At 67.1% G+C, this 54,302-nt stretch carries 54 protein-coding genes and 2 pseudogenes (2 of these 56 only partly in view); 22 read left to right on the forward strand and 34 right to left on the reverse strand.

Features of this window, described 5'->3' with window-relative positions; genetic code table 11:
• The 3 genes from AC5FRZ_RS14640 to AC5FRZ_RS14650 all read right to left on the reverse strand — a co-directional run.
• On the reverse strand, positions 1-643 hold the 5' portion of the coding sequence (locus AC5FRZ_RS14640; RefSeq protein WP_493564951.1) for a carbohydrate ABC transporter permease. 251 nt of this gene lie to the left of the window's left edge; 643 of the gene's 894 nt are visible here — the first part of the coding sequence; it begins with the start codon at positions 641-643; the stop codon falls past the left edge of the window.
• Positions 644-672: 29 nt separating this feature from the next.
• The gene (locus tag AC5FRZ_RS14645; protein ID WP_493564952.1) at positions 673-2,088 is read right to left on the reverse strand and encodes an ABC transporter substrate-binding protein; all 1,416 of its coding nucleotides are present in this window, start codon (positions 2,086-2,088) and stop codon (positions 673-675) included.
• Positions 2,089-2,460: 372 nt separating this feature from the next.
• Positions 2,461-3,774: an MgtC/SapB family protein gene (locus AC5FRZ_RS14650; protein WP_206039094.1), complete on the reverse strand. Its 1,314-nt coding sequence runs from the start codon at positions 3,772-3,774 to the stop codon at positions 2,461-2,463.
• 528 nt (positions 3,775-4,302) lie between these two features.
• Between AC5FRZ_RS14650 and AC5FRZ_RS14655 the strand changes: the two genes are divergently transcribed.
• The 3 genes from AC5FRZ_RS14655 (at position 4,303) to AC5FRZ_RS14665 (ending at position 7,435) form a co-directional block, all read left to right on the forward strand.
• Positions 4,303-5,544: an AAA family ATPase gene (locus AC5FRZ_RS14655; RefSeq protein WP_493564953.1), complete on the forward strand. Its 1,242-nt coding sequence runs from the start codon at positions 4,303-4,305 to the stop codon at positions 5,542-5,544.
• Positions 5,545-5,568: 24 nt separating this feature from the next.
• Positions 5,569-5,979 (forward strand): EamA family transporter, encoded by a 411-nt coding sequence (locus AC5FRZ_RS14660; RefSeq protein WP_170092616.1) that lies wholly within the window; start codon positions 5,569-5,571, stop codon positions 5,977-5,979.
• Positions 5,980-6,547: 568 nt separating this feature from the next.
• Positions 6,548-7,435, forward strand: a complete 888-nt coding sequence (locus AC5FRZ_RS14665; protein ID WP_493564954.1) for a redoxin domain-containing protein — start codon at positions 6,548-6,550, stop codon at positions 7,433-7,435.
• 9 nt (positions 7,436-7,444) lie between these two features.
• Here the strand turns inward: AC5FRZ_RS14665 and AC5FRZ_RS14670 are convergent, their stop codons facing one another.
• The gene (locus AC5FRZ_RS14670; protein WP_493564955.1) at positions 7,445-8,257 is read right to left on the reverse strand and encodes an MOSC domain-containing protein; all 813 of its coding nucleotides are present in this window, start codon (positions 8,255-8,257) and stop codon (positions 7,445-7,447) included.
• An 86-nt stretch (positions 8,258-8,343) separates the two neighbouring features.
• Here AC5FRZ_RS14670 and AC5FRZ_RS14675 point away from each other — a divergent pair, with 86 nt between their 5' ends.
• Positions 8,344-9,117 (forward strand): hypothetical protein, encoded by a 774-nt coding sequence (locus AC5FRZ_RS14675; RefSeq protein WP_493564956.1) that lies wholly within the window; start codon positions 8,344-8,346, stop codon positions 9,115-9,117.
• Positions 9,118-9,193: 76 nt separating this feature from the next.
• On the opposite strand, the gene AC5FRZ_RS14680 is transcribed toward AC5FRZ_RS14675, so the two are convergent.
• Positions 9,194-10,435 (reverse strand): RNA-guided endonuclease InsQ/TnpB family protein, encoded by a 1,242-nt coding sequence (locus AC5FRZ_RS14680; RefSeq protein ID WP_493564957.1) that lies wholly within the window; start codon positions 10,433-10,435, stop codon positions 9,194-9,196.
• A gap of 208 nt (positions 10,436-10,643) precedes the next feature.
• Entirely contained in the window at positions 10,644-10,838 is a 195-nt protein-coding gene (locus AC5FRZ_RS14685) for a cold-shock protein (protein WP_153554479.1), read from the reverse strand.
• Positions 10,839-11,044: 206 nt separating this feature from the next.
• Here AC5FRZ_RS14685 and AC5FRZ_RS14690 point away from each other — a divergent pair, with 206 nt between their 5' ends.
• Positions 11,045-11,242 carry a DUF8024 family protein gene (locus AC5FRZ_RS14690; protein ID WP_153554480.1) on the forward strand — a complete coding sequence of 66 codons (198 nt, stop codon included), beginning with the start codon at positions 11,045-11,047 and terminating at the stop codon, positions 11,240-11,242.
• Here AC5FRZ_RS14690 and AC5FRZ_RS14695 read toward each other — a convergent pair.
• The 5 genes from AC5FRZ_RS14695 to AC5FRZ_RS14715 form a co-directional block, all read right to left on the reverse strand.
• Entirely contained in the window at positions 11,199-12,179 is a 981-nt protein-coding gene (locus AC5FRZ_RS14695) for a 5,10-methylenetetrahydromethanopterin reductase (RefSeq protein WP_208627224.1), read from the reverse strand. The genes AC5FRZ_RS14690 and AC5FRZ_RS14695 overlap by 44 nt on opposite strands.
• Before the next feature lie 2 nt (positions 12,180-12,181).
• Entirely contained in the window at positions 12,182-12,934 is a 753-nt protein-coding gene (locus AC5FRZ_RS14700; protein ID WP_153554482.1) for a coenzyme F420-0:L-glutamate ligase, read from the reverse strand.
• A 90-nt stretch (positions 12,935-13,024) separates the two neighbouring features.
• Positions 13,025-13,267: a hypothetical protein gene (locus AC5FRZ_RS14705; protein WP_170092360.1), complete on the reverse strand. Its 243-nt coding sequence runs from the start codon at positions 13,265-13,267 to the stop codon at positions 13,025-13,027.
• A 163-nt stretch (positions 13,268-13,430) separates the two neighbouring features.
• Positions 13,431-14,321 carry an ArsR/SmtB family transcription factor gene (locus AC5FRZ_RS14710; protein WP_240936918.1) on the reverse strand — a complete coding sequence of 297 codons (891 nt, stop codon included), beginning with the start codon at positions 14,319-14,321 and terminating at the stop codon, positions 13,431-13,433.
• A gap of 83 nt (positions 14,322-14,404) precedes the next feature.
• Positions 14,405-14,893 (reverse strand): metallophosphoesterase family protein, encoded by a 489-nt coding sequence (locus AC5FRZ_RS14715; RefSeq protein WP_493564958.1) that lies wholly within the window; start codon positions 14,891-14,893, stop codon positions 14,405-14,407.
• Positions 14,894-14,999: 106 nt separating this feature from the next.
• Here AC5FRZ_RS14715 and AC5FRZ_RS14720 point away from each other — a divergent pair, with 106 nt between their 5' ends.
• From AC5FRZ_RS14720 to AC5FRZ_RS14730, 3 genes are all read left to right on the forward strand, one after another.
• The gene (locus AC5FRZ_RS14720) at positions 15,000-15,305 is read left to right on the forward strand and encodes a DUF7471 family protein (RefSeq protein WP_170092622.1); all 306 of its coding nucleotides are present in this window, start codon (positions 15,000-15,002) and stop codon (positions 15,303-15,305) included.
• A 109-nt stretch (positions 15,306-15,414) separates the two neighbouring features.
• On the forward strand, positions 15,415-15,960 hold the full coding sequence (locus AC5FRZ_RS14725; protein WP_493564959.1) for a nitrous oxide reductase accessory protein NosL: 546 nt from the start codon (positions 15,415-15,417) through the stop codon (positions 15,958-15,960).
• A 65-nt stretch (positions 15,961-16,025) separates the two neighbouring features.
• Positions 16,026-16,556 carry a winged helix-turn-helix transcriptional regulator gene (locus AC5FRZ_RS14730; protein WP_493564960.1) on the forward strand — a complete coding sequence of 177 codons (531 nt, stop codon included), beginning with the start codon at positions 16,026-16,028 and terminating at the stop codon, positions 16,554-16,556.
• A 54-nt stretch (positions 16,557-16,610) separates the two neighbouring features.
• On the opposite strand, the gene AC5FRZ_RS14735 is transcribed toward AC5FRZ_RS14730, so the two are convergent.
• The 10 genes from AC5FRZ_RS14735 to mutS (AC5FRZ_RS14780) form a co-directional block, all read right to left on the reverse strand.
• Positions 16,611-17,441 carry a hypothetical protein gene (locus AC5FRZ_RS14735; protein WP_493564961.1) on the reverse strand — a complete coding sequence of 277 codons (831 nt, stop codon included), beginning with the start codon at positions 17,439-17,441 and terminating at the stop codon, positions 16,611-16,613.
• Entirely contained in the window at positions 17,438-18,157 is a 720-nt protein-coding gene (locus AC5FRZ_RS14740) for an ABC transporter ATP-binding protein (RefSeq protein WP_493564962.1), read from the reverse strand. The genes AC5FRZ_RS14735 and AC5FRZ_RS14740 overlap by 4 nt, the downstream gene beginning before the upstream one ends.
• On the reverse strand, positions 18,154-20,070 hold the full coding sequence (locus AC5FRZ_RS14745) for a NosD domain-containing protein (RefSeq protein ID WP_493564963.1): 1,917 nt from the start codon (positions 20,068-20,070) through the stop codon (positions 18,154-18,156). The genes AC5FRZ_RS14740 and AC5FRZ_RS14745 overlap by 4 nt, the downstream gene beginning before the upstream one ends.
• 128 nt (positions 20,071-20,198) lie before the next feature.
• Positions 20,199-20,525, reverse strand: coding sequence for a hypothetical protein (locus AC5FRZ_RS14750; RefSeq protein WP_012807882.1), 327 nt, complete (start codon positions 20,523-20,525; stop codon positions 20,199-20,201).
• 160 nt (positions 20,526-20,685) lie between these two features.
• Positions 20,686-21,738, reverse strand: coding sequence for a PhoU domain-containing protein (locus tag AC5FRZ_RS14755; protein ID WP_372480175.1), 1,053 nt, complete (start codon positions 21,736-21,738; stop codon positions 20,686-20,688).
• Between the two features lie 4 nt (positions 21,739-21,742).
• Complete coding sequence (gene pstB / locus AC5FRZ_RS14760; protein WP_493564964.1) at positions 21,743-22,651, reverse strand: phosphate ABC transporter ATP-binding protein PstB; 909 nt, start codon at positions 22,649-22,651, stop codon at positions 21,743-21,745.
• Positions 22,644-24,251, reverse strand: coding sequence for a phosphate ABC transporter permease PstA (gene pstA, locus AC5FRZ_RS14765; protein ID WP_170092631.1), 1,608 nt, complete (start codon positions 24,249-24,251; stop codon positions 22,644-22,646). Before pstA ends, pstB begins: the two co-directional genes overlap by 8 nt.
• On the reverse strand, positions 24,248-25,339 hold the full coding sequence (gene pstC, locus AC5FRZ_RS14770; RefSeq protein ID WP_493564965.1) for a phosphate ABC transporter permease subunit PstC: 1,092 nt from the start codon (positions 25,337-25,339) through the stop codon (positions 24,248-24,250). Before pstC ends, pstA begins: the two co-directional genes overlap by 4 nt.
• A 37-nt stretch (positions 25,340-25,376) precedes the next feature.
• Complete coding sequence (locus tag AC5FRZ_RS14775) at positions 25,377-26,546, reverse strand: PstS family phosphate ABC transporter substrate-binding protein (RefSeq protein WP_170092633.1); 1,170 nt, start codon at positions 26,544-26,546, stop codon at positions 25,377-25,379.
• 182 nt (positions 26,547-26,728) lie between these two features.
• The gene (mutS, locus tag AC5FRZ_RS14780) at positions 26,729-29,539 is read right to left on the reverse strand and encodes a DNA mismatch repair protein MutS (RefSeq protein WP_493564966.1); all 2,811 of its coding nucleotides are present in this window, start codon (positions 29,537-29,539) and stop codon (positions 26,729-26,731) included.
• Positions 29,540-29,789: 250 nt separating this feature from the next.
• Between mutS (AC5FRZ_RS14780) and AC5FRZ_RS14785 the strand changes: the two genes are divergently transcribed.
• On the forward strand, positions 29,790-30,839 hold the full coding sequence (locus AC5FRZ_RS14785; protein WP_493565090.1) for a sulfite exporter TauE/SafE family protein: 1,050 nt from the start codon (positions 29,790-29,792) through the stop codon (positions 30,837-30,839).
• A gap of 134 nt (positions 30,840-30,973) precedes the next feature.
• Complete coding sequence (locus AC5FRZ_RS14790) at positions 30,974-31,309, forward strand: thioredoxin family protein (RefSeq protein ID WP_153554500.1); 336 nt, start codon at positions 30,974-30,976, stop codon at positions 31,307-31,309.
• A 34-nt stretch (positions 31,310-31,343) separates the two neighbouring features.
• Here AC5FRZ_RS14790 and AC5FRZ_RS14795 read toward each other — a convergent pair whose 3' ends face one another.
• The 3 genes from AC5FRZ_RS14795 to AC5FRZ_RS14805 all read right to left on the reverse strand — a co-directional run bounded on the left by AC5FRZ_RS14795 (position 31,344) and on the right by AC5FRZ_RS14805 (position 32,538).
• Positions 31,344-32,003, reverse strand: coding sequence for a DsbA family oxidoreductase (locus AC5FRZ_RS14795; RefSeq protein ID WP_493564967.1), 660 nt, complete (start codon positions 32,001-32,003; stop codon positions 31,344-31,346).
• Positions 32,004-32,061: 58 nt separating this feature from the next.
• Positions 32,062-32,241, reverse strand: a complete 180-nt coding sequence (locus AC5FRZ_RS14800) for a DUF7331 family protein (RefSeq protein ID WP_170092637.1) — start codon at positions 32,239-32,241, stop codon at positions 32,062-32,064.
• Positions 32,242-32,388: 147 nt separating this feature from the next.
• Positions 32,389-32,538, reverse strand: a complete 150-nt coding sequence (locus tag AC5FRZ_RS14805; RefSeq protein WP_164731963.1) for a DUF7331 family protein — start codon at positions 32,536-32,538, stop codon at positions 32,389-32,391.
• Between the two features lie 133 nt (positions 32,539-32,671).
• Between AC5FRZ_RS14805 and thiD the strand changes: the two genes are divergently transcribed.
• The gene (gene thiD / locus AC5FRZ_RS14810) at positions 32,672-33,985 is read left to right on the forward strand and encodes a bifunctional hydroxymethylpyrimidine kinase/phosphomethylpyrimidine kinase (RefSeq protein WP_170092638.1); all 1,314 of its coding nucleotides are present in this window, start codon (positions 32,672-32,674) and stop codon (positions 33,983-33,985) included.
• An 8-nt stretch (positions 33,986-33,993) separates the two neighbouring features.
• Here thiD and AC5FRZ_RS14815 read toward each other — a convergent pair whose 3' ends face one another.
• On the reverse strand, positions 33,994-36,138 hold the full coding sequence (locus AC5FRZ_RS14815; protein WP_493564968.1) for a glycyl aminopeptidase: 2,145 nt from the start codon (positions 36,136-36,138) through the stop codon (positions 33,994-33,996).
• A gap of 102 nt (positions 36,139-36,240) precedes the next feature.
• Between AC5FRZ_RS14815 and mutS (AC5FRZ_RS14820) the strand changes: the two genes are divergently transcribed.
• Positions 36,241-39,030: a DNA mismatch repair protein MutS gene (mutS, locus tag AC5FRZ_RS14820; protein WP_493564969.1), complete on the forward strand. Its 2,790-nt coding sequence runs from the start codon at positions 36,241-36,243 to the stop codon at positions 39,028-39,030.
• Positions 39,031-39,042: 12 nt separating this feature from the next.
• Here the strand turns inward: mutS (AC5FRZ_RS14820) and AC5FRZ_RS14825 are convergent, their stop codons facing one another.
• Together AC5FRZ_RS14825 and AC5FRZ_RS14830 are read right to left on the reverse strand one after the other, a co-directional pair.
• Positions 39,043-39,675 carry a GNAT family N-acetyltransferase gene (locus AC5FRZ_RS14825; protein ID WP_170092641.1) on the reverse strand — a complete coding sequence of 211 codons (633 nt, stop codon included), beginning with the start codon at positions 39,673-39,675 and terminating at the stop codon, positions 39,043-39,045.
• A gap of 59 nt (positions 39,676-39,734) precedes the next feature.
• On the reverse strand, positions 39,735-40,298 hold the full coding sequence (locus AC5FRZ_RS14830; RefSeq protein ID WP_493564970.1) for a metallophosphoesterase: 564 nt from the start codon (positions 40,296-40,298) through the stop codon (positions 39,735-39,737).
• 72 nt (positions 40,299-40,370) lie between these two features.
• Here AC5FRZ_RS14830 and AC5FRZ_RS14835 point away from each other — a divergent pair.
• A pseudogene (locus tag AC5FRZ_RS14835) lies at positions 40,371-40,544 on the forward strand (metallophosphoesterase family protein); the annotation flags it as partial.
• 241 nt (positions 40,545-40,785) lie between these two features.
• On the opposite strand, the gene AC5FRZ_RS14840 reads toward AC5FRZ_RS14835, so the two are convergent.
• The 3 genes from AC5FRZ_RS14840 to AC5FRZ_RS14850 form a co-directional block, all read right to left on the reverse strand.
• On the reverse strand, positions 40,786-41,079 hold the full coding sequence (locus AC5FRZ_RS14840; protein WP_372480165.1) for a hypothetical protein: 294 nt from the start codon (positions 41,077-41,079) through the stop codon (positions 40,786-40,788).
• A gap of 14 nt (positions 41,080-41,093) precedes the next feature.
• Positions 41,094-41,618: a DoxX family protein gene (locus AC5FRZ_RS14845; RefSeq protein WP_493564971.1), complete on the reverse strand. Its 525-nt coding sequence runs from the start codon at positions 41,616-41,618 to the stop codon at positions 41,094-41,096.
• A 96-nt stretch (positions 41,619-41,714) separates the two neighbouring features.
• A complete protein-coding gene (locus AC5FRZ_RS14850; protein WP_372480163.1) occupies positions 41,715-42,206 on the reverse strand; it encodes a DUF7992 family protein in 492 nt (163 codons plus the stop codon).
• Positions 42,207-42,269: 63 nt separating this feature from the next.
• Here AC5FRZ_RS14850 and AC5FRZ_RS14855 point away from each other — a divergent pair, with 63 nt between their 5' ends.
• Complete coding sequence (locus AC5FRZ_RS14855) at positions 42,270-43,097, forward strand: M48 family metallopeptidase (protein ID WP_208627247.1); 828 nt, start codon at positions 42,270-42,272, stop codon at positions 43,095-43,097.
• Between the two features lies 1 nt (position 43,098).
• Entirely contained in the window at positions 43,099-43,335 is a 237-nt protein-coding gene (locus AC5FRZ_RS14860) for a hypothetical protein (RefSeq protein WP_372480162.1), read from the forward strand.
• 23 nt (positions 43,336-43,358) lie between these two features.
• Here AC5FRZ_RS14860 and AC5FRZ_RS14865 read toward each other — a convergent pair whose 3' ends face one another.
• Positions 43,359-43,781 carry a hypothetical protein gene (locus AC5FRZ_RS14865; protein ID WP_346775207.1) on the reverse strand — a complete coding sequence of 141 codons (423 nt, stop codon included), beginning with the start codon at positions 43,779-43,781 and terminating at the stop codon, positions 43,359-43,361.
• Positions 43,782-43,900: 119 nt separating this feature from the next.
• Between AC5FRZ_RS14865 and mutL the strand changes: the two genes are divergently transcribed.
• The gene (mutL, locus tag AC5FRZ_RS14870; protein ID WP_493564972.1) at positions 43,901-45,952 is read left to right on the forward strand and encodes a DNA mismatch repair endonuclease MutL; all 2,052 of its coding nucleotides are present in this window, start codon (positions 43,901-43,903) and stop codon (positions 45,950-45,952) included.
• Positions 45,953-45,964: 12 nt separating this feature from the next.
• On the opposite strand, the gene AC5FRZ_RS14875 is transcribed toward mutL, so the two are convergent.
• Genes AC5FRZ_RS14875 through AC5FRZ_RS14885 form a run of 3 tightly spaced genes read right to left on the reverse strand, consistent with a single transcriptional unit; the run spans position 45,965 to position 48,121 of the window.
• Positions 45,965-47,083, reverse strand: a complete 1,119-nt coding sequence (locus AC5FRZ_RS14875) for a tyrosine-type recombinase/integrase (RefSeq protein ID WP_493564973.1) — start codon at positions 47,081-47,083, stop codon at positions 45,965-45,967.
• The gene (locus tag AC5FRZ_RS14880; RefSeq protein WP_493564974.1) at positions 47,076-47,663 is read right to left on the reverse strand and encodes a hypothetical protein; all 588 of its coding nucleotides are present in this window, start codon (positions 47,661-47,663) and stop codon (positions 47,076-47,078) included. Before AC5FRZ_RS14880 ends, AC5FRZ_RS14875 begins: the two co-directional genes overlap by 8 nt.
• The gene (locus AC5FRZ_RS14885; RefSeq protein ID WP_493564975.1) at positions 47,663-48,121 is read right to left on the reverse strand and encodes a hypothetical protein; all 459 of its coding nucleotides are present in this window, start codon (positions 48,119-48,121) and stop codon (positions 47,663-47,665) included. The genes AC5FRZ_RS14880 and AC5FRZ_RS14885 overlap by 1 nt, the downstream gene beginning before the upstream one ends.
• A 375-nt stretch (positions 48,122-48,496) precedes the next feature.
• On the opposite strand from AC5FRZ_RS14885, the pseudogene AC5FRZ_RS14890 reads away from it, so the two are divergent.
• From AC5FRZ_RS14890 to AC5FRZ_RS14915, 6 genes and pseudogenes are all read left to right on the forward strand, one after another.
• Positions 48,497-49,672 (forward strand): annotated as a pseudogene (locus tag AC5FRZ_RS14890) (DNA mismatch repair endonuclease MutL); the annotation flags it as partial.
• A gap of 125 nt (positions 49,673-49,797) precedes the next feature.
• A complete protein-coding gene (locus tag AC5FRZ_RS14895) occupies positions 49,798-50,757 on the forward strand; it encodes a sugar kinase (protein WP_372480160.1) in 960 nt (319 codons plus the stop codon).
• Positions 50,758-50,823: 66 nt separating this feature from the next.
• Entirely contained in the window at positions 50,824-52,119 is a 1,296-nt protein-coding gene (locus AC5FRZ_RS14900) for an MBL fold metallo-hydrolase (RefSeq protein ID WP_170092648.1), read from the forward strand.
• 81 nt (positions 52,120-52,200) lie between these two features.
• Positions 52,201-52,821: a hypothetical protein gene (locus AC5FRZ_RS14905; protein ID WP_493564976.1), complete on the forward strand. Its 621-nt coding sequence runs from the start codon at positions 52,201-52,203 to the stop codon at positions 52,819-52,821.
• Positions 52,818-54,119, forward strand: coding sequence for a hypothetical protein (locus AC5FRZ_RS14910; RefSeq protein WP_493564977.1), 1,302 nt, complete (start codon positions 52,818-52,820; stop codon positions 54,117-54,119). Before AC5FRZ_RS14905 ends, AC5FRZ_RS14910 begins: the two co-directional genes overlap by 4 nt.
• A 46-nt stretch (positions 54,120-54,165) precedes the next feature.
• Positions 54,166-54,302, forward strand: the 5' portion of a protein-coding gene (locus AC5FRZ_RS14915) for a cupin domain-containing protein (protein WP_493564978.1). It continues 175 nt past the right edge of the window; 137 of the gene's 312 nt are visible here — the first part of the coding sequence; the start codon lies at positions 54,166-54,168; the stop codon falls past the right edge of the window.

The following is a 54,302-nucleotide window of genomic DNA, read 5'->3' on the forward strand; positions in this document are numbered from 1 at the left end:
TCGGCGAGATCAGCGGCACGTACACCTTGTACAGCATCTTGAGCCGGCCGACCCCGTCGAGCTGAGCGCTCTCGGTCAGCGTCTCCGGGATGTTGTTGAGCGCGGCGACCATGAAGATGATGTTGTACCCCAACTGCTTCCAGATGGCGACGATCGCCAGCACAGCAAAGGCCTGTGGCCCGCTGTTGAACCAGTCCAGCGTCCAGGGAGTCAACAGTTCGAGGTAGTGGGTGAAGATCCCGAGGTTCGGGTGGAGCAGGAAGTTCAGCAGGATCGCCGCCACTGCGGGCGGGAGCGCGTACGGCCAGATCGCCGCGACGAGGTACGACGACGAGCCGAGGTCGACGTCGAACAGCATGTAGCTGATCAACAGCGACAACACCAGCGTCCCGATCACGACGACGCCCGCGAACAGGACAGAGACCACGAAGCTGTTCCGGTAGGTCGACGACGTGGCCAGTTCCACGAAGTTGTTGATGCCCGTCCACCTGAGATCCTGTCCGAGGAACGCCGACTCGAACAGGCTCAGCCGAAACGTCTCCAGTGACGGGTAGTACAGGAACGCGACGAGCACGACGACCGTCGGCAGTAGCAGCGCCGCTGCCTGGAGCTTGGAATCGAATGGTTTCGTCTGTTCTGCCATAGTTGAGCAATAAAAGTTCGCGCTCGCGGTTACTCCTCTCCGCTGTAGTTGCCGGAGTAGCTCGACAGGGTCTCCTGGACTTGGGTGTCCATCTTCGAGAGTCCCTCCTCGACGCCGACGTTCCCGTTGAGGATGCTGACCGAGATCTCCGTGTTGATACTACGCGCTTCCGGGAAGACGCCCATCACCGCACCACGCGTCGCGGGCGAGTCCTTGGTGTCCTGCAACTGATCGAAGGCCGTACGGAAGTCGGGGTTCTCCTCGAACCAGCCGTCGCTCTCGAGTTGGTCGACGGCACTCTGGCTCACCGGGAAGTACCCGCTGTTGCGGTGCCAGCGAGCCTGCTGTTTGGGCTGGACCATGTAGGCGATGAACTTGCCGGCGGCCTCTTTCTTCTCGTCGGCGAGGGCGTCGGGCACCCACAGCGAGCCGCCGCCGATGACGACGCCGTTGTTGGCACCGTCCGGTGCGGGCAGGTACGCCGATCCGAGTTCGAAGCCGTTCTCCTCTGCACCGGCCTTCATCGAGACCATGTTCGACGTGGAGTCCCACAGCATCGGGACCTGGCCCGTGAGGAACGCCTGTCGTGCCTCGGACCACGCCTCGATGCCCGGATTCAGGTACAGGTCGTCGTCGGCCATGCCCTTCCACCACTCGTAGACGTTGCGACCGGCCTCGCTGTTGTAGTAGGTCTTGTCGGCACGGCCGGCACGACCGTTCTCCTTGTTGAGCAGCACCTGGTCTTGCTTCGCGAACTGCTGTTCGATCTGCATCCAGGAGTGGTTCGGCCAGGAGATGCCGGCCTCCATGTCGGTCTGGTCGACGATCGTCTCTGCGGCGCTGCGCACGCCGGAGAGGCTCCGTGGCGGATCCTCCGGATCCAGCCCCGCCTCCTCGAACGCCGTCTTGTTGTACAGCATGATCGTGTTCGAGGAGTTGAACGGCATCGAATTGAGTTCGCCGTCGATGCGGTAGTAGCTCGACACCGACGGGAGGAGATCGTCGAAGTCGACCGCACCGTCGGGGATGACCTGCTCGATCGGCGTGAAGGCCCCGCTGTCGAGACACAGCTGTGTCCCAACCTCGAAGATCTGGGCGATGCCCGGCGGGTCGCCGGCGCGCGAGGCCTGCAGGGACTGGTTGAGGTTCTGGCGGTAGCCGTCTTTGCTAACCGCGTTGACCGTCACGCCGTCGTTCTGTTCGGAGAACTCCTGAGCGAACTGGCTCAGCGTCTCGCCGAGTTCGTCGCCGTGGATGTGCCAGAAGTCGAACGTCAGGTCGCTGCTCCCGCCGCTGTCGCCGGTGGAAGCGCCGTCGCTGCCGCCGTCGCCGCCGTCACCGCCGTCGCTACCACCGTCGCCGCCGTCTCCGGAACAGCCCGCGAGTCCGACAATTGTTGCTGCACCGATTCCTCTAACGTAGTCTCTGCGAGTCGGTTTCTTCATCTCCACCCCCAGAGTTGTAGTAATAGAATATAATTCTTTGGTAGGTTTATCATTCATGTTCGATCGTTTAGGTCCCAATTACCCCGCTGGCTACCAGTTATCGGGCCAGTGGCGGGGAGTCCCATCGACGATGCCGCCGGGCCGAACCGGGACAGAGAGCATTTGTTCGTTGTCACGAACCGATCACGTCCGTGGACTCGGGCGACTCGATGCGACGGCGAACGCCGACGATGCTGTCATCACCCGAGAGTGGTCGGGATGGTCGTAAATGGATTTATAATAGGAGTCCCCAATCTGCGTGGCGATTCCGTCGGGGAACGAACCGATACGTTCGGTTATTGTCGGGTATAGATCGTCCAGAGGGGCGGACCGCTACAGGAACAGGATCACGATGCCGCCGAAGACGACCCCGACGGCGATGAGGACGACGTTCCAGATCATCACCGGCCGAACCAGGTCCCAGTCGATCGTCGCAGCGAAGACGACTTTCACCAGGATGCTCGCCAGCGTCCCAGCGATGACGCCCGCGACCGCGAGGTCGCTGCTGATCTGGTCGGTCGCGACGAGCGTCACTGCCGTGGCCGTCGCGGTGCCACTGGAGATCAGGCCGGCGAGGAACGAAGTGGTGAGGAATCCGTTCGCGCCGAAGGTGGCCTCGGCCCCCGCAGACACCACGAGCACGGCCAGGAACAGGCCACCGAACACCAGCGCGTTCCGCAGGCTGAAGGGTGAGGTGAGCTGGGCCTCGAAGTCCTGGTCCAGGTCGCTGACGAACAGCGACAGCCCGATACCGGTGACGGTGATCGCACCGAGGGGAACGCCGACGATGATCGCCGACTCGGGCATGAACGGGACGACGACGAGTGCGTTGCGAAACGCCATCGCGGCGTTGCTGATGAGGATCGCGCCGACGGCGAGGTTGCGCAGCGAGGGCTGCTGTTTCGCTCGCTGGGCCATCTCGGCGATCACCGCGGTCGAGTTGACGAGGCCGCCGAAAAAGCCCGTCGCGATGAACCCCCGACCCCGGTAGCGCTTGACCAGCACGTAGTTGACCAGCCCGATCCCGCTGACCGCGATGACGAGCAGCCAGACCGTTCTGGGTTCGATGGCGTTCCACGGACCAAAGGCCTCGTCTGGCAACAGGGGGTAGACGACGAACGCGAGGATCGCGAACTCGGTGGCGCTCTGCATCTCCTCTTTGGACAGGCCCCACGCGAACTCGTGGAGCTCTCGCTTGAGCACGAGCAACAGCGACGAGAGAACGGCGATCGTCACGCTTTCGATGAGAAATCCCTGGGTGACGAGGATCCCCACGCCGTAGGCGACGAACATCGAGGCCGACGTGGTCAACGAGAGACTGGCTTCAGACGCGGAGCTGAGGAGGCTCTGGACGGCCAGCAGGACGCTCATCGTGATCACGAGCAACGCGCCGGCCACGAGCAAGAGCGGTTCGCCGGTGATCGAGAGGATCGCGCCAAGAAGCGTCAGGAGCGCGAACGTCCGGATCCCGGCGTTCTTCTCAGACCACTCGCGTTCGAGCCCGAGGAACATCCCCAGCAGAACCGCGAGGCCCAACTGGACGACTTCGGGGCTGATCTGTTCGAAGGCGAAGCTCTGGCCGTCGAGTCCGCCGATCTGCAGGACGGACAGCACGGCTCCGGCGGCGTCTGTCAGTGGTTCCAACATGGTCCCTCTCCGCGATCACTCCGGCTTGGAGACGCCCGATCGTCGTTCGACCGTTCGATCCAGAGTGGCGTGTCGGCTTCCGAACGTCGCAAAGAACGCCGTCGGAGCCCCCGGTTTCGGGGGGACCCCGGCAGTAAAGCTGCTCGGCGGCGGTATTTTTGACTCATACACTGCCGCTATCAGTATGGATATATATTAACCTTTGTCTATGTTTGTCTCGGGAGACCAATATACCAGTCACCCGACGCACACGTCCGCCCCGATCGGCAGATCGCCGCCACCCGACCGACGGAGACGGTCGCGACGGCGGTGAGCGACGGCAGCGGGCGGACAGCGAGCCGCGACAGAGACCGAACTACGCATGACAGACCACACGAGACGACAGACAGACGCAAGCAGGGCACAGCCGACGGCTCCGCCCCGGCATCACAGCCGTCGTGGACAGCGCAGAGAGCCACAGCGGTCGCCACCGCGGCCCGCGTCGTCCCGGAGCGACGGCGACTGGCCGCCAAAGCGTGGCAACGACCGATGAACTTCGAAGACCGCATCCAGCGGCGGTATCGCAGTCGGGTGGGGACCGAGCGCGTCGTCGACCGGGCGGTGCTGTCGCCGACGACCCACCTGGCGGAGCCGACCGGCCGTGGCCCACTGCTGGAGCTCGTCCTCGACCAGCTCGACCCGATCTTCGCCGGTGAGCTCCCCCAGGACACGTACGTGTGGGGAGAGCGGGGGACGGGCAAGTCCGCCATCCTGGCGGCGCTGGTTCACCACCTCGACAGACACCCGCGCCCGCTGGGCCAGCTGATTCGGACGACCGCAGGGACCCACTCGCCACCGGTCCCCGAACTCGTCTACGTCGATGCCCACCGGACCACGAGCGGGTTCGAGTTCTACGCGACAGTGCTCGACCGCCTCACAGACGAGCCGGCACCACAGCGGGGCGTCGGCATCGAGGCGGTCCGAGACGAACTCGACGCGGTGCTGGCGGAGCGACCGGTCGTCCCGATCGTCGATCACCTCACGGCGTCCAGACACGTGACCCCGGAGCGAGTGGCGACGCTGTTCGACCGGTTGGCCGCAGATGTCGGCTGGGTCGGTGTCGGTCGGTCGCCGCCAGCGGCCCTCGACTGGACGCCGCCGACCACGATCGAGTTCGCGCCGTACGAGACGAGCACGCTGGTCGACGTTCTCATGACCCGCGCCGACGACGCACTCGGCCAGCACGCGCTGGGCCACGAGCACGCCCAGCGTCTCGCCGAGTGGGCCGACGGCGACGCGAACGACGCGCTCGCGGCGCTGTTCGTCGCCGCCGACGCCGCCCTGCGCGCAGAGAGCGAGCAGATCGAGGACGCACACGTCACCACCGGCATCGCGGACGTTCCCACTCAAGCGGTCTCGCTCACGCGCGTGTTCGCGCTGTCGGCGGACTGCCAGTCGGTCCTGCGAGAACTCGTCGCGCTCGACCCCGACCGCCATCCGACCGTCGACGCGGCGGCGGCAGCGATCACCGACCGGGACCCGATCGACCTCTCGACGAGGACGGTACGACGATTCCTCCGAGAGCTGGCGACGGACGGCGTGCTCGAACGGACGCGCAGCTCGGGCGGAAACCGTGGAACTCCCCCCGAGCTACTCGAACCACGCTTCTCTCCGATCCTGTTCAAGCGGCTGTACGACCACACGCGATCGCCCGACGAGACGACGGGAGCGCCCCAGTCAGACGGGCCGATCACCGCGACAGCACCGTCCCGAACAGAGAGTGAGCGTTAAGTAACGGGATTACAACATCCGAGTATGTCTCTCGATTCGACCGGCTACGCCGCTGTCGCGATGGTCTCGTGGGGCCTGTGGGCGGTGTTCGTCGAGCTCGCGATGTCGCGGTCGAGCCACCGTCCGGTCCTGTTGCTCTCGTATGGCTTCGCCGCCGTCCTCGTCGTCGGCTACTCGGCGACGACCGGAGCGGGGTTCGACGTCTCGGCGTCGGTGGTGGCGTTGAGCCTCGCTGGCGGCCTGTTTGCCGGCGGTGGAACGCTCGCGTACTATCTCGCGCTGGAGCACGGCGGGGTGGGAACGGCGACGACGATCACCGCGCTCTACTTCGTCGTCGCGGCCATCATCGGCGTGACGCTGCTCGACGAACCGCTGTCGGCCTCGAAGGTGGTGGGCATCGGCCTGGCGGTCGCGAGCGTGGTCCTGATCTCCTGATACTACCGGCTGTCACTCTGTGAACGATTTCGCCACCCCGGGGTGGCGAAGCTCGTCGCGAAGTGACAGCCGGCAGTATGAGACGGCGTCTCGTCGTCGTTTTGCTGGTCGGCCGAACGCCGTCGTGTGGTCGCTCCGTGACAGCCGATAGTACTCCAGACGAGCCAAATTGTGGCATATATCACAGTCGAGCGCGCGATTCCACACACTCGACCGGGAAGCCGGCCGCGATGCCGCAGCGACAGACAGAGTGTAGCGAAGAGAGAGTGCCTGAATGTCTACCAGCGTCGTTCGGAGTGGGAGCCCTCGATATAGCCATTATCCCCCCCAAATTCGACCACACAGACCAGATTTTGTTCGTATAACGGTGCCAGTACAGACACACCCCTCCAAATATGCGTGTGTTCTCTCGGGCCGTCCAGAACCGCGAGCGCCCTCGATGGCAGCGTGGCGACGCTAAACAGCGAATGTGGTCACTGTGTCCTGATGAACTGGTGTAAATGCGAGCGCGGCCGGAAGAAAAACATTCGTAGAATTTAACCTGTTGCCGCGAATTAGGTGAAACGATATGGGTGGTCAACAGTTCGTAACGGAGTTCTCGCTGCCGGGGGTCGTCGACGGTGGGATCGAACGGGTGAACGTCGGCTCGTGGATCGGCGATTCGATCGTCGTCCTCGTGTTCTATCCCTCCGACTTCGGACCGCGGTCCGGGCAGAGCGCCGCGCTGTTGCGCGCGGTCGAGGAGCTAACGGGTGAGGTCGACGCCAGAGCCGTCGGGATCGCGCCCGACTCGGTGTACAGCCACCGGCGGTTCGCCGCCGAGGCAGACGTGGACGTGCCCCTGGCCAGCGACGCCGACGGATCGGTCACAGAGGCCTACGGGGTGGCCTCGACCGGCGAGGCCGGCCAGGTCGTCGCCGAGCGGTCGCTGTTCGTCGTCGACTATCGCGGTGTCGTCGTCCACGAGTGGGAGGCCTCGGACACCGGCGCGATGCCGGAGTTCGAGCGACTGCGGACGCAACTGCGCTCGATCACGCCCGACGGGTCCGCACAGGGGTGCTATCGCACCGGCTACGCCCGGTACCGCGAGGGGCGGCGCTACCTCTCTAGCGGGCTCGAACACTGCGAGGCTGGCGACTGGGGGCTCGCCGCCTCCGCGTTCGACGGGGCCAGCGAAGAGTTCGGGGACGCGACCAACCGCTTCACCAAGGGGCAGGGACTGGCCGACGGTGACGACATCCACGAGTACAACAGCCGGGGGCGGGTCGTCGCCACGAAGTACTGGGAGGCCGCCGAGTGGCTGGCCGGTTTCGCCACCGCCGCGAGCAAGGGCAACGTCGAGAGCCGCGAAGAGAACCGCGAGGCTGCCGAGCAGGCCCTACAGGAGGTCCGAGACGTGACGCTCCCCGAACCGGACGCGGCGTCGAAGACCGCCACCGGGAAACACCACGCGTAGTCGCCCCCGCTACTCGACGATCGACACCTCGTCGCCGACGCGGAGCCGTCCGCCCCGGTCGCGTTCGGGGACCCGCGAGAGCACCATGAGCGTGTAGTAGTGATCGAAGGCGTCGGGGTCCGCCCAGTCGGGGAACGTCGCCTCGCGGCGTTCGACGAATCGCTCGCGGAACTCGGGGGTCGGCTCGCCCGTCTCGGGGTCGCGCTCCGGGACGACACAGCGGCCACACGGCGTCACGCCCTCGAACCGGACGCCGTCTGCCGGCCCCGAATCCGTCTCCGTGTCGCCGGTCTCGCGACTGCCGACCGCGAACTCGGGCGCATCCGCGCCGACGAAGCGGTCCTCCCAGAAGGGCGGGACGCCGCTGATCTCGACGTTGGCCCGGAGCCGGCGGCGAGCGCCCTCGACGGTCACGTCGTCGAACCACGAGGCGACCGTCCGCAGCGTCGCCGTCGAGACGATCGAGGGACCCATGTCGCGTCGGTCGACGTACCCCAGTTCCCGGTCTCGTTCGAGCGTGAACTCGGCGTCGAAGACGGACGAGAACCACCGGCTGGCGCGTTCTGGCTCCTCGTCGAGCGCGAACCGCTCGCGCTCCCCGTCGAGTTCGACCGCGAGTTCGGTACGCGCTACGTCGAACTCCGTCTCGACGTCGTGGATCCGGGCGGTCCGCTTGCCGTTGAGCACGTCGCCCGCCTCGTCGAACAGCGCGAACTCCCGGTCGTGTCTGAGAGTGCCCCCCGGCGTCACGGTCGCCTCCTTTCGGGTGACACCGTCGAGTCCCTTCACCGGATAGACGGTGAGACGCTGGATCTGTGCCATGAGTGTGTGGTCGGCGACGATCCTCTTGTACGCTTTGTCCCGGCGTGGCAGTCAGCTTTTTCTGACACTCCACACATCACCCGGCCATGGCACAGACGACAGCCGACACGCCCGAGTGGGGGATCGGTGGACTCGCGACACAGGCAAACACCGCGTTCGCGGCGGGCGCGGTCGTCGTCCCGCTGGCGGCGCTGGCGGCCGCGCTGGCGAGCAACGACGTGCGGGCGTTGACCTACGTCCACGTGATGGCCGGCGTCCTCTGGACGGGCATCGACATGTTCATGGGTGCGGTGTTGGGTCCGGTCGTCGGCAGTCTCGACCCGAAACAGCGGGCGGACTTCTTCGGGCGGTTCACCCCGAAGATGACGTTTCTGATGCCGGCGCTGGCGGTCGTGACGATCATTGGTGGGATCGTGCTGGCCCTGCAGGTCACGGCCTTCGCCTACGCCGACCAGTGGCTCGCGGTGTTTACCGCCGTCAACACGGTGCCGATCGTCCTCCTGTTGGCCTATCAGTTCGACGCACTCGGCGACTGGCGGGCCCTCGCCGTCCTCGGGGTCGCGGTCGTCGGTTCGGGTGCGTACCTCGCGACGACGCTGCCGGGAACGTCGCTGGTCGCGATGGTCACGACGACCTCGCCGTGGCTGCTCGCGGCGCTTGGCATCGTCACGATCCTCGGGCTCCAGGGCTTCGGGGTCATTCTACCCGGCGAGATCCGGATTTACCGACAGATCGCGTCCGAGGAGCCCGACACCGAACTCATCGGCGAGATCGGCATGCGAAACGCGAAGCTCGGCGGCGTCCAGGGCGTGTTGCAGCTCTCGATCGTCTTCGTGATGGTCGGGCTGCGATATCTGTAAACTACCCCACCCTACTCCCTCGGCGCATACGCACCTCGGTCCTTGAGGGTGGGGCTTTGATGTGGACTCCCGGCAATCAGTCGCCAGCAATAGGCCGGTGACTCTCGCCGTTCAACGTCCCACCATTCACACGCACGTCTACTGGTGCGTCTCCGCTCCCCGACTTGGGCGAGGACCGGAGTCTATGTGTTCGTTTTCGAGCATACCGTAGCCCGATATTCTTCGCGCCGTTGTAGTCCGCGTTCACCTCGTAGCCGCATTTCTGGCACTCGAAGTGTTCGCCGTGGCGGTTATCGTCGTGCGTGAACCCACAGTCCGTCCGAGAACAGCGTTGGGACGTGTGGTTCGGCTCGACTTGCTCCACGGAGACGCCCTGTTCGGGAGCTTTGTAATCGACGTACTCGGAAAGGCGTCGGAACGCCCAGATGTGGTGCCACTTCGCCTGCGGAAGCCGCTTGCGGATGTCCGTTAGATCTTCGAACACGATCACGTCGCATCCGTTCTCGACGGCTTCCGAAACGATCTCGTTTGCGACGATGTGGATGTACTGTTTCCGCCAGGCTTCCTCGCGCTTGCCGAGGCGAAGCAGGGCATTGTGCGCGGCTTGCGTGCCGCGCTGTTGCATCTCACCACGCCGCTTCTCGAACTCGCGGCACCAGTGGTCGTAGTCGTCACCTTGCCAGAACGTGCCGGTCGAAGACACCGCGAGACTGTTGACGCCGAGGTCGATACCGAGGACCGTTTGGTGCTCAGTATCTTCCGAAACCTCGTCGTCGCTGTCAATCCGCCGCGTCGAGATGTTGAGGTAGAACTCGTCGGTTGCCGTGTCGTACCGAAGCGTACTTTCGCGGAACTCGTGGTCCTCTGAGAGTACGTACCGCTCGTAGGGCGTCGGACTGTCCGCCGGGAGAACAAACGAGGGTTCGACCCTCCCTTCGACAGTTGCTAGCGACACCTTGTTGCGGTAGAAGGTCGCGCTCCGCGTGTCGTAGTCCAGCGTTTCAGCGGTGAACGTGGGGCAAGAGACGCGCTGTCCCTTCTTCCAGCGTTCGACACACGCTTTGACGGCTTCGACGGCGCGTTTGATGGCGGCTTGAACGAGTTGTGCCTGTAGGTCCGTCTCCTCTCGAAGTTCGGAGTAGAGCGCGTCTCGAACCTGCCGTTTGTTGGTCTTGCACTCGGTGTAGGAGGTGCTGGACCAGCAGTAGTCTGCGGTTCGATTTGCGCAGTCCAGATATTGGTCAGCGGTTCGGTGGAGTGCGTCGCGTTGCTCGTCGGAAACAGCGAGTTTCACGACGGCGGTTCGACGCACAGCCATACTTCAGAGAAGTGGCGACGGTAGTTATACGTTCGGGAGTCAGTCGGTCGTAGTATGCCGGTTGTGTCGTGCCAAGTCGGTTTCCTCTCCGGCCTACTCGCTCCCTCCGCTACGCTTCGGTCGCTCCTTGAGGCCGGAGGCTCCACCTTGAATTACGCTGATCGGCGTGAGTCCGTAAAAATCGGTGTCGCTACAGAACGGCGGCCGCTCAGTTGCGGACGACGTTGGTCGCGCGGGGGCCTTTGTCGGCCTGTTCGATGTCGAATTCGACGTCAGTACCTTCTTCGAGGTCAGGGCCGCCCACGTCTTCCATGTGGAAGAAAACGTCGTCGTCCGCGTCCTCAGTCTCGATGAATCCGTAGCCGCCTGTGTCGTTGAAGAAATCAACCGTACCGTTTGCCATTACGAATAGAGAGAGGGGCGGGGGAGGGATAACGCTTCCGAGAGTCGTGGTACCACGACCGTCGGAGTGCGAGATCGACGAGTCGCTTCCCAGACGCGTCCAGAAGCGACCGTCCCGCGAGCTGACCGTAGCCCAACGTGCGTACAGAGAGACGATACAGACCGCGAGCCGGCAGTGTAAAGTACATCCCGACGAAACGGCGGCGTATGCAAGCGACAGTCGGCGAACTCGTCTCCAACCTCCTGACTCACTTCACGAACGATCCGCTCGCACTGCTGATGGCGCTGGCCGGCGCGGCGTTCGTCGGCGGCGCGTCGCTGTTTTTCGGCTACCTGACACTCGGCGCGGTGGCAGATTTCATCACGCCAGACGTGTCGAACGAGCCGCCGAGCCGAGCAAACTGATGGCCGTCTCCAGCTCCGGACCCAGCGGGGACGCGAAGACGACGCTGTCGGCGTAGTCGAGCAAGGCGTCGGTTCGCTCGGCCACCGTCTCGGGCGTGCCCGCGATGCAGAACGCGTCGATCATCGCTTCGCTGACGGCGTCGCCGGCCGCCCGGAACTCGCCGGCCGCGATCGCGTCGCCGACTTCTCGTGCTCGCTCGGCGTCGAGCCCGTGGCGTTCGAACACCGGTGGCGGGGAGCCGGCGGCGATGAAGGCGACGGGGATCCGCGCGGCCTCCCGAGCGGCGGAGCCGTCCTCGGCGACGGAGACGCTGGCGTAGGCCGCCAGGTCGAACTCGCCGCGCGTGTCGGGCCGGTCAGCCGCTCCCTTGGCCACTTGCTCGCTGGCCCATTCGAGGTCGCGGGGGTGTGCGCCGTTGTACAGCGCGCCGTCGGCGTGCTTGGCCGCCATCCGGGTCATGTGTGGTCCCTGGGCACCGACGTACACCGGGATCTCGCCCACGTCGTAGTTCAGGCCGGCGTCGTGGGCCTGGAAGGTCCCGTCGTGGTCGACGCGCTCGCCGTCCCACAGTCGCTGTGCCACCTTGAACGTCTCCAGGACCCGACGGAGCGGCCGGTCGTGGTCGAAACCGAGGTTCGACAGCGTCGCCTCGTCGCCGGGACCGACGCCGAACAGCGCCCGGCCGCCGCTCACCTCAGAGAGCGTCGCGACCCGCGAGGCGAGCGTCACCGGGTGGGTCTCGTAGGGGTTCGCGATGCCGGGACCGACCAGGAGTTCGTCGGTCGCCTGGGCCATCGAGGACAGCGCCACGAACTGGTCGCGGTTGTTGTAGTGGTGACTGGCGAGGACGGCGTCGAAGCCCTCCTGTTCGGCCTCGACGGCGAGTTCGGTCAACGTCTCGACTGGCTGTTCGGGGGTGAGTTCGATTGCGTACATAGCTAGTAGTTCCACTCTCTGAGCGCCTGGCGTACGAAGTCGGTCTCGGGGTCGCGAAACAGTTCGTCGCTGCCGGCGTGCTCGCCGAAGGTGAACTCACGGACGACGGCGACCGGCGTCCCGCCCGCGCCTTCGCCGGTGACGAGGTTGGCGGCCCCGGCGAGTTCGTCGACAACTGACTGGACGGTGACGCCCAGTTCCCGGCCGTCGCGGTCGTGTTCGCCCCGCCAGTCTCGGGAGGCGGGGATGCCGGCCCAGCCGAGTGCCACGCCGCGCTGGCCGTGGCGAAACGGCCGGCCCGAGGTGTCGGTGACGACGACGGCCGGGTCCGCTTCGAGCCCGGCACGGAGCCGTTCGGCGCTGGCAGTCGGGTCTTCCGGCAGGAGCAACAGGTCAGCGTCGGGGACGTTCGAGCGGTCGATGCCGGCGTTGACCGTCGTGTGGCCGAACCGCGTCACGGCCAGCAGGAACGGCGCTTCGAGGACGAGCTCCTCGCTCTCTTCGAGGACGGCCTGGGCGAAGCGTGGATCCTTCTGCTCGTCGGTCTCGTCGGCGATTCGCTCGGCGATGTCGCGTGCCCGGTCGCTCGCCGGGAACGCTGTCAGGTCTGCCTGCCGGCCCTCGGCCTTCGAGACGACCGTGCTGGCGACACAGACCACGTCGTCGTCACCGATATCCGTGTTGGCGTCGATCAGCGCTGCCAGGTCGTCACCGGGCCGGATCTCGGGCAGCCCGTCGACCGCGAAGACCTCCATACACTGTCTGTGTGGGGAACCGGAAAAAGCACCGCGATAGGGGACGACTCTGCCAACGTCGGCAATCGTTGCCGCTGTCAGATCGAAGCGCTACCTGGTCGTGCCGGAGACGAACCTCGTCCGGCGACGCGGGCTCGTCGCGGGCCGGCGTGGACGGGCGGCCCTGGCGAGGAGCGCGACGATCAGGACTACCAGTGTGAGGGCGATGCCGGTCAGCGGGGCCGTCGCGATCGCGAGGAGAGCGGCCATGACGGCCAGATAACCGAGGAGACCGGCAGGTGTCAGTGACTGTCCGGGATCGGGGCGTCGTTCGTGGGGTGAGTGAGACTCCATTGTATCTAGACGGAGGGGCCACACCGACATAATAGTAACCAGAATGATATTTCTGTAACGGCGATTACTGAAAATCTCTACACTGACACGTGTCCACAGAGGTCAGTCGACGCGGAGCTCGTCGTTGTGGACCGATGAGTGCCGTCCCGGACGTGGCCCGCAGTCAGCCGTCCCGCTCGACGGCGACCACGTCGAGTGTCCCGTCGACGACGAGGGTGAGCGTCGCGTCCCCGGCGGTGTACGTCATCGACGCGCGCACGGGGTCGCGCTCGCGGAACCGCGACTGCTCCCGTCCGACGGCGGTAAACGCCCAGAACGGGCGTTCGCGAACGTCGATCCCGTGCTCGTAGAAGAAGCCGCCGACGACGGGATGGTTCAACAGCGCGCCACCCAGATCCGACGTGATCTCGGAGCCACAGCGCCCACAGTCGTAGCGGGCCATCGGCAGTTCCTCGAACGTCGTCGGGAGGTCGTCGCGAGCGGCACGCGTCTCGGTGACCGGCACCACGGTCGCCGTGATCGGTCCCTCGCAGTGCCAGCAAAAGCCCTCGCCGACGTGTGCGAGTATCGTCCGGAAGTAACGGCTCGCGACCGCGGGGATCTCCGAGCGCTCGTGGTCGGCGAACACGCCCGGCGGGACGCCAGAGGTCGAGGTGCTCGGACAGTCCCCACACTCGATGCGGACGGTCTCGTCCTCGTAGTACAGCGTCCGCTCGCCGCCACAGGCCCGACAGGGCTCTGCGAGTGGGATCGGCTCGATCGACCCCTCCATGGTGTAGGCACCGACCTGGATCGCGCCGACGATCTGCTCGCCGGCCAGCGTCAGCGTGTAGCCGTCGTCGGTCTGTCTGACGAACCGGTCTCTGAGCTTGTCGAGGTGGTAGTTGAACTGTCCGGAGTCGGCCATCCCCACCTCCTCGCGCAGGTCCGAGAACGTCGCGGATCGGTCGTCCGCGTCCCACAGCGCGAGCAGAATGTCGACACGTGTTCCGTCAGAGAGCGCACCGAACACCGTTTCCGGGTCGGCGGTCTCGACCAGTCCGGGCTCGCTCATGTCCGGGAGATTGAGGGGCACTGCCATAGGCGTGGTGGGGCCAGTGGCCCGACACCGCCACGCGAGCGCCGTTCGAGAGAGTGTCAGCGTTCGTGCCGGCGGACGGTGACCTCACCGTCCGCCGCGGTGGCGGTCAGCATCGTCGCCCGGGTGGCCGGCGACGCCGCCGTCGCAGAGCCCGGATTCAACAGGCGAACGCCCCCGCGAGTCGTGTCTAACAGCTCGTGTGTGTGGCCCGAGATTCCCACGGCGTCGGTCCCGCCGTGTTCGCGGACGAGGCGAGCGACGCGGTCCTCGTACCCGCGTTTCGAGCCGGTGCCGTGCGTGACGACGAACGAGACGCCACCGAGTTCGACCGTCGCGACCTCCGGCAGCCCGACGGCCGGATCGGTGTTGCCACGGACGGCCGTCAGCGTGTCTGCGAGGTCCTGTACGTCGGCGACCGTGCTCTCGGCGTCGAAGTCGCCCGCGTGGACGACGTGGTCTGCCGCGCGTATTCGCTCGCGGAACGGGTCGGGAATCCGCCTGGCGCGGGACGGAATGTGCGTGTCGCTGACGATTGCGATCTCCATGCACGGGCTTGTCGGCGAGCGGCCGAAAAGCCAGTGGTCGCCGGCCCGACGCCAGACCGCGGTCGAAAACGATACACCGGCGACGTGCGAACGACCACCACGAGAGATGGTCTCTGCCGTCGGTCCGTGGCTCGACACCGGCGAGGCAGCGGTGCTGTTCGCCGCCCTCGCACTGGCGACACTGGGGACGATCGCGCTCTTTCTGGTGGCGTGTACAGCCGCCTGGCGGCGTCGAACGACGACGTACCTGCTGGTGACGGCCGCGATCGGACTGCTGGTGTTGCGGTCGCTCGTCGGCTTCGGGACGGCGCTGGGCGCGGTGGCAATGCCGGCCCACCACATCGTCGAACACACCTTCGACTTCCTCATCGCGCTGTTCGTGCTGGGGGCCGCCTACGCCGTCGGCGAGTGAGGCGCGTTGGCCGTCGCGGCCCACGGTCGCGTCCACCGTCGTCGTGGCTAGCGAGCGTTTCGAGAAACGCACCACGAGCGACTTGGTGGGCAGACGCGTACGGCGACGTATGGACGCAATCCTATCACGACGCGAGCTGCTCGGCGCGACGGCGCTGGGACTGCTCGCCGGCTGCCAGCGCCAGACGACGCCCGAGCCAGTGACACTGGACGGACCGGAGAGTTGCGACCAGTGTGGCATGGTGATCGGGCAGCAGTCGGGACCGGTCGGCGAGACGTACTACGAGGACAACAGCCCGGCGGGCCACGACCCACCGGCTCGGTTCTGTAGTAGCAGCTGTACCTACCGCCACCGCTTCCAGACCGAACAGCGTGGGTGGACGCCGACCGTCACGTATCTGACCGACTACAGCAGCGTCGACGGCGAGGTCCGCGAGACGGACGGCACTGCCGTCCTCTCCCGGCACCTCGACGCGTCGGCCTTCGCGCCGACGAGCGACCTGACCGTCGTCGTCGGGGCCGACGTGGAAGGCGCGATGGGGCCGGCGCTGGTCCCGTTCGGCGAGGCCGACGACGCCACCGCGTTCGCCGAGGAACACGGCGGCCAGACGGTCGCCGCGACGGACCTCTCCAGGGAGGCAGTCGAACGGGAGTGATCCCACGAATTGAGAACCGACGACAGGCAATTTATGGGCCGAGGCGTACGACGGGACGACACCGAATGTCGACAGTCAGAGAGCAGGTGCGCGAGTCCGTCTCCGCGAACCCCGGGATCCACTTCAACGAACTCACCCGCCGCCTCGACATCGCGACGGGGCAGGCCCAGTATCACCTCCGGAAGCTCGTCCGGGCCGGCGACATCGACACCGAGGAGATCCGGGGTCGAACGCACTACTTCGACCGGGAGTACGACCCCTGGGAACGGCGCGCGATCGCGCTGGTCCGCCGGGAGACGACGCGATCGATCGTCGGACACCTGCTGGAAGACGGCCCGCTGGCGTCGGTCGAACTGGTCGACCGCCTCGACGTGGCCCGCAGCACCGTCTCCTGGCACGTCGAGTCGCTGATCGAGGCCGGCGTCGCCGAGAAGTCCTACGGCCAGCGCGGCCAGGCGGTCGTCGCTCTGACGCGGCCGGCCGAGACCCGACGGCTGTTACAGACCGTCGAGCCCTCGCTGGCCGACCGGCTGGTCGATCGGTTCAGCCGACTCGTCGACGACAGCCTCGGTCGGGACGGACATAGTAACAATTGAAACGATTTACACACCGATCGCACTGCCGTCGTGCGATCGGGTGTGCATTGATTTTCAATGGCTACTATAGCGAAACCCCGCCCACAGCGCCGCCAGCGAGAGGCCACCAGCCCACCAGCACAGCGACGCGACGAGGGCGAGCCCGGTCGGGACGAAGCCGGAACGCCCCTCGAAGGCCACCGAGAGGACGTGTTCGAACACCAGCCCGCGGTACGCCCCCGAGGGCGTCAGGGCGAGGACGGCCCCGAGCGCGGACTCGTCGAGGAGACCGCCCCCGAGAGCGGTGAGGACGGTCACGTCGGTGCCGGCGACGACGAGGAGGAGCCCGAACAGGCCGAGCAAGATTGCCCGGCGGCGGGAGTTCGCGACCGCCGACAGCGCGAGCGCGACGGCGAGTGTGACCAGCCCCAGCAGCGCCGTCAGCGCGACGAAGCGGACGTACAGCGCCACCGAGTCGACGCCGCGGTGGGTCGCCAGCACCGTCGTCTCCGGACCCGCGGTCGTCGCGACGTGGGCTCCGAGAGCCAACAGCGGGACGACGACCACCGCGAGCAGCGCGACCGCTCGGCCCGCGTACACGCCCGCGACGTAGGTCCACGGCGAGAGCGGGTAGGTTTCCAGCACCGCCGGCTCGCCGCGGGCCGTCGCGTCGGCGAGGGCGCGATAGCCGATCGCGAAGGCGGCGGCGGGGACGAGCAGTTCGACGACGACCAGCAGGTCGACGACCGTCGTCACGTACCCGCCCGAGGGGCCGCCGCCAGCGCGGGCGACGCCGAACGCGAGCGCGGCGACGACGACCCCGAGGACGAACACGACACGCGTCCGAACCAGTCCCCGGACCTCGCGGCCGAAGACGGTCCAGAAGCGATCGAGCGGGCGGGTCACGACTCGCCACCCCCGCCGACCGCGGCCGTCGGCTCCGACAGCAGGTCGACAAACGTCTCGTGGAGCGGGCCGCCGGTCCGTTCGCACAGCGCGGCCGGCGACCCCCTCGTCGCGACGCCACCAGCTTCGACGACGACGACGTGGTCTGCCGTCCGCTCGACCAGCGAGAGCGCGTGCGAGGTGAGCAACACGGCCCGCCCGTCCGCCGCCAGCGAGTCGACCACGCGGAAGATCCGATCGCTCACGGCCGGATCGAGTCCGCTCGCGGGTTCGTCGAGCGCGAGGATCGGTGGATCGCCGGCGAGTGCCTGTGCGATCCCGAGCAGTCGCGTCATGCCACCGGAGAGCGCCGAGACCCGCCGATCCGGGACGGTGTCGAGCCCGACGCGTTCGAGCAGTCGGTCCGGGTCGTCCTCGACCAGCGCGGCGTAGAACGCGATCGTCTCCCTGACCGTGTCGTCGGGCCGGAACGTCGGGCGCTGCGGGAGATAGCCCACCTGTCGGCAGGCCTCGGACTCGCCGCAGTCGACGGTGCCCGCGTCGGCCTGTTCGATCCCCAGCAACACCTCCAGCAGCGTCGTCTTCCCCGAGCCGTTCGGGCCGATCAGCGCCGTCACGCTGTCGGTGGGCACGTCGATTGACACGCCGTCGAGAGCCGTCACGTCACCGTAGCTGCGACGGAGGTCCGTCGCCGTGAGCGCAACGTCGTCGGTCACGGCGAGACATCCCCGTCGGTCGTCTCGTTGGTCGCCGTCGCCAGGAGTCTCGGGTTGGCCGGCTCGGTCAGGGGGGCCGTGTCGACGATACTGGCCGACCTGAATCCGGGCGTCGTCCCCCGGAGAGAGCGGAGCGCGTGGACGCTGGGTGCCTCGCCCAGCACCACCGCGGCGTCGCTCCGGTGAAGCCGTCGATCGACCGCGTCCGTCGGCGAGTAGGGGCGCGACAGCGTCGGAGCGCCCCCGTCGAGGTCGTACGCGCCGCTCCAGTAGTTGCCACGACCGTCGTGCGTGTAGATGCGCATGGGACCGGGCCTGCTCGTGGCGTGGCGATCGTTGGCCACGAAGTCGTTCTCGACGACCCGGTTCGACGGGACGATCGTCGCCGCGATCACGCCGACCCCGTTGTCGGCGAGGACGTTGTGCTCGTACAGCGACCGACCGGCGTTCGTCGAGAGCCCCCGCTCGGTGCCGACGACGACGTTGTGGCCGACGTAGCTCCTCGAACCCGCGGTGAGGATGCCGCTTCTGGCACGGCGAACGTCGTTGCCGACGATCGCGTTGCCCGAGGGGTCCGTCATGACGACGATCCCCGCGTGGCGCTGGTCGCGCGCCCGGTTGTCGGCGACCAGTGTGTCGGAAGTGTACATCAGGTGCGTACCGAAGCGGTTGCGTCGGAACGTGTTGTTCCGGAGCACGGTCCCGTCGGCCCGGTGTAAGTAGACGCCGTCGCGCCCGTCGGTAAACGTCGAGTGCTGGACGACGATCGGCTCGTCCATTCCGACGACGCCCATGAACCCGTCGCGCCAGTCGTCGGTCCCGTCGACGGTGACGTTCTCGACGACCGCGCCGGGCGTCCCGACGAGGACGAACCCGCTGGCCGGCGTCTCGACGGAGACGTTCGCGACGAAGAGCCCGGAGACGTTCCTCGCCGCGAGGGCGGCGTCGCTCTGTCCGTATCCCTGGCGGACCGGCGCGTCCCACGACGAGTCGTCGTCCGTCGATTCGCCGACGGTCGCGTTCCCGACGCCGACGATCTCGAAGCCGACGACGCCGACCCGATCGGCGGTCACCCGGAGGACCGTCCCGTCGCCGCCGCCGTCGAGTCGGGTGCCCTCGCCCCGCAGCGTCACCGGCTTGTCGACGGTGACGTTGCCGACGGTGGTCGCCGTCGGGACCCTGATCGTCGTGTTCGGCGGTGCGCGGTCGATCGCGGCACGTACTGTCGCCACGTCGCGGCCGACGACGACCGAGACTGGCCGATCGCGGTGCTCGCGGGCGACCCCGACCCGCTCGTCGGCTCGCGACGCTCGCTGCTCGACCTGTGCCCGGACCGCCCCAGCGGGGTCGTCGGTCGGCGGCTCCCGAGCGCGGACCGTCTCCCAGTCGACGACGCGGCCGCCACAGTCATCGATAAAGCCCTCGGCGTCCGCGCGGTCCTCGAAGGGGACGATCACCGGCCCGGCGGGGCTGCGTGCGTCGCTGTCGACGACGTAGTGGGCGGTCTCGGCCGGCGTCCACGCCGGGGTGGCCGACGCCGAGAGCGAGCCACCGGCCGAGCAGTCCACCGAGACGCCGCCGTAGTCGGAGACGTACACCGCGAGAGGGTCGCCGAACTGACTCGCGCGGGCGGGCGCGTCCAGCGCACTCACCAGCCGGTCGACGCCGGAGTAGCCGACCACGTACCGAAACTGCGAGTAGAAGACTTCAGCGCGGGGGACGGAGGCCCCCTCCGCACGCGCGATCTGTTCGGCTTCCATCGTGAGGCCGACGCCGACCGTCTCGTCGTACGCGACCGGCTCGGGGCGGGCACTGCCGGCGTCGGCGGTGAACGCAGCGGTCACGACGACGGCGGCGACCGCGACGAGGGTGATCGCGAGCCACTGCCAGCCAGTCGTCTCGGAACTGCCCATGAACTAGCCACCGATACGACACCCAACGGCAAACGTCGTGTGGTGTGCCCGTCGAAACAGACGGGAGCCCGAGATCGACCAGTGGCCGGCAGGCGGCAGGGCGACGGTGTGGCGGGCCAGACCGGCGTTTACTCGCCGAGACGGGGACCCGGCTTCCAGGTGTTGCCTTCGAGCACGACCAGATCGTACCGTTCGAGGACCTGCATCGTCTCGACGACGGCCGCCGCGTCGTAGTCGGCGGCCATCTCGCCGGGCAGTTCGTCGGCGATGGCGCTCCGGGTGCCACCGCCCATGCGCTGGACCGTCTCCAGCAGCGTTTCGAGGTCGCTGGCAAGCGGGGCGAGCGCGTCCGGGCGACTCTCCTCGGATTTCAGCTTCGACACGACCTCTTCGTACCGGCCGGTGATCTCCATCGACACGGATACGTCCTCGTCAGTAGACTCGTCCTCTGACATACCCGAAGCGACGGGTAGATGGATCAAAAGTGTTTCCACACGCCGTCATATCGAAACAGGCCGGAGCTATTCGTTGCCACCATTCCACATTCGTCAGCCACTTGGCGGAATCGAAGTGCAGAGTGAGGCGGCGACGGCAGTGGCGTCTGCCCCAGACCGGTCAGCTGCCCGCGTCAGAGGCCGCGTCGACGGTGCTGCCCTCGCGTCGAGAGTGGACGGGGTCTCGAAGCTCCCCGCGGCGGACGGCACCACGGAGTCCGGCTTCGGCGATGTTCCCGCCGTGCTCGGCCGTCCGCCGGAGGCTGTCGAGGACGCGGACGAGTCTGTAGTCGCCGTCCGCACCGTCGACCAGTCGCCGCTCGATCGCGGTCGCTCGCTCTCTCACGTCGTCGCGACGGTCGAGCACGTCTCGGGCCGCCCCACCAGCCGTCTGATCGACGACGACGCCGACGGCGTCCTCGACGACCGTCCGGGCCTGTTTGGCGAGATCGGTGAGCGCGTCGACGGATTCGGCGGGTGGTGCGTCGAGGGCCGCCACCGTGGTCGCGATCCGCTCGGCGTGGTCCGCGACCCGTTCCAGTTCGCAGGCGGTCCGCCAGCAGTCGAGCAGTTCGGGGCGGCGCTGGCCCAGTGCGTCGACCTCGTCGAGGCGAGCGAGCGCGCGCCCGAAGTGGCGATCGACCATCGCGGCCAGCCGGTCGGACTGGTCGTCCCGATCGGCGATGTCCGGGCCGCCGTCGCCGGCCAGGGCCGCCGTCGCGTCGCGGTGCATCGAGAGGGCGACGAAAGAGAGCTGGCGGACGGACTGGGGGATCGACACCTCGGCGGCGTCGACGAGGCTCTGGACCGTGATCTGGGTCGCCGTGCGCTCGTCGATCGTCACCCCGGTCATCGTGCGGGTCACCGACTGGATCCGACGGGACTGTGCGTCGGTGAACTCGCCGGCAGCCTCGAATCTGACCGTCGACGCACCGGCGGCGTAGGCCGCCCGAAGCGTCTGTTCGAGGTGGACCGGGCGCTGGTCCTCGACGGCCACCTCGACGCGACCGGCCTCGTCGTCGGTCTCGCGGGCCTCGACGACGAGCAGGCCGTCGACGTGCGTGTGGAGGTCGACGACGGAGCCCGCTTCGAGTGACTGTTCCCGTGCCCACGACTTGGGGAGCGAGACGGTGTAGGTCCCGCCGCCGACCGTCTGGATCTTGCGGGAGTCCATCGGCTCACCCGAACTTGCCGGTGATGTAGTCTTCGACGCGCTGGCTCTCGGGGTTCTCGAAGATCGTGTCCGTGTCGTCGTACTCCACGAGGTGGCCGCCGGTGAGGAAGACGGCGGTCTGGTCGGAGATCCGAGCGGCCTGTTGCATGTTGTGGGTGACGACGACGACGGTGTACTCCTCGGCCAGGTCCTCGATGAGGTCCTCGATCTTCGCGGTGGCGATCGGGTCCAGCGCCGACGCCGGCTCGTCCATCAGCAGCACCTCCGGATCGGTCGCCAGCGCGCGAGCGATACAGAGACGCTGTTGTTGGCCGCCAGACAGTCCCAGCGCGTTGTCGTCGAGTCGGTCGTTGACTTCGTCCCACAGGGCCGCCTGTCTGAGCGTCCGTTCGACCAGTTCCGCCTCCTTCTCGGTGTCGTCGCGACCCAGGAGCCGCGCCATCAGTCCCTTGTTGATGTCGCCGTGTTTGCGCGGGCCGTAGGAGATGTTGTCCCGGATCGACTTGGGGAAGGGATTGGGTGCCTGAAACACCATCCCGACGCGCTTGCGAAGCTCGACGAGGTTGGTACCGTCTCGGTAGATCTCCTGGCCGTCCAGTTCGACCGAGCCGTCGACGCGCGCGGCGTCGACCCGGTCGTTCATGCGGTTGAGACAGCGCAGGAACGTCGACTTCCCGCAGCCGGACGGCCCGATCAGCGCCGTCACGCTCTCGTCGGGGATGTCCATCGAGACGCTCTGGAGGGCGTGCTCGTCACCGTAGTGGACGTCTAAGTCTTCGACCGACAGCTTCGCCTGCCCGGTGAAGTCGTACTCGCGCCACGCGGCGTCGATCCGCTCGTCGGACTCGCCGCTGGTCGTGGGCCGTTGCTCGCTCGATGCCTCGTCGTGGTGTTCGATTTCTGCGTTACTCATGGTGCAGTTTCCTCCGGAAGTACAGTCGACTGCCGACGCCGACGGCGTACAGCCCGATCACGACCAGCAGGAGGACCAGCGCCGTCCCCCAGCCGAACTGCTGGTTTGTGAAGATCTCCTTGGGGAACACGCCGGCAGTGATCGTCGAGTACAGCTGGTAGGGCAGCGCACTGGCCGGCGACAGCAGCGCCTCGTTGGTGACGAACGGCGGGTTGGGCGTCAGCGCGAACGATCCCAGCACGTTCGGCGTGTCGCTGGGGTAGGGGGGACCACCGAACACCAGCAGGAGCGGCGCGGTCTCGCCAGCGATCCGTCCGACGCCGAGGATGACGCCGGTGATCGTCCCGGGCATCGCGGCCGGCACGACGACGCTGCGGATCGTCTGCCACTTCGTCACGCCCAGGGCCGCACTGGCGTCTCGGTACTCGTCCGGGACCGCCAGGACGGCCTCGCGACTCGTGATGAGCACGAGCGGCAACAGCATGAACCCGAGCACCAACTGGCCGACGAGAATCGAGTTCCCGCCGCTGATACGTGGCACCAGGAAGGCCAGCCCGAACAGACCGAAGACGATACTCGGGGTCGACCACAGTCCGTTGGTCGCCACTTCGACGACCTGGGTGAAGCGACCGTGTTCGGCGTACTCGGTGAGAAAGACCGCGGCACCGACGCCGAGTGGGACCGCGAAGACGACGGCACCGAAGACGAGCCAGAGCGTGCCGATCGTCGCCGGCAACACGCCGGGAATCTCGACGAACAGCCCGCCGGTGACGTTCGTCGCGAACGGGAAGGCGGGCCACGGAATCGTCACGCCGACGAGGGGAATCGTCAGCTGACCGCCAAGCAGGCTCGCGCCGGTGAGCATCGTTTCGAGACCGTTGACGACGATGAAGCCGATCAACAGCCCGAGCACTGCGAGCATCCCGAAGACGACCGTCCCGATGAGCGCGAAGGCACCGGCCTGGCGGCCCTGCGCGCCGAAGCCGGCCTTCGCTTTGGCCCCGCTCCAGGCCGCGAGCAGGGAGCCGGCGATCACGACGGCGGGGATCAGTTCGCTGCCGGGGAAGCTGGCCGACGACCACGCCGGTGCCCAGACCCACGCCGCGTCGATCTGGCCCAGCACGACCGCGCCACCGAGCATGGCGAGCACGACGGCGACGGGGATCGTCGAGCCGATGTCTTCGCGGGTGATCGTCGCCGCGAGACTCCCGGCGGCACCGAACGCCACTGCCGCAGGAACCCACAGCACGGTCCCGGCACCGAGGAGTGTCGTCGCAAACAGCGCGCCCAGCACCGACCAGAGCACGCCAAAGACCGCGCCGACGGTGAACCCCGCCGTCGGGGACGGGGTGGTGTCGAGCCGATCGAGTCGGGACGCGACGCCGACGGCCACGAGACCGACGGCGGCGACGAGCAGCGCCACCCCGAGCAGGACGAGCACAGTGGCCCCTGCCACCGTCGTCGCCTCGTCGATCCACTGGAAGAGCACGCCCCAGGAGACGACGAAACCCGCGAAGCTCACCGCGAGGACGACGTTCGCGATCAGTTCGCTCGTCGTCGAGTCGCCGCTGTGCAGCGCAGTGTCGCGGACGGTACTCATCGTTCACCTCGGAGTTTCTGTCGCATCCGCCACTCGACGAACTGCGAGGAGACGCTGAGGAACATCACCATGACGAACAGGACGACGCCACCGGCGAACAGCGCGCTCATGTGGAGACCGCTGGCGTTGCCCCCCTCGAAGGCGATGACCGTCGTCAGCGTCTCGCCGTAGCCCGCGAACACGTCGAAGATCGGCGACGGGAACCCTTTCGTGTGTGAGAGCATCACCGTGGCCGCCATGGTCTCGCCCATGGCACGCCCGACGCCGAGCAAGATTGCCGCCGAGATGCCCGACAGCGCCGCGGGGATGGTGACGCTCTTGGTCGTCTGCCACTCGGTCGATCCCATCGCCAGCGAGCCGCTCTTCATCGACTCGGGGACCGTCGAGAGCGCGTCTTCCGCGACCGTGACGATGGTCGGCAACGCCATGATGCCGACCATCAGACCGGCCCCGAAGTAGTTCCCGATCGTCGGGGTGTTGAACTCCGCGTAGAGGTACTGATTGACGATCGTCAGTCCGATGAACCCGTAGGTGATCGAGGGGATCCCGGCCATCAGCTCGATGCCGGGCTTGACGAGTTCGCGAACGCGGGGCGGTGCCAGTTCGCTGACGAAGATCGCACCGGCGACGCCCAGCGGTGCCGCGACGATCGTCGCGATGACGGTGGTGAGTGCGGTCCCGACCATCATCGGCGTGAGCGACCAGACCGTCCCGCCGTCGCCACCCCAGAGGCGTGGGGGCGATTCGGTTCGGAAGAACAGGTCGAGTCCCATCTGTTGGAACACCGGCAGTGTCCGCAAGAGCAGGAAGGCGATGATCAGCGCCAGCACGCCGACGGTCGCGACGGTCGTGAGGAAGGTGAGCCCCTTCGCGGTCTCGGCCTGGTACCGAGCCCAGCCGTAGGCGGTCGTCGTCAGAAAGCCCACGAGCGGCAGGATCGTCCACGCTGAACCGACGAAAAAGAGCGCGAAGCCGACGGCGATCCAGCCGGCGACGAGTACGTGCAACGCGATCGCACCGTCTTCCGTTCGGGACCGGTAGTCTCGTGCCCGTTGTGAGAGCCCGGTGAGTGAGAGTCGTTGAAGCATTGGATCGTAGTATCCGGAAAGCCCAGGGTCCGCGACGCTATTCGTACTTCGAGGCTGCGACCTTCTCGCGCTGTGCTTCGAGGCGATCGTCTGGCAGCTTGAAGTAGTTGTTACCGGCGACGAAGATCTCCTGTCCGAAGTCGCTCAGGCAGAAGTTGATGAAGGCCGCTTCCTTCCGGGACGTGTCCTCGTAGGTGTACGCGTGGAGGTCCCGAGAGAGGGGGTACTCCTGGGCACCGAGGTTCTTGCCGTACTCGTAGACGGTGCCGTCGATCTCCAGGCCGATCGGCGGCGTCCCGCCGTCGGGCTCGACGAACGCCAGCGCGATGTAGGCGATGGCGTTGTCGGCCTGTCCGACGGCCTGCTGGAGCTGCTGGTTCTGACCGAACCGCTGGTCGGGACTGATCGGCTCGTCGGGGTCGCCGTAGACGTTGTTCCGGAAGGCGGTGTCGGTCCCCGACCCCTCTGCGCGACCGAGCGCGAGAATGTCCTTGTCCGGGCCGCCGACCTCGCTCCAGTTCGTGACCTCGCCCTTGTAGATGCCCCGCAGGTCGTCGATCGTGATCTGCTCGACGCCCGCCTCGGCGATCTCGGGGCTGACGACGATCGGCTGACCGTCGACGCCGACGACGTGGTCGACGAACCCGTCGAGCCCCTCGGCGTCCTCGCCGAGTTCGGACTCGGCCGAGGAACTCGCGTCGCCGATGTCGACGCGCCCCTCCATGACGCCCTCGATCCCGGTCCCGGAGTGGGAGAGGGCGATCGAGACGCGGAACGGTGGGCTGGATCGATCGCCGGTCGCTTCGAAGCCGTACTCCGAGGCGAAGTAGTCGGCGAGCCGCATGTCGGTGCCGTACTCCTCGGCCCAATCGGAGGGCCAGTAGTCCTCGTCGCCGGCCTCGGGGTTGGAGTTCCAGTAGCTCGCCGCGGTGTTCGTGATCGGGAACACCGTCGAGGAACCGTCACCCGTCAGGACGCTCGTGTCCATCCCACCGCCGCCGCTACTCTCCGAGCCGTCGGAGTCCATGGAGTTCGAGCCGTCACCGCTCGACCCCTCGCCGCCGGTGTCTCCGTCGGCGCTGTCGCCGTCGCCACTGCCTTCGCTCTCGCTGCACCCGGCCACAGCAGCGGCCCCAGCCGAGCCCGCCGCCGCGACGAATTTCCGCCGTGATACCAGATCAGACAGTCGCGCTGACTCGCGTGTCATCACCAGAAACCGGACGGAGGATTACTAAACTCGTTTATAATAGCGGTACTTGACGGTATGTTCGTTTCGGTGCGGTACGTACCGATACGATTCCAATAGAGCCCTATATATCGGTACGTACCACCGGGTCGTCGTCTCCGAGTTCGGGCGGCACGAACACGAGACAGCCCGCCCCGGCAGTATCAGTCCGCGATGTCGTCCTGGAGTCGGGCGAGCGCGTTCATCGCCTCGATGGGCGTCATCGTCGCCACGTCCAGCCGTGCCAGCCGCTCGCGGAGCGGATCGGCGTCGGGTCTGCTCTCGTCACTGGTCGCCGCCTCGACTGCGGCGTGGCCGTCGGTCGACGGCGACTCGCTCGCCGGGACCGACGGCTGGGACGCCGTGTCGTTTTCGGCGTCCGAGGACTCACTTCGCTCGTCCTCGCTACCCGCGTGTCGCGCTGCTCCCGCTCCCGTCTTCGAGGACTCACTTCGCTCGTCCTCGCTGCTCACGGGTCGTCCCTCCCCGCTCGCTCGTTCCGAGGGCTCACTTCGCTCGCCCTCGCCTGCCAACAACGTCCGGGATCGCTCGACCACCGAATCGGGCACGCCAGCCAGGGCCGCGACCTCGATCCCGTAGGACGCCGCGGCCGCGCCGGGAGCGACGCTGTGCTCGAAGACGACGCCGTCGCCGTCGTGGCGCGTCTCGAAGTGGCGGTTGTGGACGCCGGGCAGTTCGTCGGCGACGGCCGTCAGCTCGTGGTGGTGGGTGGCAAAGAGCGTGTAGGCCCCGATTTCGTCGTGGACGTGTTCGGTGACGGCGCGGGCGATGGCGAGCCCGTCGGCCGTCGAGGTCCCGCGGCCGACCTCGTCCAGCAGGATCAGCGAGTCGCTGGTCGCGCCCTGCAGGATGTCTGCGAGTTCGGTCATCTCGATCATGAACGTCGAGCGCCCGCCAGCGATGTCGTCGCTCGCGCCGACGCGGGTGAACACCCGGTCGACGATCGGCAGGCTCGCCTCGCGTGCGGGGACGAAGCTCCCGGCCTGTGCCAGCACGCAGAGGAGCGCGATCTGGCGCATGTAGGTGGACTTGCCGCTCATGTTGGGGCCGGTGAGGATCGTGAAAAACGCGTCCGGAGTGAGGCGGGCGTCGTTGGGAACGAACGACTCTTCGGCGCGCTCGACGACGGGGTGGCGGCCGGCCGTCACGTCGATGGCGTCCCCGCCGACGCTGGGTCGACAGTAGTCGTGGGTCGCCGCCACCTCGCCGAAGGCCACGAGCACGTCCAGCGTCGCAAGGCGGTCGGCCAGTGCCTGCACGCGCTCGGCCTCGGCCGCGATCGCCGCCCGGACCTCACAGAACAGTTCGTATTCGAGGTCGTCGGCGGCCGTCTCGGCGCGGACGATCTCCTCTTCGCGCTCCTTGAGCTCGGGCGTGACGAAGCGCTCCGAGTTTTTCAGCGTCTGGCGGCGCTCGTAGTCGTCGGGGACGCTGTCGAGGTTGGGGTCGGTCACCTCGATGTAGTAGCCGTGGACGGAGTTGTGCCCGACCTTCAGCGAGTCGATCCCGGTGCGTTCGCGCTCGTTGATCTCCAGGTCGTCGATCCACCGCTTGCCCGACTGCTCGGTCTCGCGCAGCGCGTCGAGGTCGTCGTCGTACCCCTCGCGGATCACGTCGCCCTCGGTGACTTCCTGTGGCGGGTCCGGACAGATCGCCGCCTCGATCTCCTCGCGCACGTCCGTCAGCGGGTCCAGCCCCTCGTAGAGGTCCGCGAGCAGGGCGCTGTCGGCGTCTGCCAGCTGCTCGCGCACGTCCGGCACGACGGCCAGCGTGGCGGCGAGCGAGCGCAGGTCTCGCGCGTTCGCCCGGCCGCGAGAGACGCGCGAGATCAGTCGTTCGAGGTCGTACACCGCCGTGAGCAGTTCGTGGAGTCGTTCGCGACGCTGGAGTCCCTCGACCAGCTCGGCGACCGCCTCGTGACGGCGCTCGATCCGGTCGGCGTCCAGCAGCGGGCGGCGCAGCCAGTCGCCCAGCCGTCGCCGGCCGAGCGCGCAGGCGGTCTCGTCGACGGTGTCGACCAGCGTGCGCCCCTCGTGGCCCCGCACCGCCCGGCGCTCGAACAGTTCGAGACTGTCGAGCGCGACCGCGTCGAGCAGCATGTACTCGCGAGGATCGTAGCGCGTGAGGTGTGTGAGATACGTCAGCTGCCCGCCGCCGTCGTCTGCGATTTCGTCGCTCGTGCCCGCACCGCCCCCGCGGGTGTACTCGGCGTACTCGAGCAGCGCGCCGCAGGCTCGCACCTCCAGGTCGTCGGCCAGCAGCGCGTCCGGATCGCCGAAGTACGTCCGCACCCGGTCGGCGGCGTCCGCGAAGGCGAACACCGACTCGTCGTACGGCGTCACCATCGCCGCGGTGTCGAAGACCCGATCCTCGTCCACGTCGACGCCGGGGCCGACGATCGCCTCCGCGGGTGCGAACCGGCCCACTTCGTCGGCGACGGCGTCGACGGCGTCGGCGCTGGTCGCGTAGAAGTCGCCCGTCGACACGTCGAGCAGCGCCAGCCCGTAGCGGCGGCCGTCGGCCGTCAGCGCGGCGACGTAGTTGTTGTCCGGTGAGTCCAACAGTTCGTCCTCGGTCAGGGTCCCCGGCGTGATGATCCGCGTCACCGCCCGGTCGACGACGCCGCTGACCGCGTCGGGGTCTTCGACCTGGTCCGCGATGGCGACGCGGTAGCCGGCGTCAAGCAGCGTCTCGACGTAGCTTTCGGCGTTGTCGATGGGGACCCCGGCCATCGCGTACTGCCCGGTCGAGTCCTCGCGCTTGGTCAGCGTGATCTCACAGAGCCGGGCGACTCGCTCGGCGGCACCGCAGAAGGCCTCGTAGAAGTCACCCACCTGAAACAGGACCAGCGAGTCGTCGTAGGCCCGACAGAGCTCGTAGTACTGGCGCATCATCGGCGTCAGCTCGTCGACCCGCTCGGCCATCTTCTCGGGAGGTCCCAGCGCCGCGTCCATATCCGGGAGGGAAGCCCTGCCCGCCCAAATATACTGCGGGTCGGCGGGACGGCTGTGGGCAGAGGGGGAGCTAGAGCAGTGGTTCGGCGACGAGGTCGACACCGGCGTCGCCAGTCGGGGCACTGGTGGAGTGCAAACAGCCACCAAGGCGATGTTCGACATTCAGTTTTTTAACTCCCTTTGCCACACGTAGGGCCATCTGCACGTGACTTCGACTCCGTCCGCGTCGGATTCACCGTACGCACGACTCGTGTCCGGCTTTCTCAAGAATCAACACTTCTTCGTGTTCACCGCACCAGTAGTGTTCGTCGCGTTGGTGTACCTGTTCGCGCCGACCAACGGGGCCGGCGGGAGCGGCTACTGGCTGGAGTACTGGTGGCTGTTCCCCTGCTTCCTGCTGGGCGCGACGATCGTCAACACGGTGGGGATCAGCGGCGCGGCGCTTTTCGTCCCGTTCCTGATCTTCCTCTTCCCGCTGGTCGCGTCGCCACTCGACGCCGCGACGATCGTCAAAGTCGGGCTCATCAGCGAATCGTTCGGCCTGTCCAGTTCCGCCGTCGCGTTCGTCGCTCACGGCCTCGTGGATCGGCGAGTCGGAACGGCCATCGTCGGTGGGGCGCTCCCGCTGGTGGTCGGCGGCGCGTTCCTCTCTTTCTTCCTCCCGGAGCCGGTCTTCCAGCTCATGCTGGGGGTCGTGTTGACGCTGTCGGCGTACCTCCTCTTCCAGCTCGACCTCTCGCATGGCCACACGGGAGACAGCGTCGAGACCGCTGCGGCGGACGGCGGCAGCGACCTGCCAAACGACGCCGACAAGCTGGGCCACGCGGGTGTGAGTACCGACGGTGACGGACAGGTCACCCGTGTCGACCGCAGCGGGACGACCTACCGCTACGATCGATCGGGCTACGCCGAGCGGTTCGGCACCTACGGCTTCGGCGGCGTCTTCCAGGGTGTCGCCGGCTTCGGCATCGGCGAAATCGGGATTGTCTCGATGCTGCGCTCGAAGATTCCCGTCCGCGTCGCCATCGGCACCAACCACATCGTCGTCGCCATCACGGCGGTCGCCGCCTCGCTGACCCACGTCTTCGGCGGCGGCGTCGTCGGCGCACACAGCATCGATCTGGCGACGACACCCTGGAACATGGTCGTCTTCACCGTCCCGGCGACGGTCACCGGCGGCCAGATCGCGCCCTACGTCACGTCGACGTTCAGCACGCGAACGCTGAAGCTGTTCGTCGCGGGGCTGTTCGTGTTGATCTCGGTCGCGCTGTATATCCTCGCGAGCCAGGGGCTGTTCTGACACGATCGGCAGCCATCTGGGACCGAGTGGCCGCCCCGCGGCGAGCATCGTCGCGGAGTGAGGCGTCAGTACGAGACGACGGCAGTGAGAGCCGCCAGGGACAACCGTATTCGTCTGGGCGACCAAAGACCGGCATGGCCACGGAAACACAGCCCCGTCCCCACCTGCTCGACTCGAAGCCGGCGCTCGACGACCTGATCGCCAGCGAGGAGCGACTGCTCGTGGAGTTTCACACGAAGGGCTGTTCGCTGTGCGAGGCGATGGCCCCGGTACTCGACGCGGTCGCGAAGGGGACCGACGCGACGGTCGCGACGATGAATCCCCGCGACGATCCCGTCCTCGTCGACGAGTACGACGTGCGGTCGGTGCCGAAGCTGTTGCTGTTCGTGGACGGCGAACTCGTCGAGACGCTCGAAGACGGGTTCGTCCCGGTCGAAGACGTGCGCGCGTTCGTCACCGAAACCGAATGACGCGCGGAGAGCAAAGAGTCGACAGGGAGCGCGATCAGGTCCCGTCGACGAGCCGTTCGAGCTGTTCCGGAGGGACCGCACCGCGGGCAGCGTAGCCGTCGTAGACGAACGTCGGGACGCCAGTGATCCCCTCGCGCTGGGCCTCGGTAAAGCGCGTGGTGACCGCCTCGCGGAGCGTCTCGTCGTCGAGCGCGGCGCGGATCTCGTCGCCGTCCAGACCCGCGCGTTCTGCGAGGGCTGCCAGCACGTCCGGATCGCCGATGTCGCGGTCCTCCTGCCACAGCGCCGTGAAGATGCTCGTGTCGAAGTCGAGCCACGTCTCGTAGTCGGCCGTCGTCTTGACGTGGTAGGAGGCGACCTGGGCCGACAGCGAGTCCACCTCGCTGGCCAGATCGAGGCTCATCTCGACGTCGTACTCCGCTTGCAGGCGGCGGACGTTCTCCTTTGCCTGCTCGTAGTAGTCGTCGTCTTTGCCGTCGTCGACGGAGTGGTCGATCGAGCCGTCGGGGTTTCGTTTGTTGTGGCGCAGGTCGAACGGCCGCCAGTCGATCCGCAACTGCTCGTCGCGGTCCGCCTGGAACTGTCTGAGCGATTCGCGACCGAGATAACAGAACGGACAGACGTAGTCGGAGTAGACCACGATCTCGTCGGTCGCCGTCGACTCCGGCCGGTCAGCGGCGTCGGTGTCGGTCATCCGAACCACGTTTTGCAGTCCGGACGGAAGAGCGTTGGCCGGTCGTGTGTCCGCGGTATCAAGCCGAGGAGGTGTCCTCGCCCACCTCGACGGCGTAGTCCGACTGGATCCAGGCCGCCGAGTTGGTCCGATCGTAGACGATGGTGTCGCCGTCGTCGGTCGTGAACGCACCGAACTGTTCGTCGGCGCTGGGTTCGTCGTCGGTTGCCACGTCGGAGGGAGTGTCTGGTTCGGTCATCGGTTGAAATACGGTATCAGTTCACAATGGAATGGTGGACATAAGCCTTTCCCGAGTGCGATAAGGAATAGTAATACCATACTAGGACTCGGTGCTGTCGGAGAGACAAAAAAAGCCGCGCACGCCGTGGACGCGTGCGATCGACGGCTACTGCCCACTCAGGTCCAGTGCGAAGTCCGACTGGATCCAGGCGTCCGGATTCTCGCGGTCGTAGACCACGAAGTTCCCGTCGCCCGTCACGAACGTCCCGTACTTGTCGCTCTGTTCCCCACCTGTTCGATCGACTGTGCGTGTCATCGTCCCATGCCACCCGGCGACCCGGGTTGGCAGACGTACACGACCACATATCATAAATATTATTAATTTCGCGGCGATTCACAGCGAGACCAGGATCACCATCCATTAGGGCCGGGTCGCCCTGTCGTCACACATGACACGAGAGGCCGCGCCCGTCACGCCACCGGTCGTCCTGTCGATCGCCGGCAGCGACAGCGGCGGCGGTGCGGGAATCCAGGCGGACACGAAGACGATCGAAGCGGGCGGCGCGTTCGCGACGACGGCGATCACCGGCGTCACCGCACAGAACACGCAGGGCGTCCGGGACGTGACCACGCTCGACCGGGCGACGGTCGACGCACAGATCGACGCCGTCGTCGAGGACTTCGACGTAGCGGCGGTCAAGACCGGGATGCTGTCGACGAGCGCGGTCGTCGAGACGGTGACCGAGTACGCCGCGTCCTTGCCCGCGCTGGTCGTCGACCCCGTCATGGTCGCAGCCAGCGGCGACCGACTGCTCGACCCAGAGGCAGAGGCCGCCTACGAGGACCTGATCGCGGAGGCGGCGGTCGTGACGCCAAACGCCGACGAGGCCGAGGTGTTGACCGACATCGAAGTGACCGACGCCGACGCGGCGCGGCGCGCGGGCGAGGCGCTCGTGGCGATGGGTGCCGACGCGGCCCTGGTCAAGGGCGGGCACGTCCCCGGCGACGCCGTCGTCGACACGCTCGTGACCGACGAGACGGTCCACACCTACCGACACGATCGGATCGACACGGCGGCGACCCACGGGTCGGGCTGTACCCTCTCCAGCGCGGTCGCGACGCGGCTGGCACACGGCGACGACACGGAGACCGCCGTCGGCGAGGGGATCGCCCTGCTCGCCCGCGCGGTCCGGTACAACGTCGACGTGGGCGAGGGGGCGGGTGCCGTCCACCACACCGTCGAGAGCCGCAACGAGGCCGCGCGCAACGAGACCGTCGAGGCTGTCGAGGCCGTCGTCGCGGGACTGAGTGACGCGAACGCGACCGCGCTGGTCCCACACGGCATCGCCAACGTCGCGGGGGCGACGCCGTACGCCGAATCCCCGGCAGAAGTGGCGGCCGTCGAGGGCGGTATCGGGCTGACCCGAGACGGAATCCGCTCCAACCGCGGCGTCCGTTTCGGCGTCCCGACGCCGCTCGCAGAGACGATCCTCGCCTGCCGGGAACACGATCCAGCGATCAGGTTCGCGCTGTCGTGTACGGCCACGTCACCGCTCGTCGACGCGCTGGGGACGCTCGACGGGGCGACGGCGACCGTCGAGAACGGCGAGACCGAGGCGCGCGTGCAAGCGGCGTTCGCGGACTGTGAGACGACGCCCGCGGCGATCGTCGACCGCCACGACGACCGCCTCGTCGTCCTCGCGCCGGAGGCGACCCAGCTGCTCGAACGCGTCCAGACCCTCGTCGCCAGCGTCGAGGCGTGAGCCCGTAGCTACCGCCGGTAGCGGAGAGCGACCCACAGCACGGACAGAGCCACGACGAGAGTGACGACGCCGGGTCCCGCCCCGTCACCGCGGCTGGTCGCCGTCGGCGTCGGCGTCTCGGTGGCGGTCATCGTCCGGACGCGGTTCGGTCGGACCATCACCTCGACGGAGGGGACGGTGCCAGCACCGAGCGACACCGCGCCCGGACGGGGGAGCGAGATCTCCCGCTCGATAGAGGTCCTGTTGTAGGCCGGCATCGTCACGTGCCGGCGGCCGACCTCCTCTGAGTCGCGGGTGAACACGACGGTCGCCTCGCCCGGTCGCGGCTCGCCGTTGTACAGCGTCGCGGTCAGGACGACGGTGTCGCCCTGCTCGGCGGCCGTGGGCTCGACGTCGAGGCTGACGACGTTGGCCCTCACCGGCCGCTGGACGGTGACGTTGAGCCGCTCGCCGTCGACGACGACGTGGTAGGTACCCGGCGTCGGGAACCGATGGGACAGCGGAGCCGTCGTCGATTCCCCGGCCTCGATCCGACCGCTCGTCTCGTCGACGACCGTCCCGTTGACCCGCATCGAGACGTTGTACACGCCCGCGGTGCCCCCGGCGTTGCTGACGAGGGTGTCGACGGTCAGGCGCTCGCCGGTCACCAGCTGGATCGAGTCGTCCGCGATCGTCTCGTTTCGGTAGGGGCCGGTGATCCGGTAGCCCTCGGCGTCGCCGGCCGGCGGCAGCTCGTATCCGACCCGTGCCGGGAGCTGGCCGAAGACGGCGGCGTGGGTCGTCCGGTTCCACGTCTCGACCGACGCCGTGGTCTCGGTGTAGGTCTGGCCCTCGTCCAGCACGGACGTTCCCCCGGTCGTCGCCAGCAGTTCGAGGAAGTCGAGCTGTGACACCGGCTGTTGCTGGCCGTTCATCTCCCGGAACACGTCCTGGAGGGTCCGCTCGCGGTCGGTCGCGACGCGCAGGCGACGGTCCAGTTCGCCGGCCACGAGCGAGCCCCTGTCGTAGTCGGGCGCGCCCTCCCAGGTCGAGACGTTCGAGAGCACGACCCCGTCGTAGACCGGATGGGTCCCGCGGGCCAGTCGGTCACGGAATCCCTCGAACGCCACGGACTCCTGTTCGAGCGAGAGCAACGACGCGTAGTACGACGCCGACGCCTCCGTGAACCAGGCCGTCCGACTCGTGGGCGTGAACGCCTGCCGGGTGTGGACGTACTCGTGGAGCCAGGCGTTGTCCGGCTGGTCGAGCGGCTCCGTGTCCCGGACCCAGGCGTCGGTGTCCCCGGTCTGGACGCCCCGGACGCCCCACTCGACGGGTCCCGTGGGCGCGGCGATCAGGAACACCGTCTCGTCGCGATCGCCGACGCGCAACGCGTCGGAGCTGTTTGCCAGTGCGTCGAGGATCGCCGACGGAGACTCCGACAGCGTCGCGGCCGCCGGGACGACCAGCCGGAACCGCTGGCCGTGGGCGGTCCGCTCGTGCAGTTCGTGCTCGCCGAGGTAGACGAGCCACTCCCCGGCCGCGCCGGGACCAGCCGTCGACGAGCCACGGTCGAACACGATCGGCGTCCCGCCAGTCGCCTCCCAGTAGGTCGGCGTCGGCGGCCGTTCGAACAGCGCCCACTTGCCCGTGCCCGCGTACAGCGCGCGGCCGTCGGTCCCGTGTGGCCCCGTCCGGTCGATGGTCTCGTTGATCCGGTAGTCGTAGGTCAGCGTCGGCTGCTGTGTCGTGGCACGCCAGCGAAAGTGGGTCTCGTTGTCGCGGACGAATCCCCGCTGGGAGACGAAAGTGGCTCCGTCGGGAAGCGCGGCCCGCATGGAGACGACACGTGCCGGGACGCTGTAGGCCAGTCTGACCCGAACCGTGCCGGGACGCTCGGGCAAGCGGTGGAACCGCTGGGTGAGTCCCAGCGTCCCGTCGTCCTGCTGGCCGGTGTCGCTACCGGCGGTGTCGCCCACGCCGAGACCGAACTGGTCGACGCCGGCAGACAGCTGCCGGGACGGCGAACCCGACTGGTCCGCCGACGCCGGCACGTCGGTGTCGACGGTCGTCTCGGCGGCAGCGGAGTCGGCGACGGTGACCGCGGGGGCGATGCTCCCCGAGAGCACCACCACGACCAGCACCGCGACGGCACCACGCGTCACCTCGCCCATTGACCACTTGTTGCACATCACCCGACAAATAGCTGACCCGTGGGAACACGGACCAATCGACGACCCACAACCCTTAGGCACCCGTCGCTCCCAGGGGCGGGTATGACAGAGGCGACGGGTATCGTCGGCGAGTTCCTCTCGCTGAAGGCGGACAGTGACGCGGATCTGCTGGCGATGCAGTGTGGCGACTTCTACGAGTTCTTCGACGAGGACGCCGAGATCGTCGCCGACGAGCTCGACCTGAAGGTAAGTCAGAAGTCCTCCCACGGCTCTTCGTACCCGATGGCGGGCGTGCCGGTCGACGATCTGACCCCCTACGTCTCCGCGCTGGTCGAACGAGGCTACCGGGTCGCCGTCGCCGACCAGCACGAGACCGCAGACGGACACGCCCGCGAGATCACGCGCGTCGTGACGCCGGGAACCCACCTGGAGACGACCGACGACGCCGCCCAGTACCTGGCTGCCGTCGTCGGTACCGACGGCGACTCGTCGGACCCGGCGGACGGAGCCGACGGGAGCTACGGGCTGGCCGTGGCCGACGTGACCACCGGCCAGTTCCACGTGACCCAACTCGACGGCCCGGACGCTCGCACACGGATTCAAACGGAGCTGTACAAGTTCGACCCCGCGGAGGTGTTGCCCGGCCCCGACCTGCGTGGCGACGACGACTTCCTCGATCGCCTGCGCGAGCGGACCGACGCGGCGCTGACGGTCCACACCGAGGAGTCGTTCGCGCCCGGACGAGCGCGCCACCGCGTTCGCGACCACTTCGGCCCCGAGACCGTCGACAGCGTCGGTATCACCGACGACGACGCCGCGATCTGTGCCGCCGGTGCCGTCCTGTCCTACGTCGAGGACACCGGCGTCGGGACGCTGGCCTCGATCACGCGCCTGCAGTCCTACGGCGCGACCGACCACGTCAATCTGGACGCGACGACCCAGCGCAACCTCGAACTGACCGAGACGATGCAAGGCGGGACCGACGGCTCGCTGTTCGACACGATCGACCACACGACGACGGCTGCCGGCGCGCGCCTGCTCCGAGAGTGGCTCCAGCGGCCACGCAGAGATCGCGCCGAGCTGACGCGCCGCCAGTCCTGTATCGCCGCACTGACCGAGGCAGCGATGGCCCGCGAACGGCTGTGTGAGATGCTGGCCGACGCCTACGACCTCGAACGGCTGGCCTCGCGAGCCGTCTCGGGCAGTGCCGACGCCCGGGATCTGCGGGCCGTCGCCGAGACGCTCGGGCTGCTGGCGACGGTCGAGGACGTGATCGACGAGGACGATCGACTGGCCGACTCGCCACTGGCCGACGCTCTCGATCGGCTCGACCGCGATGCCGCCGCCGACCTGGCGAGCGAACTCGACGCCGCACTGGTGGCGGATCCACCTGGGACGGTCCGACAGGGTGGCCTCTTCGAGCAGGGGTACGACGAGGAACTGGACGAGGTGATCGAGCGCCACGAGTCGGTCCTGGAGTGGCTCGACACGCTGGCCGACCGCGAGAAAGAGCGGACCGGGATCACGCACCTTTCGGTCGACCGCAACAAGACCGACGGCTACTACATCCAGGTCGGCAAGAGCGAGGCCGACGAGGTCCCCGAGGGCTACGAAGGGATCAAGACGCTGAAAAACTCAGAGCGGTTCACGACCGACGAACTCCAGCAGAAGGAACGCGAGGTGTTCCGGCTCGAAGAACAGCGCCACGAGCTAGAGTACGAGCTGTTCGGCGACCTGCGGGAGCGAGTCGCCGAGGACGCCACGCTGCTACAGGACGTGGGTCGCGTGCTGGCAGAACTGGACGCCTTCGCGTCGCTCGCGATCCACGCCGTCCGCAACGACTGGACACGTCCGGAACTCACCGACGGGCGCGAACTCGACGTGGAAGCCGGCCGCCACCCCGTCGTCGAACAGACGACCGAGTTCGTCCCCAACGACCTCCGGATGGACGGGGCGGCTTCCCCGCCGAACCGGGAGCGTGCCAGCGGACACGCGAACGACCAGCGCCAGTTCCTGATCGTCACCGGCCCCAACATGAGCGGCAAGTCCACCTACATGCGCCAGGCGGCGCTGATCACGCTGCTGGCACAGGTCGGCAGTTTCGTCCCCGCCCGGACGGCGACGATCGGACTGGTCGACGGGATCTACACCCGCGTCGGCGCGCTGGACGAACTGGCCCAGGGCCGGTCGACGTTCATGGTCGAGATGCAGGAACTCAGCAACATCCTCCACTCCGCGACCGACGACTCGCTGGTGATACTCGACGAGGTGGGCCGGGGCACCGCGACCTACGACGGCATCTCGATCGCCTGGGCGGCCACCGAGTACCTGCACAACGAGGTCCGGGCGAAGACCCTCTTTGCGACGCACTACCACGAGCTGACGACGCTTGCCGACCACCTCGACCGCGTCCACAACGTCCACGTCGCCGTCGCCGGTGAACCGCCGACTGCCAGTGGGGCTGAGTCACACACCGCAGACGAGTCCGACGGTGACGTGACCTTCCTCCGGACGGTGCGAGACGGGCCGACCGACCGCTCTTACGGGATCCACGTCGCCGACCTGGCGGGCGTCCCAGAGCCCGTCGTCGACCGCTCTCGGACGGTGCTCGATCGCCTGCGCGAAGAGAAGGCCATCGAGGCGAAAGGCAGCGGGTCGTCCGAGCCCGTCCAGACCGTCTTCGACGTGAACGCGGGCAGGTTCAAACGCGCCGACGAGAGCGAGCCGGCCACCGCCGACGGTGGAACGGCGGCCGAGGCGTCGGACGCGGGACTCGACCCCGAGACCGAGGCCGTCGTCGAGGAGCTGAGCGAACTCGACGTCAACGAGACGCCGCCGGTCGAGCTGATGGCGACGGTCCAGGAGTGGCAAGCGCAACTGGACGACGGGTGACGCGACCAGCGATCAGCGACCGCGTGGTCTCGTCCCCACGATCGGGACGTGCTGGTACTCGATGCCGTCCTGGCCGTCCAGTGGTCGACGGAGCCGGAGGATCGCCGTCCTGCGGCCCCGTTCCTCGTACGGCAACTCCTCGACGACCTCGAAGCCCAGTTTCTCGTAGAGCCGGCGGGCCGTGCGGTTGTCCGGATCGACGATCAGCGTGAGCGCCTCGCGATCGGCGACGGCCGCCGCCGCGACGACGTGCTTGCTCAGTTCGGTCCCGATGCCCCGTCCCTGGTAGTCCTGGTGGACGAAGACGGCGAACTCCGGCTCGGCGTCGTCGGTCGGCGTGTACAGCGCGTGGCCGACGAGGCCGGTCTCGCCGGCCACGACGAAGTTACAGCCCTCGTCGAGCAGGCCGTCGAGCCAGTCGGCGATCCGCGAGCGCGTCCGTGGCGGCAATCCCTGTGCCGCCTGTCCCGGCGCGAAGTCGTCGTACATCGCGACGAGGGCCTCGTGGTCGCCGTCGGCCGCCGGGCGGATGACCCAGGACGAACCTTCTCGGTCGACGAACCGTGGACACCGCGGCGGGCAGTGTCGCGTCCCCTCGCACTCGCCTGCGTCCCAGTACTGGCAGACGCGGTCTGACTGGTCCATGGCTGACTCTCTGTCGGCCCCAGTCAAAAGGAGGGGACTGCGCTCTCAGCCGCTGGGAATCACTCCTCGACCAGCGCCTTCGCTGCCGCCACGTCTCGGAGGCTGGTCGTCGCGGCGTCCAGCACTCCCGTCAGCGTCTCCAGCGCGATCGGACGGAACCCCAGCAGCTCACAGCTCACGTTGACCCGCCGGGCTCGGGGAGCCACGAACGGGTACGTCTCCGGGTCGTTGTTGTGGATGTGCCCGTGGATCACCCAGTCGTCCCAGTCGTCGGGCACGTCCTCCGGGCGGTGCGTGCAGTAGAATCGGTAGTCGCCGTGTTCGAGGACACACGAGTCGAGCACCGGGAACGGAGCCCCCGCGGGATCGAGCCCCACGTCGTGGTTGCCCTGCAACAGGAGATCCCCGCCCAGCTGTTGGAAGTACTCGATCGTCTCCTGGCCGTCCCGCATGTCCATAGCAACGTCGCCGAGGTGGACGAGCAGGTCGTCGGGATCGACCGTCTCGTAGTGGCGATCGAGCAGCGCGCTGTCCATCTCGCCGACCGACGTGAACGGCCGATCACAGTACTCGATGATGTTCGAGTGCCCGAAGTGATGATCGGAGATGACGTACCGGGCCATGGTCCATAGCGCCGGGGGAGGGACCTAACAGTTCGGGTCGGTCGATGTTTGCTACCACACCTCATTCGGCCCCTGATCGTCAATCCGGGGAGCGTCGGCCAGCCACGAGACGGAGATCCGCGGGCGGCCTGCGCCGACGACGACAGCGTCGAACTCCGCCGCGTCCAGTACGACATCGACCGGGTCATCTCGAAAGTCGAAGAACTCGACACGCCCCGACGGCTCGGCGTCCGGCTGCTCGACGGCTCCGGACACTGTCGGCTGTGTGCCTGGGACACGTCTCGCGATCTCGGAGTGACGGACGTTGCCAGACAGTGACAGTCAGCGCGACAGAGACGGTCGCGAAAATCGTCGAAACAGTCCCGCGACGGGGCAGCGAGTCGAGCGGGCTGGAGTGGGTTCGTTCTCATACTGCCGGCGGTACCTTCGTGACGAGCTTCGCCACCTCGGGGTGGCGAAATCGGTCACAGATGTACAGCCGGTCGTCTCAGTCGGCGGTCATCTCGGCGCGGTCGGCGGCGTCGGTGGCCATGGGCGTGGCGAGCTTGTAGGCACCCCAGACGGCCAGCACGAGCAGCGCGGCGATGACGATCCCGGTTCGCAGCGTCGGGTCGAGCAGCGGCGTCGCGATCACTTCGCCGGCGTCGTTGGTCAGCGGGGCCGGGCTGTAGGGTTTGCCTGCCAGCAGCTCCAGCACGCCCATGACGACGATGCCCAGCACGAACAGGGCACCGCTCAGTCCCAGCGCGATACGGTCGACGGTCGTTGTGGTGTCAGTCATTGTGTGTCACCTCGTTAGCCGAGGATGTAGCGTAGTTTCGGGTGGCGTTTGACCAGCTTCGTCTGCTCGACGATGGCGTCGAGTCCGTAGTATCGGCCCGCGCCCAGCACGAGCACGGTCATGAACAACAGCAGCCCCATCAGGTCGCTGTTGACCAGTCCATGGCCGAACTCGGCGTTGCCGATCCAGAACAGGGTCATGAAGGTGACCCCGCCGATGGACGCCAGCCGCGTCAGCAGGCCCGCCATCAGCGCCAGCCCGATCAGCGTCTCGAACAGCGGCACACCCGGCGCGATCAACCATGCCAGGTTGTTCCCCATCCAGACCGGGATCGGTCCCAGGGCCGTGCCCGTCATCTCCTGCATGTACATCGGTCCGTAGCTGTAGGCCAGCCCGTCCTCGATGAGCTTCGTCACGCCCGCGTGGAAGAACCACCAGCCCGTGATGACCCGCAGCAGGGCCAGCCAGTAGCTCGTCAGCGGCCCGTCTAACTCGAGCTCGAAGTCCGTCGCCAGGGGGTTTGCCGTGTTGGTTGCCATAATCTCTCCCTCACATGTACGTGTTGGCGGTGATACGGGATATAAGAGGACGCGTGTTCCCAGCGGGTGAAAACCGCTCTCAGATTCCGAGAGCCGTCACTCCTCGCGGTCGCCGTAGGCCACGTCCTCGTCGTCGAAGAAGCCGAAGTCGTCGTCGTCCCGGAGCACGTAGTCGTTCTCCAGGACCTCGGAGACGATCCGCCCCAGCGAATCGAGCGCCATGTCGATCCCGTCGGGATCGTCGAGATCGTACTCGTCGGCGGCGTCGTCGGGCAGTTCGGGGGCGCGGTACCCGACCTCGTCGCTGGCGGGGTCCCAGTAGAAGTCGAACGCCTCGATCAGATCGAGCCGTTCGACGACCGCGAACTCCGCGGTCGAGAGCCCGGCGCTGGTCGTCCACTCCTCGAAGGCGTCCTGCCAGGCACCGGCCCGGAGGAACCCCTCGACCTCCTGTCGACGGTAGTCGTCGCCCGTGTCGACGATCTCGTTGTCGATCGCCTCGTAGTCGCCTCTGGTCTGGGGACCGCGCAACGACGGGGGGTCGGGCGTGGGAACGTCGAGCACCATGCCGAGTTGTTGTCTCTCCAACAGTATAGCCTCTCGGGCACACAGGCCAGAAGGTTCTCAAGTGGCGACCAGAGAGGGGCGTGTATGAGACACGTCGGACTGAAAGCCCGGATGGCGTTCGTGGGGTCGCTGCTGTTTGGCTTCTACGCGGTCGCCGCGGTAGTGCTGATGGGGCTGTTCGGCGAGCGCGCGCTCCCGCTGATCCTCGTCGGGAGCGTCCTCTTCGTCGGCGTCCAGTACAAGATCGGTAAGTGGGCGGCCCTGCGCAGCGTCGGCGCGGAAGACCTGCCAGAGGACCGCTTCCCCCAGATCCACAAGCAAGTCGAGTACCTCTCGACGGACATGGGCATCGAGAAACCGCGGCTGATGGTCGCGCGGATGGGCGTGCCCAACGCCTTCGCCGTCGGCCGCAAGGGTGCCGGGACGGTCGTCGTCAGCGAGGAACTGCTCCAGCTCCTCGACGCAGACGAGGTCGAGGGCGTCCTCGCCCACGAGCTGGCTCACATCCGCAACCGCGACGTAGTGATGATGGTGCTGGGCCAGGGAATCGCTTCGATCGTCTCCATTGCCGCCCAGTGGATCGTCCTGCTGACCGGCGACAACGACCTGGCCGACTTCTTCCTGGCGATCGTCGTCGGCCAGATCGTCCAGCTGATCGTGATGGTGTTCGTGCTGGCGATCTCCCGGTACCGGGAGTACGTCGCCGACAGCGACGCCGCAGCGGAGGTCGGAGGCGAGCCACTGGCCAGCGCACTGGAGAAGATCTCGCGTGGGAGCGAGCGCGCCCAGGACTCCGCGATCGACGAGCAGGTCAGCGCGCTGTGTATCTTCGGCGAGGAGCGCGGCCTACTGGCCACGCTCTTTGCCTCGCACCCGCCCGTCGAGAAGCGCATCGAGCGGCTCCGCAACTGAGATGGACACTCGTACCGTCCTGGCGGCCGTCCTCGGCGTCGGCCTGGGACTCGTCTTCCTGGCCGCGCCGGGAGCCGTCCGGACCGCCTACAGCGCCGGACGCAGCCCGCAGGATCGTCGCGGCGAGTACGGATCGGGGGAGAGTGCGGGGAGTCGGTACCACTCGCTGATCCGGGCGGTCGGCGCGGCCTTCGTCCTCGCGGGGCTGTATTTCGGCTGGCAGGCGCTCGCAGTCTGAGGCCGATCCCGCCCGCGACGGGATCAGTTCTTCTGGATCTCCGTCGGGGGCAGGTCGGCCGGCTCGTCGGCCTCGACCCAGTTTTCCTCGGCGAGGACGAGCCGAGAGATCACCGCGGCCACGTCGCGGGCCGTCGCCTCTTGCTGGAAGAAGGAGACGTTGCCGAGCGACGCGCCGATCGAGCGGCTCACTTCGACGGTCGCGAGCGCCTCGTCGCCGACGACATCTTCGACTTTGCGGGTCACGCGCTCGTTGAGTTCCTTGCGCATCGGCTCGGAGAGTTCGTAGCCCGCCGGCAGGAGATCGTAGGTGATCGCGTACCCCTCCTCGTAGCGCTCGACGGCGAAGAAGGGCGTCGATTCGGCCTCGGCCTCGTAGTAGGCGTCGTCGCGCGCCTGCTGGTCCTCGTACAGTGGCACGTCGGATGGATCGAATCCTGCTGGCACACGAGAGCGTACTCGATACGGCGTTATCAACCTGTTCCCGGCGGGAAGCGACGTGACACTCTGCCACCGCCCACACCGGAGCCCGCAGGCTCAAGGCGCTCCCGCCATACGATCGGACAATGAGCGAGGGGACAGACACCGAGATCCGACAGCTCGATTCGGCGACCGTCGAGCGCATCGCGGCAGGGGAGGTCGTCGAGCGGCCCGCAAGCGTCGTCAAGGAACTCGTCGAGAACGCGCTGGACGCCGACGCCGACCGCGTCCGCGTCGCCGTCGAGCAGGGCGGTATCGAGGGGATCAAAGTGACCGACGACGGGATCGGGATGAGTCGCGAGGCCGTCGAGCGAGCCGTCGAAGAGCACACGACGAGCAAGATCAGTTCGATCGAGGACCTGGAGAGCGGCGTCGGGACGCTCGGCTTCCGTGGCGAGGCGCTGCACGCGATCGGGGCGGTCTCTCGGACGACGATCACCACGCGCCCACGCGGAGGCGATCGGCAGGGGACCGAACTCGTCGTCGAGGGCGGCGACGTGACCGCCGTCGAGCCAGCGGGCTGTCCCGCCGGGACGACCATCGAAGTCGACGATCTCTTCTACAACGTCCCGGCCCGCCGGAAGTACCTCAAGCAGGCCAGCACGGAGTTCGCCCACGTCAACACCGTCGTCACCAGCTACGCGCTCGCGAATCCCGACGTGGCGGTGACGCTGTCACACGACGGCCGAGAGACGTTCGCGACGACGGGACAGGGCGATCTCGAAGCGACCGTCCTCTCGGTGTACGGCCGCGAGGTCGCACAGTCGATGATCGAAGTGGACGACGGCGATCTGCCGGACGGACCACTGGAGTCGGTGACCGGACTCGTGAGCCACCCCGAGACCAACCGCGCGAGCCGGGACTACCTCTCGACGTACGTCAACGGCCGGTACGTCCGGGCCGACGCCGTCAGAGAGGCGATCGTCGACGCCTACGACACCCAGCTCGCGCCCGATCGGTACCCCTTCGCGGTGCTGTTCTGTGCCGTCGATCCGGCGACCGTCGACGTGAACGTCCACCCCCGGAAGATGCAGATAAGATGGAGTGAAGAGGAGGCCGTCAAGCGCCAAGTTCGCACCATCGTCGAAGACGCACTCCGCAAAGAAGGAGGTCTTCGATCATCGGCCCCGCGTGGACGGAGTGCCCCCGATCAAACGAAAATTGAACCGTCGTCGACATCCGACGACACAGAGGAACCAACGGCTGATAGCACCGCCGACACGGGAACCGACGACACCGCCGTCGAGGACACGCCCGAACTCACGACCGATGCCGGGACATCCCAACAATCGCCCGATACCGAATCACCCGGGTCGACATCGTCGGCGTCTTCGACATCTTCGTCGTCACCCGTGGGTTCGTCGGCGGAAGATACAACGTCCCGGTCGCCGTCGTCGGGATCGTCACCCGGGCCGTCGTCGACATCCGATTCGACGCGGTCGTCGCCGCACACCCGCCAATCACAGTCACCGATCGCCCGGAAACCGGACACCCAAACGACCCTTAGCGGTGACGACGCCCACACGTCGACGGAATTCGATAACTTTCCCGACCTTCGCGTCATGGGACAGCTACACGACACGTACATCGTAGCCGAAGCCGACGACGGACTAATCCTAATCGACCAGCACGCCGCCGACGAACGAATCAACTACGAACGGCTAAGGGAACGCTTCGAAGGCGAAACGACCACTCAAGCGTTAGCCGAACCGGTCCGGCTCGAATTAACCTCCGGAGAAGCCGCGATATTCGACAGCTACGAAGACGCGCTTGCCCGGTTGGGCTTTCACGCGAACCGCGTCGACGATCGTACGGTGAAAGTAACGACCGTCCCCGCGCTTGTCGCCGAATCCGCCGGCCCGTCGGTAATCCGCGACGTCTTGGCCGACTTGGTGACAGGGGAAGAAGCGGCGGAACAGACTGTCGAAGCCGTCGCCAACGAACTGTTATCGGACATGGCTTGCTACCCGTCGATTACGGGGAACACGTCGCTAACCGACGGGTCGGTCGTCGACCTGCTATCGGCACTTGACGACTGTGAAAACCCGTGGGCATGCCCGCATGGTCGCCCGGTGCTAATTCATATCGACTCTGATGAGATTGATGAGCGGTTCGAGCGGGACTATCCCGGACACTAACAGAATAACCGGTTAGATTCGGAACTTGAAGACATCCTCCCGATAGCGGTCTTCTATGTCTTCGTAGTAGGTGTGAATGTAGGAATCGATCGCGTCGCGGGTTGACCGGATTTCACCACCCGATTGACGGTCTCCGCGTAGGTACTTGACAAGGTCGCGGGGCCAGTTCTGTTCGACCTTGAACCATGTCGTTCCGAAGTGCCGACCGTAGTGCGAGGACACGCCTCGAAACCGGTCGGTCGGGCCGTAGCGTGGACGGAAGTACTCCTTCCACCGGTCGTTAACGTTCGTGTGGTCCATCTTCAAGCCTTTCGTCTTCGACAGGAACAGCCACGGTTCGCCGTTATCGGGCCGGACTAACAGATATTGTAGAAGAACACGGCGAAGTTCGCCATCTAACGGAATGATTGTCGGCCGCTCTCGTTTGTTCCGTTCCCGGTCGTTGGGGACGTATAGCGCGTTCGGGCGACCGTCAAGGGTCGGATGTGTTCCCAGTTCTGGATAGTGATCCTGTAGCTCGGAATTGGCGATGTGAATCTCGCTGAGTTTGATGTTACAGACTTCCGACGCCCGGAGCAGCGTTTTGAATCCAGTGACGATGAGAGCACGATCTCGGATATGGCGGATGTCCTCCTGAATCACTCCCCGGAGTTCTGAGAGTGGGATGGGACGCGGATCTTGGGGTGACTCTTTGCTAAGGTCGATTTTCCCTTTGGCTGACCCGAAGGGATTGAAGTTTGTCTTGTGCGGGAAGTTCGGTTCGTTCCCGAAATAGGTGTAGGCAAGCTGTAACGTGGACAACTTCTTCGCAACGGTCCCTTTCGTGAGACCGTCGTTGAGAAAGGCCCTTGCCCACTCCATCGCGTGCCGAGACGACGCGCACGCGGGATGCCGGTCGTAATGTTCCGTCATGAAGTCCCGGAATTGCCGAACGTGTCGCTCCCGATTCTTGATGGTGTCGTCAGCGTGGTCACGGTTTCTCACCTGTTCATCGAGGAACAGCTGGAACGGGTCGACATTATCTTCTCTCCCCATCGCCCAGAAGTCTTCGTTGTATTCGGCTAACGGGTCAGTCGTACGACCGAAGCGGTCAGCAATCTGCTCGTGCTTATCGTGGTTGTCACTACTCATCTGCATCACCGTTCTTTCTGGTGAATTGCTTGTCGGCTAAGCCCATCCGATAGTCCCAGCACTCGCGGGCGACACCGCCATTAGCACACGCCATGAGAACCGGGTGGTGGCGGTGAGGGAAGTCGACCCACGATTGAAGCCAGTCGTAGAACCGATTGACTGGCGCGAAGTACGTATCGTAGACTGTCGAAGTTGCCCGTGGTTGCTTTGTCGGATTCTTGTATCCGTCTTTGATCTCAGAGAGAAAGGATTCAATATCTACAGGAGTTGCCAAGGCGTGGTGTCTATCCCGTTCTCGGTGCATGAACTGCTTGAAGTATCGACCACACCGTTCGATTTCTCCCGCCCGACACTTCCCCAGTTGCCCCTGTGCCTGATTAACAGTACCGTCGAAACGGAGCATGAGATACCACGACCACGTATCGTTACCCCGAAATTCCTCTGCGTAGTACGACAACCGGTAGCGATCGGGAACGTCATCGATAGTCTTGAAAACGCCCATCCGCGCCTTCGGGTCCTGGTTCGCCCGCATTTCGACCCCTGACGGTCGTCCGGGCCTGTCGTGGTCGCCGCGAGCCACTATTCGATCCCTCCGTTGTTTGCCGGGTAGTACAGGTCGGTGCCGTCGTCGTCCGATTTGACCTGTAAGGCGTCACCTTCCAGACCCTCCAGATGAGAAGTGACGCGCCCGGCAGCGGTGTCGATGACGTGCTGTACGATTTCGTCGTAAGTGGCTCCCGGATTTCTTCTGACGAACTCGCGGATTGCTCCCTGCTCGCCGTGATGAAGTTCGTCTTCCAGCCGGTCGATTCGGTTCCGCGCACCCTCTAGTTCTTCCTTCAGGTCATTGCGCTGTTTCCGGAGTTCTAGGTTCGTTTCATCCGGCGTGACGTTGGAGTCGAACTTCTTCATTCCCGCCTCAACCATGCACTCGACGAACTCCGGCATCGACATCCCAAGTTCTCCTGCCTCTTTCTCCCACCGTCTGTATTGTTCCTCTGTGGGATACAGAGATGTCGGGTGACTGTTGCTACTCATCACCGACCACCCAGAGATTTGCGTTCCCGACCTTCTGCCGGCCTATACTGGCATCATCAGCGAGTGAACGCAACTTCTTGTAGGCCGTTTCGTAGGAACACCCCACGCGGTCCGCTATCGGTTGTGTTCCTGCTGAACCACCCTCCGCTTCCAGTGCAGCGATGAAGGCGTCAGGTGGGTATGTTTCCGTATATTTTCCCGAGTCGTCATCCCGGTTAGCACCCGGCATGGGGCGGTATTCTAAAGCCATTACATTAGGTTTTCATGGACACGGTACTTAACCTTTACAGGTACTTTGTTATGGGTGCTCTATCGTGTTCTCCTAGTCAAGCCGCTGGGGTGGAGACGCTCTCACAAAAAATTGCTAACTCACTAATAGAGGTTCGCTTCGCAGACGACGAGGGCGTCCGTCGGCAGGTCGAGCACGCGGTCCAGTCGGCGCTGCTCTCCGAGGGGCTCGTCCGCTCCAGCGCACCGCGGGGCCGCTCGGCCGCCGAGCAGACCGAGATCACGCCAGAGTCCGGGCGAGTGGACGACGAGACCGACGCCACAGACGGCGCGGGGGCCGACGGAGAGCAGTCCGGCGACGACTCGGCTGGCGAGACGGGCCGTCCAGACACCTCGGTTTCGGATCGAACCGCCGACGGAGCGAGTGGCACATCTGCTGGCGAAAGCGGCGACCGCGGACAGCCCGACGCGACGGCGACGGGCGACAGCGCGGCGGACACCGCCTCGTCGCGGAGTCGGTCGAGCGCGTCCAGCGGACGGGACGAGCCATCGACGAGCGCGCAGTCGAGCCAGACGAACGGATCGACTCGGACGAGCGACGCCGACCGCGGACGTGCCCGCTCCGGGCGCGACACGGACCCAGAGCGGAAGTTCCGCGGCGACGACCGGCAGGCCCGGCTGGGCGGCGAGGAACCGACCCAGTCGCTGGACTCGCTGCCGGCCCTGCGGATCCTCGGGCAGCTCCACGAGACCTACGTCGTCGCGGAGGCCGACGACGGACTGGTCGTGATCGATCAGCACGCGGCCGACGAGCGGATCAACTACGAACGGCTGAAAGATGCCTTCGAAGGCGAGACGGCGACGCAGGCGCTCGCCGAGCCGGTCGAACTCGAACTGACGGCGGGGGAGGCCGCGGTGTTCGAGGACCGCGTCGAGGCGCTCGCGCGGCTGGGTTTTCACGCCGACCGAACGGGTGACCGGACCGTCGAGGTGCGGACGGTCCCCGGCGTGATCGCCGACGCCGCCGGCCCCGAACTCGTCCAGGACGTGCTGGCGGCGTTCGTCGCGGGCGAGCACGAGGCCGCCGACACGGTGGAGGCGGCCGCCGACGAGCTACTGGCAGATCTGGCCTGTTACCCCTCGATCACGGGCAACACCTCGCTGACCGAGGGCTCGATCCGGGAGTTGCTCGCCGCGCTCGACGACTGTGAGAACCCCTACGCCTGTCCGCACGGTCGACCGGTCGTCGTCGAGATCGACCGCGGCGAGCTCGAAGACCGGTTCGAGCGGGACTATCCGGGCCACAGCGGTCGTCGGACATAGCGGCTCCCGGCGAGGGCACGTCCCTCGCCGCGTCGCGGACCGCCGGCAGACGCCGCTGCGATCGATCGAAATCGCGCGCCGTGACGCCCGTGGCAACTAAACCCCCGGCCGTCGATGGCTTGGCCATGAGTCGACTCGTCACGTTCGGAGAGACCGCGTTGCGACTGAGCCCGCCGGACCACGAGCGCCTGGAGACGGCGACAGACGTATCGCTGCACGCGGACGGTACCGAGAGTTCCGCCGCCGTCGCGGCCACGCGACTCGGTGCGCCGGCCGTCTGGCTGTCGAAGCTCCCCGACACGGTGCTCGGTCGGCGCGTCGTCGCCGAACTGGAACAGCAGGGCGACGGGCTCCAGACGCAGGTGGTCTGGGACGAGGACGGCCGGCAGGGACTGCAGTTCGTCGAACGGGGGAGCCCACCCAGAGACGACGTGACCGTCCAGGACCGGGGCGACACCGCGCTGGCTACGGTGTCGACCGAAGACGTGCGGATGGCGATGGTCCAGAACGCCGACGTGTTCTTCGTCAGCGGTTCGACGCCCGCGCTCTCGCCGACGGCCCGGCGGACCACGGAGGCACTCTATCGGGCCTGCGAAGGGACCTGCGTGTTCGATCTGGACTACCGGTCCGGCCTCTGGTCGCTTGCGGACGCCCGCGAGGCGCTCCTCTCCCTGCAAGACGCGATCGACGTACTCGTCGCGGACGAAGAGGACGCACAGGCGGTGTTCGACCGCTCTGGCAAGGCCCGGCAGCTGGCCCACTCGCTCGCCGCCGAGGGCGACTTCGAGCAGGTCGTGATCACCCGCAGCGGGCGCGGTGCGGTCGCCTGGGACGACAACGTCGTCCACGAACAGGACGCCATCGAGACCGACGTAATCGACGCCAGCGGCACGCACGCCGGCTTCCTCGGCGGCTACCTCCACCAGTTGTACGAGGACGCCCCGACGGAGCAGGCGCTGGCCTACGGGACCGCCGCCGCCGCGCTGACCCGGACCGTCCCCGGCCCGCTGCCGACGATCTCGGCGAGCGAGGTCGAGGCCCTCGTCGAGACCGAGCAGGATCGCACCGGCGAGCGGAGTATCTGAGTGGGTCCGCGGGGTCGGGTGCGCGGATCGATGGAGGGAAAGCGCCAGCGGCGTGAGGATTGATCGATGCAGGTCGAGTTTCTGGGCGGAGCCGGCGAGATCGGTCGCAGTGCCGTGTTGATCGACGACTCGCTGTTGCTGGACTACGGCATGGCCAGCGAGTCGCCCCCGCAGTACCCCGTCGGCGACGTGGACCCGGACGCCGTCGTCGTCTCGCACGGCCACCTCGACCACGTCGGCGCGGTGCCGGCGCTGCTCTCGGGGACCGAACAGCCCCCCGTCCACTGGACGCCACCGACCCGAGAGCTCGCGCTGACGCTGGCCGAAGACACGCTCAAGCTACACGGCGGGAGCCCGCGGTGTCCCTTCACCGAGAACGACGTGCGCCGGATCGGCGAGGTCTCTGCGACCCACGGCTACCGCGAGCCGTTCGAGGCGGCCGGTTACGAGGTGACGTTCTACGACGCCGGCCACATCCCGGGGAGCGCGCACGTCCTCGTGGAAGATGGTGAGACGCGCCTCCTCTATACCGGGGACTTCCACACGGACGAGCGTCGAGGCGGCGACGCCGCCTCGGGCCGCGCGAACGGGCGCGAAGCGCCCGTGAGCGGACAGCGCCTCGTCCCGGCGACGACCGACCGCCCCGACGCCGACGCCGTGATCTGTGAGTCCACGTACTCGGACGTGAGCCACGAGGATCGGGGCGACGTGGAAGCGTCCTTCGTCGAGACGCTGCGCACGACCGTCTGGCAGGGCGGGACCGTCGTCGTCCCTGCCTTCGCCATCGGCCGCACACAGGAGATCATGCTCGTCTGTGCGGCCCACGACATCGACTGCTACGTCGACGGGATGGGCCAGCGGGTCATCGAGCAGTTGCGCCACCACCCCGCGTTCCTCCGGGACGCCGACGCCTTCCGCGGCGCGGTCTCGAACGCCCGCTTCGTCGACGGCCGGGACGGCCAGCGCCGACGGATCGCCGACCAGAACGCCGTCGTCGTCACCACGAGCGGGATGCTCTCGGGCGGGCCGGCGATGACCTACGTCCCGGCGATCGCCGACCAGCCGGTCAACACGATCGCCATGACCGGCTACCAGGTCGAGGGGACGCCGGGCAGGGACCTCCTCGAAACCGGCAGCGCCGAGATCGACGGCCGCGTGATGCCCGTCAGCGCGCAGGTCGAGGCGTACGACTTCTCTGCCCACGCCGACCGCGAGGGGCTCCTGTCGTTCCTCGACGCGTACCGAGACAGCCGGCTGCTGATCAACCACGGGGACCGCTGTGAGTCGTTCGCCCGAGAGCTGCGAGCCGAGGGCCACGACGCCAGTGCGCCGACGCTGGGCGAGACGGTGACGCTGTCCTGACAGCGCCGGTGAGGCGACGGCCAGCGCAGTCCGGAGTGGGCGTCCCCAAGACGTTTGTGAGGTGTGGTCGGAGGAGAGAACATGGTCGAGCCCTCCCGCCGCGAGTGTCTCGCGGCGATCGCAGGCGGTACTGTCGCGGCGCTCGCTGGCTGCCAGTGGAACGCGGAGACGAGCGACGAACAGCCCGGCGACGGCCGAGAGCGAGTGACGGAGTACGAGGTGGCGTCGGTCCGCAATCCGGACGGGAAAGCGCTGTTCACCGAAGGCGAGACGCTCCCGACGCCGAGAGAGACTGACGATCGGCCGCCGGTGTACAGGCACACCTATCTCACCAGCGGCGACGATCTCGACGACGTGACGTTCGCGGAGACGAGCGAGGCACGCACGCTGGCGTCGTTCGCCGAGGCGACGGCGCTGGACGGCGAGGAGTCGGTGTACCTCTTCACGACGGCGATTCGAGCGTGCTCCGAGGTTCGTCTCCAGTGGGTCGAAGTCGACGCCAGCGGGCCGTCGGCGCAGTTCTGCCGGACGCTGCGACCCGCCGACGTGGAGTGTCGGGCCACGGCCTACGAGACGACGGGGTTCGCGATCAGGTTCCCGTTTGCCGGCGATCGATTCTCCGGTCACGGCGCGGGCACGAGCAGCAGTTGCGGCCGGCCACCGCGTCCGGAGCCGTTCGATCCCACGGAGGGAGCGCCATGACCCGGCTCAGTCGCCGTCGGTTCCTGACGGCGATCGGGGTCGGAACAAGCGCGCTGGCGGGCTGCTCGGCGCTCCCGTCGAACGGGGACGACGAACCGGAGATCGACGACGACGCGATCGCGCGGGCGATTCGAGAACGCGAAGCGCCGTCGGTGCCGGCCACGAATCCGCTGTCCGTCCCGAGCAGTGCGATCGAGCACCACCGGACAGCGGCGCGTGAGACCCTGGAGCGCGTACCGCCGGAGCTGTCCGTGCCCAACGGCGCGATAACCGAGAAGCTGCGCGAGCAGCGAGCGCGAGTCGCGACGGAGCTGGATTCGTCGGCCGAGGGAGCGCCCCGAGAGCGCCTGGCGACGTGGCGCGACCGTCGTGGGGACGCCGTCAACGTCCGGCGAGCGTACGAAGCGGCGAGCGGCGACGCCGACCGCGGGGCGTATCGCGATCGGTACGACGAGGTCCGAGCCGAGCGTGCGGCCGTCGAAGCGAGTCTCGACTATCGAGCCCCGGATCCCGTCGCTGCGACGGTCGGGTTCGGGACCGTCGAGTCGCTGCTCGACACGGCACGCGAGCGGCTCGGCCCGCGCTCGCCGTTCGCCGAACCGCCACAGGCCGCCGTCTTCGCCGTCGGCGACCGCTGGGAGGCCGTCGAGACGGCCGGGGTCGAGACCGCCGACGCGCGTCGGCTACGAGACGCCTTCGTCGACGCCACGGACGGCACCGCCTGGCGGTCCCACCTGGCGGCGGCGAGCGAGCGCCTCGACTACTCCGTTCGGGCGACCCGAGATCGAGTCGCGGAGTACGTCGACGCCGAAGCGTCGGTGCTGGACGCCGACGCCGCCACAGAGCCGCCGACCCGGCATCTGTTTCGGCAGGCGTCCGACGCCGTCGACTGGCGCACGGAGCACGCGGCTCAGGCCCGCGATCGCCACGACTACGCGACGGCCGTGATCGAGTCGGGGCGCGGGCTAGTGGCAGCAGAGGCGCTGGACCGGGTCGTCACGGAGATCGAGAGCGGCGACTACCGGACGGCGGTGACCGAGGAGACGGTGCAGTCGGCCCACGCGTCGGCCGTGAGTGCCGTCGAGGACGCCGTCGCCGCGACGCCACAGCCGCTTGCCGTCGCGCTGGCGACGCCCGCCATCGAGGTGCTCTCTGGCGTCCGGCAGCGGCTCGACCGGTCGCCGTCCAGAGTCGCGCCCGAGCGGCTGCAGCCGAGACTGGACAGCGTCGTCCGGTACGCTCGTGTCGTACCCGACGCGACGGCGTTCGTCGCGGAGCGACTCGCAGTCGAGGGGTGACCGACGGGACGAAACGAATTTCCGGCGGCCGGGTCGACGGGCGGACATGCGACAGGCCCACCTCGACTTCGAGCAGTACTTCTCGATCGCGATGGAGACCGAGGAGGCCCAGGCCGCCGAGATGACCGTCGAGCCGGGCCGAACCGTCGGTGGCCCGGAGAACGTCCACGCCGACAGCGACCA

This window comes from Halomicrobium sp. HArcht1-1, assembly GCF_058933285.1.

Excerpts from the sequence above, each read along its gene's own strand:
- AC5FRZ_RS14645 (WP_493564952.1), bottom strand. The coding sequence starts at position 2,088 with ATGAAGAAACCGACTCGCAGAGACTACGTTAGAGGAATCGGTGCAGCA.
- AC5FRZ_RS14650 (WP_206039094.1), bottom strand. The coding sequence starts at position 3,774 with ATGTTGGAACCACTGACAGACGCCGCCGGAGCCGTGCTGTCCGTCCTG.
- AC5FRZ_RS14655 (WP_493564953.1), top strand. The coding sequence starts at position 4,303 with ATGAACTTCGAAGACCGCATCCAGCGGCGGTATCGCAGTCGGGTGGGG.
- AC5FRZ_RS14660 (WP_170092616.1), top strand. The coding sequence starts at position 5,569 with ATGTCTCTCGATTCGACCGGCTACGCCGCTGTCGCGATGGTCTCGTGG.
- AC5FRZ_RS14665 (WP_493564954.1), top strand. The coding sequence starts at position 6,548 with ATGGGTGGTCAACAGTTCGTAACGGAGTTCTCGCTGCCGGGGGTCGTC.
- AC5FRZ_RS14670 (WP_493564955.1), bottom strand. The coding sequence starts at position 8,257 with ATGGCACAGATCCAGCGTCTCACCGTCTATCCGGTGAAGGGACTCGAC.
- AC5FRZ_RS14675 (WP_493564956.1), top strand. The coding sequence starts at position 8,344 with ATGGCACAGACGACAGCCGACACGCCCGAGTGGGGGATCGGTGGACTC.
- AC5FRZ_RS14680 (WP_493564957.1), bottom strand. The coding sequence starts at position 10,435 with ATGGCTGTGCGTCGAACCGCCGTCGTGAAACTCGCTGTTTCCGACGAG.
- AC5FRZ_RS14685 (WP_153554479.1), bottom strand. The coding sequence starts at position 10,838 with ATGGCAAACGGTACGGTTGATTTCTTCAACGACACAGGCGGCTACGGA.
- AC5FRZ_RS14690 (WP_153554480.1), top strand. The coding sequence starts at position 11,045 with ATGCAAGCGACAGTCGGCGAACTCGTCTCCAACCTCCTGACTCACTTC.
- AC5FRZ_RS14695 (WP_208627224.1), bottom strand. The coding sequence starts at position 12,179 with ATGTACGCAATCGAACTCACCCCCGAACAGCCAGTCGAGACGTTGACC.
- AC5FRZ_RS14700 (WP_153554482.1), bottom strand. The coding sequence starts at position 12,934 with ATGGAGGTCTTCGCGGTCGACGGGCTGCCCGAGATCCGGCCCGGTGAC.
- AC5FRZ_RS14705 (WP_170092360.1), bottom strand. The coding sequence starts at position 13,267 with ATGGAGTCTCACTCACCCCACGAACGACGCCCCGATCCCGGACAGTCA.
- AC5FRZ_RS14710 (WP_240936918.1), bottom strand. The coding sequence starts at position 14,321 with ATGAGCGAGCCCGGACTGGTCGAGACCGCCGACCCGGAAACGGTGTTC.
- AC5FRZ_RS14715 (WP_493564958.1), bottom strand. The coding sequence starts at position 14,893 with ATGGAGATCGCAATCGTCAGCGACACGCACATTCCGTCCCGCGCCAGG.
- AC5FRZ_RS14720 (WP_170092622.1), top strand. The coding sequence starts at position 15,000 with ATGGTCTCTGCCGTCGGTCCGTGGCTCGACACCGGCGAGGCAGCGGTG.
- AC5FRZ_RS14725 (WP_493564959.1), top strand. The coding sequence starts at position 15,415 with ATGGACGCAATCCTATCACGACGCGAGCTGCTCGGCGCGACGGCGCTG.
- AC5FRZ_RS14730 (WP_493564960.1), top strand. The coding sequence starts at position 16,026 with ATGTCGACAGTCAGAGAGCAGGTGCGCGAGTCCGTCTCCGCGAACCCC.
- AC5FRZ_RS14745 (WP_493564963.1), bottom strand. The coding sequence starts at position 20,070 with ATGGGCAGTTCCGAGACGACTGGCTGGCAGTGGCTCGCGATCACCCTC.
- AC5FRZ_RS14750 (WP_012807882.1), bottom strand. The coding sequence starts at position 20,525 with ATGTCAGAGGACGAGTCTACTGACGAGGACGTATCCGTGTCGATGGAG.
- AC5FRZ_RS14755 (WP_372480175.1), bottom strand. The coding sequence starts at position 21,738 with ATGGACTCCCGCAAGATCCAGACGGTCGGCGGCGGGACCTACACCGTC.
- pstB (WP_493564964.1), bottom strand. The coding sequence starts at position 22,651 with ATGAGTAACGCAGAAATCGAACACCACGACGAGGCATCGAGCGAGCAA.
- pstA (WP_170092631.1), bottom strand. The coding sequence starts at position 24,251 with ATGAGTACCGTCCGCGACACTGCGCTGCACAGCGGCGACTCGACGACG.
- pstC (WP_493564965.1), bottom strand. The coding sequence starts at position 25,339 with ATGCTTCAACGACTCTCACTCACCGGGCTCTCACAACGGGCACGAGAC.
- AC5FRZ_RS14775 (WP_170092633.1), bottom strand. The coding sequence starts at position 26,546 with ATGACACGCGAGTCAGCGCGACTGTCTGATCTGGTATCACGGCGGAAA.
- mutS (WP_493564966.1), bottom strand. The coding sequence starts at position 29,539 with ATGGACGCGGCGCTGGGACCTCCCGAGAAGATGGCCGAGCGGGTCGAC.
- AC5FRZ_RS14790 (WP_153554500.1), top strand. The coding sequence starts at position 30,974 with ATGGCCACGGAAACACAGCCCCGTCCCCACCTGCTCGACTCGAAGCCG.
- AC5FRZ_RS14795 (WP_493564967.1), bottom strand. The coding sequence starts at position 32,003 with ATGACCGACACCGACGCCGCTGACCGGCCGGAGTCGACGGCGACCGAC.
- AC5FRZ_RS14800 (WP_170092637.1), bottom strand. The coding sequence starts at position 32,241 with ATGACCGAACCAGACACTCCCTCCGACGTGGCAACCGACGACGAACCC.
- AC5FRZ_RS14805 (WP_164731963.1), bottom strand. The coding sequence starts at position 32,538 with ATGACACGCACAGTCGATCGAACAGGTGGGGAACAGAGCGACAAGTAC.
- thiD (WP_170092638.1), top strand. The coding sequence starts at position 32,672 with ATGACACGAGAGGCCGCGCCCGTCACGCCACCGGTCGTCCTGTCGATC.
- AC5FRZ_RS14815 (WP_493564968.1), bottom strand. The coding sequence starts at position 36,138 with ATGGGCGAGGTGACGCGTGGTGCCGTCGCGGTGCTGGTCGTGGTGGTG.
- mutS (WP_493564969.1), top strand. The coding sequence starts at position 36,241 with ATGACAGAGGCGACGGGTATCGTCGGCGAGTTCCTCTCGCTGAAGGCG.
- AC5FRZ_RS14825 (WP_170092641.1), bottom strand. The coding sequence starts at position 39,675 with ATGGACCAGTCAGACCGCGTCTGCCAGTACTGGGACGCAGGCGAGTGC.
- AC5FRZ_RS14830 (WP_493564970.1), bottom strand. The coding sequence starts at position 40,298 with ATGGCCCGGTACGTCATCTCCGATCATCACTTCGGGCACTCGAACATC.
- AC5FRZ_RS14840 (WP_372480165.1), bottom strand. The coding sequence starts at position 41,079 with ATGACTGACACCACAACGACCGTCGACCGTATCGCGCTGGGACTGAGC.
- AC5FRZ_RS14845 (WP_493564971.1), bottom strand. The coding sequence starts at position 41,618 with ATGGCAACCAACACGGCAAACCCCCTGGCGACGGACTTCGAGCTCGAG.
- AC5FRZ_RS14855 (WP_208627247.1), top strand. The coding sequence starts at position 42,270 with ATGAGACACGTCGGACTGAAAGCCCGGATGGCGTTCGTGGGGTCGCTG.
- AC5FRZ_RS14860 (WP_372480162.1), top strand. The coding sequence starts at position 43,099 with ATGGACACTCGTACCGTCCTGGCGGCCGTCCTCGGCGTCGGCCTGGGA.
- mutL (WP_493564972.1), top strand. The coding sequence starts at position 43,901 with ATGAGCGAGGGGACAGACACCGAGATCCGACAGCTCGATTCGGCGACC.
- AC5FRZ_RS14875 (WP_493564973.1), bottom strand. The coding sequence starts at position 47,083 with ATGAGTAGTGACAACCACGATAAGCACGAGCAGATTGCTGACCGCTTC.
- AC5FRZ_RS14885 (WP_493564975.1), bottom strand. The coding sequence starts at position 48,121 with ATGAGTAGCAACAGTCACCCGACATCTCTGTATCCCACAGAGGAACAA.
- AC5FRZ_RS14895 (WP_372480160.1), top strand. The coding sequence starts at position 49,798 with ATGAGTCGACTCGTCACGTTCGGAGAGACCGCGTTGCGACTGAGCCCG.
- AC5FRZ_RS14900 (WP_170092648.1), top strand. The coding sequence starts at position 50,824 with ATGCAGGTCGAGTTTCTGGGCGGAGCCGGCGAGATCGGTCGCAGTGCC.
- AC5FRZ_RS14905 (WP_493564976.1), top strand. The coding sequence starts at position 52,201 with ATGGTCGAGCCCTCCCGCCGCGAGTGTCTCGCGGCGATCGCAGGCGGT.
- AC5FRZ_RS14910 (WP_493564977.1), top strand. The coding sequence starts at position 52,818 with ATGACCCGGCTCAGTCGCCGTCGGTTCCTGACGGCGATCGGGGTCGGA.